Source organism: Rhodopseudomonas palustris, from assembly GCF_003226555.1.
GTDB classification, from domain to species: Bacteria; Pseudomonadota; Alphaproteobacteria; order Rhizobiales; family Xanthobacteraceae; genus Rhodopseudomonas; species Rhodopseudomonas palustris_I.
Genome location: NZ_QKQS01000001.1, coordinates 53,399 through 109,017, shown reverse-complemented (window position 1 = coordinate 109,017; position 55,619 = coordinate 53,399). Strand labels below are relative to the sequence as shown.

The following is a 55,619-nucleotide window of genomic DNA, read 5'->3' as shown; positions in this document are numbered from 1 at the left end:
TCTCAGCGAAGCTATTGCTGAGCCTATTCCCGCCGAACACTCCGTTCTTCAAGTACGCCATCGACGACTTCCTGCTCCAGAAACTCACTGGTCAGGACGGTATGCGTGGCGAGGTCGAGAAGGCGCTGAGTGCGCGTGAACGCGCGACCGTCGACGAGATGGAAAGCGCACAGATGCGGCTCGCCGCGTCCATCGCGTTGCAGCACCTTCTGGTGGCTGGCAACTTCCTCCTTCACGTTCCCCCTCGGGGCCGCGTTCGGGGCTTCCGCCTCGACCAGTTCGTGGTCAAGCGCGACGCCTCGGGCAACGTCCTTGAGATCGTCGTGAAGGAGCTGGTCTCTCCGACCGTCCTCCCGCAAGCCATCGCAGAAGCCGTGAAGGCCGAGGCGGCCAAGACCAAGGGCGCCGGCAGCGAGGACAAGTCGGCCGAGCTGTACACCCACATCGTGCGTGAGCATGACCAGTGGTCCGTGTATCAGGAAGCCGGCGGCGCGAAGATCGACGGCACCGAAGGCACGTACCCCATCGACCGATGCCCGTGGCTCGTGCTTCGACTGGCGACCCAGCCGGGCGAGGACTACGGCCGCTCCTACGTCGAGGAGTTCCTCGGCGACCTCGACAGCCTTGAAGGCTTGTCCGAGACGCTGGTCGAAGGCTCCGCTGCTGCGGCCCGTATCGTCTTCCTCGTCAAGCCCAACGGCGTCACTCAGGTGAAGGTCGTGAGCAAGGCGAAGAACGGCGACGTGGCAGTCGGCAACGCCGAAGACGTGACCGTGATCCAAGCGCAGAAGCAGGCCGACCTCGCGGTCGCGCAGAAGCAGGCGCAGGAGATCGCCACGCGGCTGGCCTACGCCTTCCTGCTCAACACCGCGATCCAGCGGTCCGCTGAGCGGGTCACGGCGGAAGAGATCAAGTACATGGCGCAGGAGCTGGATGACGCCCTCGGCGGCATGTACGCGCTCCTCTCGGCCGAGCTTCAGCTCCCCGTCGTTCTCCTGTTCGAGGACCGGATGGAGAAGAACCGCCAGGTTGCCGAGTTGCCCAAGGGGTTCGTCAAGCCGACGATCACCACAGGCATGGCCGCCATCGGGCGCGGCATCGACCTCCGCAACCTCCGTGCGTTCACGGCGGACATCGTTCAGACCCTCGGCCCCGAGATCGCGTTCCGCTATCTCCAGCCGACTGAGTACATCAAACGTGCGGCTGCCGCCTACGGCATCGACACGGGTGGGCTCGTGAAGCCCGACGCCGTGATCGCGCAGGAAGAGCAGCTCGCGAAGTTAGAAGCCCTCATCCAAAACCTCGGCCCGCAGGCCCTGCAAGCGGCAGGTGGCATGGGCAAAGAGGTGGTGAAGGGTGCAATCCAACAGCAAGGTGACAATGGCCAAGCAGCCCCTCCCGGCTAAGCCGGAACCCGAAGCGACCGTCGAGACCCCGGCGGTCAAGATCGAGACCCCGGAAGTGAAGATCGAAGAGGGCACCGCTGACGCGGCTGCACTCAACGTGATCGCCGAACCGAAGAAGGTCTCCACCGACACCTTCGGCAACCAGATCGAAGAGCGCTGATGTCGACGGCGACTGTTACTTTCCAGCAGGCCCCGACCGGTGCGGAAGCCCCGGCGACTGATCCGACCAAGGACATCAATGCGCAGGCAACAAACGACGCCGCCTCGGCTGGTAACCGGGCCGATCCCGATCGACCCGAATGGCTCCCCGCCAACTTCAACACGGTTGAAGACTTCGTCAAGTCGTCGAATGACACTCGCGCGGAGCTTACCCGAGCGCAGCAGGAACTGGCCAAGCTCCGCAAGACTGACACCGGAGCAAAGCCGGAAGACGCTGCGGGGGCAGAACAGCCTGCGGAGACCGAGGCCGAGCGAGCCGCAAACGACGTAGTCAAGCAGGCCGGCATCGACGTTACGCCGTGGCAGCAGGAGTTCAACCAGACCCGCGACGTGTCCGAAGAGGGTCGAGCGAAGATCGCTGAGGGCCTCAAGTCCGTCCTCGGTGAGAACGCCCGACAGATCGTCGACGACTTCATCGAAGGTCAGAAGGTTCGCCTCGCCAACTTTGACGCCCAGGTCTACGAGATGGCCGGCGGCAAGGACGAGTACAACGCGATGGTGACCTGGGCAGCCGCGAACCTCAGCGAGAAGGAGATCGCCGCGTACGACAACGTCGTCAGCTCAGGCGACTTCAACGCCACCGCGCTGGCCGTGGACGGCCTGCGGGCTCGCTACGTCAAGGCCAAGGGCTCCAACCCGAAGCTGATCAGCGGCGACGGCACCATCGGCGCCAGCAACGCCGGCTTCACCTCGACGTTCGAGATGACCAAGGCGATGCGTGATCCGCGCTACGGCAAGGACCCGGCCTACACCAAGCAGGTCGAACAGCGGGCGATGCGCTCCAACTTCTGATGCCGAAGGCTCCTACTTTCGAGGAGCGTAAGGCGCACTACGAAGCACAGTGGTCCATCATGAAGGTGAAGCCCGAAAGGGTCGCCTCGGTGGACCGCTCTGCACGTCTGCTGCTCTCGAACAAGTCCCGCTATGAAACCGTGGCCGCCGCTACCAACGTGCCGTGGTTCATCATCGCGATCATCCACATGCGGGAAGCCTCTGGCTCCTTCGCTGGCGTCCTCCACAACGGCGAGAAGATCATCGGCACCGGCCGCAAGACCAAGCTGGTCCCCGCCGGCCGTGGCCCCTTCAAGACGTGGGAAGACGCCGCCATCGACGCCCTCAACATGAAGTCGCTGGGCAAGGTCAAGGCGTGGCCGATTGCCCGCATCTGCTACGAAGTCGAAGCCTACAACGGCTGGGGCTACTGGTGGCGCGGCGACAAGTCGTCGGCCTACCTCTGGGCCGGCACGAACATCGACGGCGGCGGCAAGTTCATCGCAGACCACGTCTGGTCCAGCACTGCGCAGGATCAGCAGAACGGCGCGATGGCGGTGCTGCAGCGCCTCATGGAACTGGACCCCTCGATTGCGAAGACTGTCTTCCCGACTTCTCCTTCTGGCGTTCCTTCTGTTGCGCCAACCCAATCCGCGACCAGCACCTCTGCCACCTCCCGCGTTGATCCTCAGCGTCAAGTAGGTGGTGTGCTGAACGCGGTTTACGCCGCCATTCGAGCGGTGCTCTCACGAAAGGCATAACCATGTTCCGTCGCTTCACGCGGCGGTGCGGGCGGCTGCCTCTGTTCCGTCTTGGACTGATCACCATCCTGTTGAGTCAGTTCATCGACGGGCTGGATGCCCTCATGGGCCTCAACCTCGCTGCGATCCTACCCGAGGGTTGGGACCCGGCTGAGGTGATGGCGTACATCGGGCTCGCGAAGATTGGGCTTCGGCTCGTCTTCGCGCTCGCGACTGCGCTCCAGCGGGACTCGCCGGACCCCGGCTAATGTGGCTGCTCACGCTCGCCACTAAGCTCTTCTCCAGTACGATCCTCGAAAGGGTCGTCGGTTATTTGGAGAAGCGGTCCAACGACGCAGCCGTGATGCACGGCCAAGACACGACCGCCGCGACGCAAATCGTAGTCGCGACGTTGCAGGCTGAGATCGAGGCCCGCAAGGTCCAATCCGAGTTCACGTCAAGACATGACAAGATCGTGGCATGGATTGCTGCGGCGTTCATCCTTCACATCTGGATGCTCGTCCTCGATCACTGCTTCCACCTCGGGTGGAACGTCGGTCCGCTTCCTGATCCCCTCGGGGACTGGGAAGGTCGGATCATTCTCTCTTTCTTCATCGTGGTGCCAACGGCTTCCGTAGCGAAGGCGCTGATCGCCAAGGTGTGGAAGTAACCTCAACAAACCCGGCCCGCCTCTCGAAGAAGCGCATACGGTCGGGTGCTCTTGGGATGTAGCTCAACTGGTAGAGCACCGCACTGTTAATGCGGGAGATGCGGGTTCGAACCCTGCCGCCCCAGCCACATCGGTGTAGCTTAACGGTAAAGCGCCGGTCTCCAAAACCGTGAGATGCAGGTTCGAGTCCTGCCACCCTTGCCAACTCCAGTGGTCAGCAACGTGCCCCTTCTAAGGGGGCGTTCAGGTCCAAGACCACCGCACATCACGACGTTCTTGGCTCGTCCTTCTGCGCACCTGCGGGTGAAGCGAAGGCGAACAACCTTGCGCATCCGATGTCGGGTTCGAGGCCAATCCTCAAATCCACACTGGAGACTAATCAATGACTGACACTGTTGTGTCCCGCGTCGGCCAAATCAACCATACCGGCGACGCACTCGCGCTGTTCCTGAAGGTGTTCTCGGGCGAGGTACTGACCGAGTTCGAGCGCACCACGATGTTCACGGATAAGCACTTCATCCGCCAGATCACTCAGGGCAAGTCGGCGCAATTCCCGCTAATCGGTAAGGCGTCCAGCCGCTACCACACGCCGGGTAAGTGGATCGACGGCACTCAGATCGATCACGCGGAGAAGGTGATCACGATCGACGATCTGCTGATCGCTGACACCTTCATCGCGAACATCGACGAGGCGATGAACCACTACGACGTTCGCGGCCCGTACTCGCAGGAGCTGGGTCGTGAGCTGGCGCAGGCGTTCGACACCAACGTCGCCCGTGTCATGGTTCTCGCGGCCCGCGCGACCAACCCGCTCGCCGGCCGTCCGGGCGGCACCCGCATCTCGAATGCGAACATGGACACGGACAAGGACGTGCTCCGCACCTCGCTGTTCTCGGCGGCACAGAAGCTCGACGAGAAGAACGTCCCGGCCGAAGACCGCACCGCGTTCTTCCGCCCGGCGCAGTTCTACATCATGGCGCAGGACACCACGCTGGTGAACAAGTTCTACGGCAACACCGGCGGTGACCTCGGCCAGGGCTCGCTGAACACCGTTGCTGGCTTCCCGATTGTGAAGACCAACAACGTGCCGGGTGCGGACGACACCGCGAACACCGATGTCCACGTGAAGTATCGCGCGGACTTCAGCAAGACCGTCGGCATCATCTCCCACAAGATGGCTGCGGGCACCGTCAAGCTGATGGACCTCGCGATGGACGCTGAGTACGAGCCGCGCCGTCAGGGCACCTTCATGGTCGCCAAGTACGCGGTCGGCCACGACTGGCTGCGTCCGGAGTGCGCTGTCGAGCTGTACAAGAGCGCCTAAGCGCAACTCCTCACCAACCCTGCCGGGGACCTTCGGGTCCTCGGCTTTTTTCGTTTAGGGACCTCAATGGACACCACTGCGCTCGCTCCGATGTCGGAGATCGAGGCCATCAACGACATGCTCTCGCTGATCTCGGAGAGCCCGGTGGCCTCCCTTGAAGAGGCATCACGCGTCGCCGACGCACAGACTGCAATGCAACTTCTGCGGCGCGAGAGCCGCACCGTGCAGACCCACGGATGGGACTGGAACACCGAGCACGATCTGGTGCTGTCGCCCGACATGGACGGCAACATCATCCTCCCGAAGAACACCATCAAGGTCGACCCGACTGACGGCGACATCGACTGCGTGAACCGGGGCGGCCGGCTCTGGGACCGCACCAACAAGACCTTCAACATCGGTAAGCCTATCTCGCTGACGATCACTTTCGTCCTGCCGTTCGAAGAGCTTCCCGAGACCGCCCGTCGCTACATCTCGATGGCCGCTGGCCGCAAGTTCGAGAACCGCATGATCGGCGACGGCAACTCCCACCAAATCAACGAGCTGGACGTTCTCAAGGCGTGGTCGATCCTCCTGCAAGAGGAGTGTGACAACTCGGAGAGCAACGTCGTTCGGCAATCCACCACGGTCCGGCGCATCGCGCACGGCCGCTTCCGGTAATGACGAAGTTAGTCACTGGCACCATCCCCAACCTCGTCAACGGCGTATCCCAGCAAGCTCCAGCGCTCCGACTGCCCACGCAGGCAGAGAGCCAAGACGGCTATTACTCGACCATCGTCGAGGGCTTGAAGGACAGGCCGCCGACTGAACACATTGCGAAAATTCTCGACACGCTCCCTGAGCGAGTCTTCACCCACATCATCAACCGCGACATCAACGAGAAGTATCTCGTCGTGTTCGACCCTGTGGACGGCATCCTTCGGGTGTACGACTTCCTCGGGGTGGAGCGAGAGGTGTTCTACCCGCGCGGCTTCAACTACCTCGCAGGTGCCGATCCGGCCTCGCTGCGGGCTGTGACAGTCGCTGACTACACGTTCATCACCAATACCACTGTAGCGACCGCAATGGATGCTGAGGTGGCCCCGCTGCGCAAGCCCGAAGCGCTGGTGAACGTGCTCGCCGGCAACTATGGCAAGACCTACTGCATCTACATCAACGGTGTGGTGGCGGCCAAGTACGAGACGCCGGACGGTGACCAAGCATCGGAGGCTCCGTATGTGGACACGGTCTACATCGCGGCCCAGCTCGATGCCTCGCTCCAGGCGAACGGCTTCAACGCCAACGGGTGGCACAGCAACCGCTACCAGAACGCCATCCACATCTTCCACGAGCAGGGCGTCAACTTCAACATCGACGTGCAGGACGGTTACAACGGCAACGCCATGAAGGTGGCGAAGGGGCGCGTGCAGCGGTTCTCCGATCTGCCGCAGTTTGGACCGGACGGCTTCGTCACCGAGGTGATCGGCGACAAGGGCACGACCGGCGACAACTACTTCGTCCGCTTCGAGAAGGGGACTGACGGTCCCGGCGTCTGGAAGGAGTGCGTGAAGCCGGGCACCAAGCTGTACCTGAAGGCGGCCACGATGCCACACGCTCTGATCTCCGAAGCGGACGGCACGTTCACCTTCGACGAGATCGAATGGGACCCGCGCAAGTGCGGCGACGAGGACACCTCGCCGAACCCGTCGTTCGTCGGTGACTACATCGAGGACGTGTTCTTCCACCGCAACCGGCTGGGCTTCCTGTCCGGCGAGAACGCGATCATGTCGCGCAACGGATCGTTCTTCGACTTCTTCCGAACGACGGCCAGCGCGGTGCTGGACGACGACCCGATCGACGTTGGCGCGTCCCACGTGAAGGTCTCGCTGCTCAAGCACGCCGTGCCGTACCAGGATCAGCTCGTGCTGTTCTCGGAGCAAACGCAGTTCACCGTCAGCGGCAATGATCTGCTGACCCCGAAGACGGTCTCGATCCGTCCGCAAACCGAGTACGTGTGCGACGGTAACGTCCGTCCGGTCGGGCTCGGGCAGACGATCTTCTTCGCGGCCCGGCGCGGCGAGTTCACGGCGCTTTGGGAGTACGCGATCGACAAGGTCTCGCAGACTGCGTCGGCATCCGAGGTCACTGCGCACGTCCCGGCTTACGTGCCTTCCGGCATCCGCAAGATGGCTGGCACGTCGAACGAGGGTGTGCTGGCGATGATCGCCTCCAGTGATCCGACGCGCATCTACATCTACCGCTACTACGTCTCGACGGACGGGCAGCGGTTGCAGGCGGCGTGGCAGAAGTGGACCCTGCCTGGAAACCCGGAGCTGCTCAACATCGAGTTCATCGAGAGCGACATGTATGTGGTCGCGAAGCGCGAGGACGGCGTCTATCTGGAGAAGATCAGGATGCAGCCCAACGCCTTTGACGCGGGGCTGGGCTTCCTCGTCCACCTCGATCGGCGCATCCACAGCGACAAGCTGCCGGCCCCGGTCTACAGCCCGTCGTTCAACTACACCGTCTACACACTGCCCTACATGCCGTCCGAGAACATCGTGGCGGTCACGTCGCCGGGCGGTGCGACGCTCCCGGCCATCGAGCTGCCGGTTGCGGTGATCAGCACTAACGGCCGGCAGGTGGCCCTCCGGGGTGACACTCGGGCCGCGAAGGTGTGGTTCGGTGAGCCCTATGAGCGACGCTACCGGTTCTCGCGGTTCTTCCTCCGTCAGCCCTCGGCGAACGGCGGCAGCACTGCGGTGCAGACCGGTCGGCTGCAGATCAAGCAGATGACGTTGGCGCACAACAACTCGGCCTACTTCCGGGTGATCGTGTCTCCGGAGGGGCGACAGCCCTACGTCTACGAGTACACCGGCCGCACGCTGGGCGACGCCAACAACATCCTCGGCCACATCCCGATGCGAGCCGGCAAGATGTCCATCCCGATCCTGTCCCGCAACGACAGGGTCACCATCGAGATCGTCTCGGATAGTTGGATGCCCTCCGCTTTCATCAACGCGGAGTGGACCGGCATCCACAACGAGAAAGCAAGGGAGTTGTAATGCGCGGCTACGTGCAACGCGCGACAGTCGAAGACGTAACCTACATCGCCAACCACTTGAGGCAGGCAGATCGGGACGAGTGTGACGCCATGACAGGCGCACCGCCGGAACTGATCCTGCCTCAATCCGTGGGGGCCGGGCGCGACGTGTGGACCTTCCACCGTGGCGACGGCCTCCCGGCGGGCGTGTTCGGCGTCGATCCGACACCGCTACCCGAGGTCGGCATCGTTTGGATGGTGTCCACAGACGAGATCACCAAGCACAAGTTCGAGTTCCTCACTCGGTGTCGACCCTACGTGGAGGCGCTGAACGACAAGTACCCGATCATCACCAACATGGTGGATGCGCGGAACACCCTACATCATCGCTGGCTCAAGTGGCTCGGCTTCTCTTTCCTACGCAGGATCGAACAGTGGGGTGCGCGTAGCGTCCCCTTCTATGAGTTCGCAAGGATGAAGCAGACATGTGCGTAATGGCCCTTGGGGCAATCGCCCCGATCCTGGGCATCATGAGCAGCATCGGCAGTGCTGTAGTTGGCTACGCGGCGCAGAAGCAGGCGGCCGACGAACAGAACGCCTACTACGCTCGTAATGCCCGCGCCGCGCAGATGGCAGCCGTCAACCAGTACGCCAACCAGCAAAACGCCATCATCCAGAAGCGCAACGAAGCGTCGCAGCAGGTCGAAGAGACCCACATCGCGGCGATGAAGGCGCGAGGTACGGCGCTGACTGCGGCCGGCGAGGCGGGTGTGACCGGACTGTCCGTCGACGCGCTGATCGACGATTACTACGGCCGCGAGGGGCGGCGGGTCGACAGCATCGACCAGAACTACGAGATGGACCGCGACTACATGCGGGCCAACATGGAGAGCACCCGCGCACAGGCGGAGCAGCGCATCAACAGCGTTCGACAGGCGAGCCAGCCGTCCTTCGCAGATGCCGCGATCCGCATCATGTCCGGCGTCGCAAGCGGCATCGGCCAGATGGCTAAGGTCGGCGGCGCAACTCAGGAGTTCGCATTCTAATGGCAAAGGGACGAGTGCAGGCCCCCGAACTGGACGGGCCTGTACCTCTCCGATCACCGGGCGTTCCCGGCGACACCTTCACGGGTGCGCCGCAGGCCCCGATCAACACCGACCTCACGCGCCTCGCCGACGCGTTGAGCAGCTTCAACCACGCCCTGTCCGGCTTCGGCACGGCGGCGCTGGCACAGCAGAAGCGGCAGCAGGCCGAGATCGAAGGCGCCCGCGCCAACAAGCTGATCGCCGGCATGACGCGCGACGAGGCCATCGAGCGGGTGCAGAACGGCACCATGCCCAACTTCGCCGACCCGTATGCGAAGGGGCTGGTCGAGGGGAACGCCGGGCAGGCTTACGGCGAGCGGCTGGTGCTCGGCATCCAAGACCAGATCGCGGCAGGAAAGATCGACCTGTCATCCCGTGAGCCGGGCACGAACATCGAAGACATTCTGACGAAGGCTGCGAACGACGAGCTGCAGAACATGCCGCAGTGGTTCCAAGCCTCGAAGCACGCCATGGCCGGCTTCCAGAAGCGGGTCGAGGGTGCCCGTGACGCGCTCATGAAGGCGCAGATGGAGCAGCGGCAGGCTCGCTTCAATCGCGAGATGGAAGGCGTCGCCTTCGACCAGTTCAACAAGATGTTCGATGCTTCGGCTGGTCAGCCTCCCGAAGCGGTGCAGCAGAAGCTGCGCGGCGTTTACCTCGACATCGGCAACAACACCTTCCTCCGCAACGACCAGCTCGACCAGCAGCTCATGAACGTGCTGCGCAATCGGGCGGCTGACCCCAATTCTGTCGAGACTGTCGTCCACGCCCTCGGCGTTGATCGCGTCGGCCGTGACGGCGAGAAGGTTCCGGCGCTCGGTCAGAACCCGCGCTTCGCCGCCGACGTGCAGCAGATCAGGGACATCGCCCGCAACACGCTCACCCGCAAGTACGACGACACGGTCGAGCAGCAGGCGGTCGCCAACGTGAAGAGCGCGATGGAGCGGCAGGACGGCTCGCTCTGGACGATGGGTAACGCCACCTACAAGAACCCCTACGACCGCGCCAGTCCGGACCGTTCTGTGTCCTTGGACAAGGTCAAGGAGAAGGCGGTGAACGATTGGCTGACGTGGTCCCAGCAGACCGCCGAGAGCCGACGTGAGAGCCCCGACAACCGGTTCGAGCGGGAGTGGAGTGTGCTCACCGCGAACAACATCGCCAACCCTGTGTGGAAGGAGATGCTGTCCGGTCCGCCCAAGGCGTTCGCCAACCCACAGGCGCTGACCAACCCGGCCACCCGGCAGGCAGCCATCGCGGCCGGCGAGCAGTTCATGCGGATGAACGAGCGCAACCATCCCTACGTGAAGAACACGCTGGGCTTGGACAAGAACACGCTCGATTACTATCAGGTCTACGACGCCGCACGGCAGCAGCTCGGCAAGACGCCCGACGAGGCGCTCGACATGGCCGCCGCCGCGATCCGCACCCCGGACAACGAGAACGACCTCGCGGTCCGTGCTCAGCGGGCCAAGGACGTGGAAGCGAAGGTGAAGTCGATGGACTTCAGCACGAGCTTCTGGAGCTACCTGCCGTTCGTCAACAGCGACGCCAAGAACGCTGGAGCCGTGCAGAAGCGCGTCCTCGACGTGGCGACGCTCTACACCCGCATCCCCGGCATGTCCCTCGACGACGCCGTCAAGACCGCTGTGGAGACGGTGCAGAAGCGCTCGACCTACATCAACGGTCACGTAGTCACCGACAACGGCTGGCTGCCGCCGAAGCAGTTCACCGGCAACATCGAGGCCGCGCTGGGCGACTTCCACAAGCAGTACGGCGCATCGAACAACGTGGCTAAGGCAACCGACCTGTCCATCGAGCCGATGGGCGGGGGCGTGTTCCGGATCATCGACGCTGCGACCGAAGGTGGCCGACCGCTCTATGCGAAGGACGCCAAGGGCAACGTCGTGCCGGCGACGATCACGATGCCGATGCTCCTCGGGATGCAGAAGCAGAAGGACAACGCCGACGCCGCTGCCCGCATGGACGCGCAGATCAAGACCCGCGACGCCGCTGTCGAAGTCGAGAAGGAGCGACTGCGGGGTACGCCGGATCGGCTGCTGTCTCCCGCCAAGCGCGAAGAGAAGGCCGCCCTTCCAAACAAGCCGAACGAGCCCCTGCGCCTTGCGCCAGTAGGTGCCATCGCGACGCCGCGCTCGGTGACCGAGGCGGTGCCTCCGAAGGCATTCGAGGACTTGTTCAAGAAACTGCTGAACCCCGGCAATCCCCGCACGGGCGGCAGGTAGTCATTAACAGGCGAGGGGGAGCTGAGGCTCCTCCTACGCCCATTAGGAAGTATTCATGGATGAACTGATGAAGGAAGGTTGGATGCCCGAGGGTGTCACCCTTCCACCCGTACAGCCTGTCGTTCAGCCCGAACCGCAAGTCGAGGCGCAGCCGCAGCCGGTTGTAACCGCCGAGGCGCTGCCGCCAGTGCAAGACCCTGCGGTGATGCAGGGGCTGGAGCAGGCCCCGTTGCAACCGGCCCCGGCCGAGCAGCGGGCGAAGCCGACGCTGACGCAATCCGTCCAGGCGCTGACTCCTTACCTCGCTCAGGGGAAGGACTTGGAGCACCTTAACGGGATGCAGGACGCGCTGGCTGAACGGCTCACCCGTCTCATCTCCGAAGCCCCGCAGAACATTCGCGATGGGCTCAAGATCAATTCAGGCTTCCGCTCCGTCGAGCGTCAGGCCGAAATCTACAAGGAAGCCGTCGCCAAGTACGGCTCCGAAGCTGCGGCGCGACGCTGGGCTGCACCGCCCGGCCGCTCCAACCACAACCACGGGCTCGCCGCCGATCTGGGCTTCGCCAACGACGAAGTCCGTAAGTATGTGCATGACAATGCTGCCCGCTACGGACTGGCGTTCCCGATGGGCCACGAGCCGTGGCACGTCGAGACGGCCGAGGCCCGGACCGTGAAGAAGCCGGTCGAGGTGCCTGCTGACATCAAGGGTTACATCGAAGACGCGGCCCAGCGTGCTGGCGTCCCGGTGCATGTCCTGATGGCAACGGCGAAGCAAGAGAGTGACTTCGGTCGCAACACCAAGAGCACCACCAGCTCGGCGAAGGGACTCTTCCAGTTCACCGATGCGACGTGGTCCGACATGGTGAAGCGTAGTGCAGCGATCTACGGTCTGCCGACGACGGTCACTCCGGATGATCCGAAGGCGAGCGCGTTCATGGCAGCGGAGTACATGCGCCAGAACAAGATCGCATTCGAGAAGGCTCTTGGTCGCACCCAGAAGGATGGAGAGATGTACATCTCGCACTTCATGGGGACTCAGGGTGGTATCAACTTCGTGCGGGCCTACGAGAGCAATCCGAGCGCTGACGCTTCGAAGTTGTTTCCCGAGGCGGCGAAGGCCAACTACAACATCTTCTACGACAAGGCCACAGGTCAGCCCCGCACCGTGGCCCAGGTCTATAGCAAGCTGACCTCCTACATCGATGGTAACACAGATTACGCTGCTGCCGGGCCGACCAACTTCGGCGCTCAGCGCACCGTGACCGACTTCCGGCCGACCGCGCCTACCGTGTCTCAGGGTGAGGTGATGGCTGCCAACGACGCGATGGCGAAGCGCGAGGCTGAGATGCCGTGGTACCAGTCGACGGCGGATGCCATCAGCCAGCATTCAATCACCGCGAGGCTGCTGCGAGACAACCCGCACTTCACTCCGGACGCCAGCTTCGTGTTGACGCCGGAGGTGCAGAAGACACTGCAGACCGAGTACCAGCTCTCTCCCGAGATGCTTCCCCGTCTGGAGAAGGCGGTGTCGGAGCAGCACGCCACCTACATTGCCCAGCAGGCGCAGCGGGACCAGATGGCCCAGCAGCACCTGAGTGACTCGGGCTTCACAGGTGCGGCCCTCTCCCTGGCGACGGCGCTGCTCGACCCGGTATCGCTCAGCGTCGGTGTGGCTACGGGCGGCCTCGGCGACATCGCAGCGGTTGCTGTTGGTGCCGGCCGGGCAGGGCGCGTTGCGGCGCAGGCTGGTGCCGGCGCAGCGGCGAACGTCGGCCTCGAACTGGCGGAGCGGCGGCTCGACATGTCCGGCAGTGAGCACAACCTGCTCATGACGGCTGCAGTCGGCGCGATGTTCGGTGGAGCCTACGGGCTTCTGTCGCGTAACCCGGCAACGATGGCGGAAGCACAGCGGTTGTCCAACCTCGGCAAGTCCATGAAGGACGAGCTGATGGGCGCCACGGCTCCGCACAATCCGAACGCGGTCGGCGCTGCCGGCAACCCGAACGCCACCCTGCCGTTCCTGAGCGACAACGCTTGGGTCGCCACCCGTGACGCGGACGCGCCTTACACGGTCAACAAGGTGGCCGGTGTGAAGGTTGGCCGCTTCGATGCTGTCGGCCAGCTCAAGTCGGTCAAGGACCCGAACACCCGGCTGGTGGGCGGCGCACTCGGCGAGGACGCTGTGGGTAACGCGGACGGCAGCATCAACACGTTCTCGGCCACGGAAGAGATGGAGCTGATGCACCGCAAGGACATCGCCCAGCTCAATCAGATGTGGGCTCCTGCGGCCTCCGAGTGGGCGAAGGACAACGGCTACAAGCTGGGCCGCCTGACCGGCGGTGCCAACTTCAACGACGAGGTCACGGCGTACATCCGCAACACCGACCCGACCGTCGAGTGGCATCCGGCGGTGAAGCGCCTCGGCGATCACATCGCGAAGATGAATGCCGAGAAGCTGCGCGACGCGCAGAACCCACTGCGCCGCGAGGGGCTCGTCGGGCGGCCTGTGAAGGGCTTCGAGGACGTGCCCGAGAACCCGAACTACATGATGCGTATCTACGACTCGTTCAAGCTGAATCAGCTCCTCGACGAGCGGGTGCCGACCGGTGTCGGTCAGCGCGGGCTGGAGGCGTGGTTCAAGGGTGCGATGCGCAGCGCTCAGCCGTGGATCGACGACGAGCTGCTCGACCGGATCGCCGAGGGCACCGTCAAGCGGCTGCGGCAGAAGGCCAACGGCATCGACGAGGCACTCAACCTGATGCACTCGGGCTTCGATGTCGAGCACCTGAAGGAGCTGCTGCGCGACGCCGATCTGGCCGAAGAGCGCATCGACTGGCTGCTGAAGACGATCCGTGTGAAGTCCGAAGCTGCCGGCGACGTGCGGTCAAAGCACCGCGTGATGCTGGACGAGAATTTCGTCCTGCGCGGCTACCGGACGTTCGGCGGTGATGCGCGTGACGTGTCGTTGAAGGACTTCACCGTCACCGACGCGAAGCTGCTGTCGGACCTGTACTTCCGCCACATGAACGGGCGCATCGCGCTCGCTCGCGTTCGGGTGAAGAACCCGACGACCGGCGAGATGCTGATCAACGGCATCACCTCGGACAACGAGTGGGCGACGGTGAAGGGCAAGCTCGCGAAGTCCATGGCGGACAACCACATGGACGCCGTTGAGATCAAGAAGCAGCTCGCAAACCTCGACTTCCTCTACGACCGGACGCTGGGCCGACCCGACCCGGCGCAGGACGGGAAGTGGGCGGACTGGTTGCGTCGTGTTCGGAAGTTCAACTTCCTCCGGCAGGCCGGCTCGTTCGGTCTGGCGCAGCTTCCCGAAATGGCGATGATCCCGGCGAACCTCGGGATCAAGGCGGCGCTACAGCACATGCCCGCCTTCAAGCGCATCATCACGATGGATGGTCGCTCGATCCTCGACGACGGCCTCGCGGCTGAGTTCGAGGCGGCGTTCGGCATTGGCACCGACCGACTCCGTGGCATGCAGTTCTTCCGCAGCGACGAGTTCGGTTACCACGCTGCCGGCGCACTCGGTAAGCTCGACAACGCGCTGGACTTCGGCCAGATGGCCGTTGCCGAAGCGTCGGGCATGACGACCATCAACACGATGCTGCAGCGAACCACTGCCAAGGTGATCGCGCAGAAGTTCGCCGACATGGCGATCAACCCCACGACGATCAACATGAAGCGCATGGCGTCCATCGGCCTCGACGATGCGATGCTCAAGCGGATCATCGGTCAGGTGAAGGACAACTTCACGACCGAGGACGGCATCCTGTTCAAGCACAAGGTCACCCGGATGAACCTCGATAACTGGTCCGATCTGGAGGCCCGCGCTGCGTTCGAGAACGCTGTCTTCCGTTGGGCTCGACGCATCGTGCAGGAGAACGACATCGGCAACATGCACCGCTGGGCGAGCCGACCGCTGTGGCAGATGCTGTTCCAGTTCCGCACGTTCTCACTCACCGCGTGGAACAAGCAGTTCATGGTCAACATGCACCTCCGCGACATGACCTCGTTCAACATCATGATGTACGGGCTCATTGCAGGTGCCGGCGCCTACGCCCTCCGAACCCAACTGCAGGCAATGGGGCGCTCCGACAAGGACGACTACCTGCGCAAGCGGTTGGCCCCGGAGAAGCTGGCGGCCGGTGCGTTCCAAGCGGCGGGCTGGTCCTCGCTGCTGCCGATGGCCATCGACACCGCCGGCTACCTGACCGGCATGAACCCTGTGTTCGATGCACGTACCTCGGGCAACGCCTCCGACATGATCTTCGGCTCGCCGACCATCGGCCTGATCGACGACGTGGCGAAGGCGGCGAAGGGCGTCGTGCAGCCGATCAGGGACGGGCGTGAGCGCTCGCAGCTTGAAAGTCGCGCCATTGCAAAGGTTGCACCTCTGCAGAACTGGGTGCCGGCCTCGGCGCTCTTGTCGACCATGATCTCGGGCCAGCCTGAACGGCCGCCTCGGTAACAACTCGCGGGGGAGGTGATCCCTCCCTCGCACCCTCTCAAAGGAACATGGCAAGCTACGTATTCTATCCGGGCAACGGCTCGCAGACCGATTGGGCTGTGCCGTTCCCGTACCTTTCGGCTGACCACGTCAAGGTCTACTCGGGCGGCGTCGCGCAGCCGTTCACCTGGATCAACAGCGCACTTCTTCGCGTGACCCCTGCGGTCCCCGCCGGCACCGTGCTGCTGGTGAAGCGCGAGACCCAGAAGACGCCGATGACGGTGTTCGAGAACACGAACAACCTCACGGCCGAGAACCTCACCCTCGCGGAGACGCAGGCCCTCTTCATTGCCGAAGAAGCGTCTGACCGCGCCAACATGTCCATCGCGCTCGACGAAGCGACGGGCCACTTCGACTTCAGCGCCCGCCGAGCCACCAACGCCGCTAACCCGGTGAACGCGCAAGACCTCGTCACCAAGCAGTGGGCCGAGACCGCGCAGACCGCACAGCTGGCGCAGGCCATCGCGGCTAAGGATGCAGCGATCAATGCGCGAGCGACCACCGAAGCTGCTCGGGATGTCGCGATCGAGAAGGCGCAATCTGCTGCAGACGACGCCGACTTCGCGCACGAGAGCATCGCTACAGTCACTGGCATCGCTTCCACCGTGGCGGCCGACAGGGCGACCGTCGCTTCGGACAAGGCTGTCGTCGCTGCATATCGGAACGACACGGCCGCCGATCGTGTTGCTACGGCCGCCGACCGAGTGGCTACCGGTCAGGATCGCGCAGCCGTAGCCGCAGACAAGGCTACCGTAGCGGCCGATAAGGCGACCGTCGCGGCCGATAAGGCCGACGTGAACACGGCAAAGGTTGCTGCACAGGCGGCTCAAGCTGCGGCTGAAGCTGCACGCGATCAAGCCAAGCAGATCGTGGGCTCCCCGGCGGCGTCAGGTGTCACGTTCGCCCCGGCATCGTCCATCACCTCGACCAATGTACAGGACGCGATCGTCGAAGCGCTCGCCGACGCAACCGAGACGGCCAACACGAAGCTGGCGAAGAACCAGAACCTCGCCGATGTGCTCGACAAGGCGGCTGCCCGTTCGAACCTCGGGCTTGGCTCGGCGGCTACCCTCTCGGCCGGTAACACCGCTGGCAACGTAGTCCAGCTCGATGCGGCAGGGCGGCTCCCGAATGTGGACGGATCGCAACTAACCGGCATCCAGGGCATCCCTGTTGGCACTACGATCCTTGTGAATGGCGGCACGGCCCCGCCGGGCTTCCTGAAGGAGAACGGTGCTGTTCTCTCGCGGGCCGCGTACCCAGCCCTGTGGGCTTACGCGCAGACCTATTGCCGCGTCGTGAGCGAGGCGGACTGGGCCAACGGTAATTGGGGTACGTTCTCTTACGGCGATGGCTCGACCACCTTCCGCATCCCGGACACGCGCGGCGAGTTCATCCGTAACTGGGATGATGGTCGCGGTGCAGACAGCGGCCGTCCGTTGGGTTCCTTCCAGGGGCAGGACATCCAATCACACAGTCATCCCTACGCCCTCCCTGCTGGCTACAACTACGGCTACGCTAACGCGTGGCCGCTGCGGGCACACCCGTCAGCGTCCGATACCACTTGGACCGGCGCGGCCGGCGGTAGTGAGACCCGGCCTCGAAACGTCTCTAAGATGGCGTGTATCAAATACTAACGAAGGACTTCAATGCAAATTTGGAACTACGACCCCACCACCGGAGAGTTGGTCTCCACTGGCTTGTCAGATGAAAGCCCGATGGAGCCCGGCGTCTTCCTGCTTCCGGCATTTGCGACTAACATTGCGCCGCCAAGTTTCGTTGACGGCTTCTGCCCTGTGTTTCGCGATGGAGGTTGGTCTCTTGTCGAAGACCATCGCGGCGAGAAGTGGTGGGATGTGAATGGGGCAGAGATTGTCATCTCGGAGCTTGGTAAGGTTCCGGATGGGCTTAGCAACGTCGCCCCTCCGCCCCCGGAACCTGCACCCCCGCCGCCTGCGATTGTAACACCTCGCCAGTTGCGGCTGGCGCTAACCAAGTTCGGGATGCGGCAAGCGGTGGAAGATTATGTGAACACCCAAGACATCACCGTGAAGGATAGTTGGGAGTATTCCTCTCAGTTCGAGAGGACGCATCCTCTGATCCTGGCAGCGGCGGCCGCACTTGGTAAGGCGGAGGCTGACCTCGACGCCTTGTTCGATCTCGCGAAGACCCTGTGACCATTGAGAACGCGACGACCGGCGCCGCTGTAGGCGCTGTTACCAGCCCGATCTGGCTGCCGTCGCTCCACGACATCTCCACCGCCTGCGCTGAGGTGTGGCCGATCCTCGGCGCGATCTGGCTGTGTATGCAAATCGGCTTCAAGCTGTACGACCGCTTCTCCGATAGGTGAGCATCCGCATTCGTAAGGTGGACGGTCGCAAGCACGATCGACTGCTCTGCGACCTCCACGACGAAATCTTCGGGGACACTGCTCCTCAGATCGATACGAGCTACGGGCACCACTGGATCGCCTACGACTACGACCAACCGGTCGCCCTCGCGCAGCTCGTCCCGTCAACCCTCGGCGACGACATCGGTTACCTGAAGCGGGCCGGTGTGATGCCATCGCACAGAGGGCAGGGGCTCCAACTCAAGCTGCTCAAGGTTCGCGAACGCGAAGCCAAGCGGCTGGGCTGGAAGCGGCTCGTCACCGACACCGCGCTCCGCAACATCCACTCATCCAACAATCTCATCCGAGCAGGCTTCACGCTGTTCGAGCCCCCGATCCGCTGGGGCTTCGCGACCGGCCTGTACTGGACCAAGGACATCTCATGAGCAAGGCAACCACCGCAGCCATGGAAGCGCTGCACGGTGCGCTCGCTCTCGCCCTCGCCAACAAGATCGCGAGCGGTGAGGCGACCGCCGCAGACCTGGCTGTCGCCCGTCAGTTCCTCAAGGACAACGGCATCGACGCCGTCCCGACCGATAGCAACGGCCTCGGCAAGCTGGCCGCGCAGCTTCCGTTCCAGACTGACGACGACGAGTGATCAAGACTAAGCGCCACCTGAAGGGGACCACGTCGCTCACCGACGCTGATCCCCTGAAGGCGGACTTCCGCAACTTCCTCTGGATGGTGTGGCGGCATCTCAATCTGCCAGACCCCACGCCCGTCCAGTATGACATCGCGCAGTTCCTGCAGCACGGCCCGCGCCGTCTGGTGATCGAAGCGTTCCGAGGCGTCGGTAAGAGCTGGGTCACCTCGGCCTTCGTCTGCTGGCTGCTCTACTGCAACCCGCAGTGCAAGATCATGGTGGTCTCGGCGTCGAAGCAACGCGCCGACGACTTCAGCACCTTTACGCTGCGCCTCATCAACGACATCGAGGTTCTGCAGTTCCTGCGTCCGCGCGACGACCAGCGGTCCTCCAAGGTCGCGTTCGACGTTGGCCCGGCCCAGCCTGACCACTCACCCTCGGTGAAGTCCGTCGGCATCACCGGCCAGCTCACCGGCTCCCGCGCGGACTACATCATCGCCGATGACATCGAGGTGGTGAGCAACTCCGCGACGCAAGCGCTTCGCGACAAGCTGGCAGAGCTGGTGAAGGAGTTCGACGCCGTGCTCAAGCCGGGCGGCCGGGTGATCTACCTCGGCACCCCACAGTGCGAGCAGTCGCTCTACAACGCGCTTCCGGAGCGCGGCTACGTCGTCCGCATCTGGCCCGCCCGTTACCCTACCGCCGACAAGCGGGAGAAGTACGGCGCGAAGCTGGCGGCGATGATCGCCAACGCGCTCGATGCCAACCCCGACCTCGAAGGGCGCTCGACGGACCCCGATCGGTTCTCCGACGAGGATCTGACGGAGCGCGAGCTGTCCTATGGACGCTCCGGCTTCGCCCTCCAATTCCAACTTGATACGAGTCTCTCAGATGCAGACCGCTACCCTCTTAGGCTGCGTGACCTTGTTGTGCTCCCTCTTGATCCTCTGCGCGGGCCTTCTGACCTTGCGTGGGCGTCGGGGCCGGAGCAGCGCTTCGAAGAAGTCCCAGCAGTCGGACTTAATGGCGATCATTACTATCGGCCTATTTTTGTAAGCCGCGAGTACACCGAGTACGAAGGCTCGGTCATGTTCGTCGACCCCTCGGGGCGCGGCAAGGACGAGACCACCTACGCCGTGGTGAAGATGCTGCACGGCCGGCTGTTCCTCACGGACATCGGCGCGTTCCTCGGCGGCTACGACGAGGGCACCCTGACCAGCATCTGCTTGGCTGCCCGGCGGCAGAACGTGAACCTGATCCTCTGCGAGCCCAACTACGGCGGCGGCATGTTCACCCAGCTCCTGGCCGCGAAGGCGCAGCAGGTCTACCCGGTCGAGGTGAAGGACGCCGAATGGGCGAAGGTCCAGAAGGAGGCCCGGATCATCGACACGCTGGAGCCGGTCATGAACCAGCACCGGCTGATCGTCTGCCCGTCTGTGATCGAGAAGGACTACAGGTCCACCGAGGGCTATGCCGGCGAGGACCAGCAGGGCTACCGGCTATTCTACCAGATGACCCGGATCACCCGCGACCGTGGCGCCCTGAAGCACGACGACCGTCTGGACGCCTTGGCCGGTGCCGTGGCGCACTGGACCGAGTTCATGAACCGGGACGCCGAGAAGGCCCATCTGGCCCACAGGGAAGCCCTTGTGGACGCCGAGCTGGAGAAGTTCATGGCATCGGTCATCGGAGCCGAGCGCTTCTCCTCGGGCTCGCAGGGCCGCTTCGCCAGCTCGATCATGGCCGGCAGGCGGCGCTAAGTAATTAGGTTGCACTTAAGCGATAGCGCCGCCCGAGGGTTCCTATAGGGATATACTGTAGTGGCACTTAAGGTGCTCCTACTGGGGATACTGTAGTACCACTGAAGTGGCCACCTACACGATGGAGACCTAAGAGCCTCTTCTTGATGGTGGCCACGGAGGGTGGACCCGAGGGCCGCCCTATAGCCTCGCTGGGCGCTCGGCATAGGGCGAATGTGTGGCAGGGCGACCATCAATTGCCTCCCCAATAGAGCAGCCGCAATCCCCACCCCAGTAGAGCGACTCCGAAGCTCGTACAGCGCCCTTCCGGCTTCCCGGTACTACCCCAGCGGCCGACCTCGAAAGGCGCACCACGGGCCACGTATGGCGATCGTAGAGTGTCTACGAAGGGTGGGGGAAGGTGGTCCGGATAGTTGGCGCAAATTTCTGAAGGGCAGGCTCGAACCCTATAAGGGCGCGAGTTCCCCCGTGGGGGCCTTCGATCCTGCGCGTCCCGCTTGCGACTGTCACCGCGAAGTGGCACCGCTTGGGGCTAACCCATTGATTTCATTGGACTTGCACGGGATAAGATATCCCTCGGGCCACTCAAACCGCACCGGGCGGGGGCTTTCGGCGCATTGAACGGCAAGGGCACGTCGGCTATCCGTGTTCGTTCGCCCCTATCAGTGTTTTTGCGAGCAGTCAATGCACATTCAACACCACCGCAACGCCCTTTCCGCGCCCGCCCGTGCCACTCTCGCGCCCTTCCGGTGCGCCGCAAGCGCCTTGGCCGTGGTCACCCTCTGGTGCGCTTCTGGTGCGCCGGCCGTGGCCGTCAACGTCGTCGATAGGCCATGCAAGGCTGGCACCGTGGCCGTCATGGTGTGGCACGATAGGGAAGCGAACGCGTCCGACCTGTATTGCAGCGCCAGCGCCGCCGATCCGGGTAAGCCTGAACGCGTCGCCGGCCGTTGCGCCATTGATCCACGCGGCGCGTCTATCGCACGGGCAACGCCGGCCGGCTCGGTCGTGATCTTCCAATGCCAGCCAAGCGCCGCCGGGCAATGCGTCCCTATCTGCGAACGGTGATCAGGCAACCCGTGCGGACCATAGCGTAAATCGATAGCCCGATATCAGCGCCTCCGAACGGTCTGTTTCGTCAAGTTGATCAGCCGCTTATGCGAAAGTGGTAATAACTTCAATTTTTCGGTTGCGTGCGGATCATAGTTGATCTATAACCCTTCCCATTCACCGGGTAACACCACGTTGCCCTTGGGCCTTGGACGACTGGCCGACACCATACCAAATCGTCTCGACTGGTACCGGTCCCGTGGTTAGCACGGGCTGCCTAAGCGCCGGTCGGCTCCCTGAGTGCCCATCGTGGCCGCGCCTTGCTGGCGACAGGATCAGCCGACCCCTTCCCGAAAGGGATTAAGCGCTGGGTCGCGATGGTGGTCTCCAGCGGATCGAATAGATCAAAAACCGAGCGCAGCGGTGCGACCGCGCAGGCTTGTTAGCACGCCGCAGGGTTACGACCCTTTGCAAGCGGCAGATGCCGGACGCCAGAGCTGCGCTTTCTTTTGATCTAACGAATGCCAATCATAGACTAACTACAAAGAGGGTACAATGAGAACGGCAACCTGCATCTACCACTCGCAGCGCTGGAACGACCTTGTCGAAACCGGCTGGCGGACTTCGGTGGTGCGCGTGATCAGCGGCGAGCGGATCGCCTTCATGGTCCGCGAGGACTGACCGGGCGACGTGCGTCCATTTCCCTAAACGACTGCTGATCATAGTGAGACTACACATGTCGAATGGTTTCATCTTCTATCGCGGCCCTTCGATGTTGGACGGGTCGCCGATCATCGCGGTTGCTACCGGCCTTGATCGCGGTTCTCGCAACGGCAAGACGGGCGGCGAACTGATCCAGACTTGGATTTTGCGCGATGACATGGCGCCGCACGACGCGGTCAAGACGGGCGCGGACGCTGCGATTTGCGGCGACTGTCCGCACCGGGGCCGCGTTGAGGATGGCCGCAACGTGGCGCGTAGTTGCTACGTGGTGCCGCATCAAGCGCCGCTGAGTGTCTGGCGCACCGCACAGCGCGGCGTCTATCCCGTCATTGATCCGTGCGACGCTGCGGACGCCTTCGCCGGCCGGCTGGTTCGCCTCGGTTCCTACGGTGACCCTGCAGCGGTCCCGGCGGACGTGTGGGCTTGCGTGCTGGCGGGCGTCGCCGGCAAGACGGGCTACACTCACCAATGGAAGACGCCGCGCTTCGCCGCACTCAAAGCCTTCTGCATGGCAAGCTGCGACACTCCGGAGGATCAGCGCGAGGCGTCCGCTGATGGCTGGCGCACGTTCCGCGTCCGTCTCGACGGTGAGGCGCTACATGATCGCGAGATCACCTGTCCGGCTTCGGCAGAGGCGGGGGCTAAGACTTCCTGCGATGCCTGCAAGGCGTGCGGCGGGTTGACCGCTAAGGCACGCGTCAACATCGCGATCATCGCGCACGGCGCGGCCAGCAAGGTGAATGCCTTCGCTCGTCTTCGCGCTGCTTAATCGAATGCTGACCATAGAATAACTACGTATTGCGGGCGGCGTTTGCCGCTCGCGTTAGGCACTTTCGCCAAGTCATTGAGGGTTACCATGTCGGACCGTGTCGACCACGCGCACATTGAGCGCAAGCGTCGCGAGATCGCCCGTATTGAGGGCGGCCACGCCTATTCAGCCACTGCGGTAGACGCCGCGATTGCGCAATCCAACCGCGCCGGACGCCGCATTTCCAAGCGGGAAGGCGAGCGCATCCACGCCTTGCTGCGAGGGTGGCGGGGATGATCGACGACCCGAACAGCAAGGTCGAGCGCGTCAAGCTGCAGGGTCGCGAGACAATCACGCACTTAGCAACGGTCGACGACTTGATAGTTCACCGTGCCGGCAACGGCGGGTTGGTCGTCGAGTTCGTCGTTTGGGACAAGCGCGACAAGCCGCTTGAAAGCTACCGACTAACTATCTGCCCAGAGGATGCCGAGCGCATCCGCAAGGCGTGAACTGATCCGAGGGGCTGGCCGTGTTGTCAGCCCCTCCAGTGAGTTCACAGCAAGAGGGAATAGCACGAATGGCCGTGCGAATGGTCTACAACACCAACATCCGGGCGCTGCGTTATGACGCGCGGCAAGGTAAGGCGCTGACCGATGCCGAAGAACTACGGGTGAAGCGGGAGGCCGAGCGCTACATCGACGCGGGAGGCTTGCGACGGGGCGGGCCGCGCCTTCTGGTGCCGCTCAATCGCCCTGCGCGGGCCTTCAACCCGTTCCGCAGCAAGCCGCCGAAGATCGACGCTGAACACGTTGTGGTTCGGTTCGAGGGTGCGATGGTCGCGCGTCCGTTCATCAGGTCCGAGACACCGCCTCGCCGGTCCCGCAATCTGTTTCAAGAGTTCAAGCTGGCCGCTCTGGCCGACTTGGAGCGTGTGGAGCGCATGGACATGATGCGAGCCCCGACGTGGGTCGTGGGACGCCCGGCCCTACGTGATCCCCGCAGCCCGGCTGCTGGCGTGCGATCCCGCTGGATCGACGGCGAGCATTTCATCGCCCGGTTGAAGAAGCGAGGCTACTGCTACCTCGGTTCCGGTTGCTACTCGACGGTGCTGTACAAGCCCGGCAGCAACCGCGTTGTGAAGGTGAGCCGCAGGCCCGACAACTGGCTGGACTACGTGCTGTGGGCGACCAAGGCCGGTTATGCTGGCACCTTCGCGCCCGTCGTCCACTCGTTCCGCCGCTTCAATCAGGGACTCGATGGTGAGTTCTATGTGGCAGTGGTCGAGCGCCTCGTCGAGACGGTCAACGACATCGAGCGGCGCGATCGTCGCCACCGCGCGGTCAAGGCGCAGGGCTTCCTGCGCTCGTACATCCACGCCAACCATGATCAGGACGGCGTCGCCGCTGATCGTCTCTTCGCTGGCTCGCTGCGGTTCGCCGTCGAGCTGCGGATGGAGTTTCGGGGTGCCGGCCTGGACCTTCACGCCGGCAACTGGATGACCCGCGAAGACGGGCAACTGGTCTGCACCGATCCGGTCTGCGAGGGGCGGTCGACCGCACCGTCGAGGATGCGCAACCGCGACCTTCGCGCCCTTCAGGCTGCCTGAAAACGTACCAATCGTGGACTAACTACGAATGCAAGTAAGCGTATTCATCTCCAAACGGTCGGCCCATGAAGCCGGCCGCACTGCAATCAAGGGCCGTCCGCTGCGCTATCGCGTGGAACGGCGCATGAACCGTAACCCTGATCGCTCCGCCGAGATCGGCTACCGCGTATCCCTCTGGTCCTGCGAGGGGAGGGTGGGGTGGTTGTGCGAATGACCTACGAACAGGCGCTGGCCATCCTCGGTGACGCCCCGGCCTGGGAGCTGCGGTCGATCATCGAGCGGGCGCCTGACGGGTCGCTGGAAGACGGCGCCGCCCGTGTACTTTTGCGGCGGAAGGTTGCGATGTGTAGGCGAAATCAGAACGCTCCTACCTTCGTTGCATAGCAACACTACAGGTTGATCGTACATAGCTCCGCCCGGATGGGTGGGTATCCACATGCGTACCGGATGCAGGAATTTAATCGTAGACTTCGGGGGAAGTTCTCGTTATGTTCCGCGTCCCAAGAGTGAGAAAGGAGACCTTAAATGGACGGCTTCTTCGAGATGCAGCAGCTCGTGGCCGAGATCACACCGGACGAGCTGGTGTCTCCCGATGTTCCCGAAGGTTATCAAACGGTTGCGGGATGGTGGGCCACTGAGGAAGCGGCGGCCCTGGACCTGTTGGAGAACCCCATCGGAACGCTGTTCGAAGACGAAAAGGAGATCGTTATGAAGGCTGAACAACGCAGCATCCTGTGGAAGTCGTGCTCTGCACCGGCTGCGCTCCAGCGGGTGGGCTTCACCCATGTGAAAGCATTCCCGTTGGCACTCCTACAACAGCACTACCCCTCTAATCCGTAGGCTGTTGCGAGTCGGCGTATGACGCGTTAAATTGCCGTTCTGCAAAAACGGAGGTTACCGTGAAGAAGACCATCGCAACGAAAGCAGATACCAACATCGAAGACGGCCCGTGGGTCGAGAGGCTGGCGCTGTTGATCGACGAGTTCCGGAAGATCAACCCGGACATCACGGCGAACCAGATGTTGGTCCTGCTTCACATCGGCCATAAGCCCGGCATAACCCAGCGCGAGCTGGCCGAGGCGGTGCAGGTCAAGGACGGTACGATTTCGCGCATCTGCGCCTTAATGTCGGAGCGCGGTCACCAAGGCCGCCCCGGCCTCAACGTTGTGTCCATCGAGCCAGTGCCCGGCGACTTCCGGTCGAAGGGTCAACGGCTCGTTGGCAACGGTAGGCGCCTATACGCCAGCATCCGAAAGCTGATGACCGACCCTTCCACATGAGAGGCTCGCCATGGCCACGTACGCCAAGGGCAACAAGTTCATCACCAAGTTCATGGTGGACGGCAAGCGCCACACCAAGATGCACGACACCAAGGAGGAGGGCGAGGCGTGGGAGTTGCAAGCCCGCGCGGCCCTGAAGCTGGGCAAGCCCATGCCCGAGCAGCCGACGAGGGTCGGCGGTGTTGACACCGGCACGATGCAGAACGTCCTGCGGTCTGCGACAACCCTCCACTGGAACCAACTCCGGCGCGGCGGCCAGAAGTCCGTCATGAACGCCGGCATCTTCGTTGACTGGGTCGGCCCGAAGACTTCGCCGACTGACGCCTTCAAGCAGGACAAGATCAGGGACTTCATCCGCTACCTGCTGGAGGAGCGCGGCTGCTCGCCGATCACCGTCAACAAATACATCTCCGCCATTTCGATCCTGGCGAAGTTCAGCGACGTGAAGAGCGTCAAGCTGCCCTGGTTCAAGCCGAAGGAGGACCGCGCCCGAAAGCGGTACTTCACTCCAGAGGACGAGGCCGAGGTGGTCGAGCTGCTGCACCGCTGGGGCCGGGAGCGGGAGCGCGACTTCTTCATGTTCCTGAACGACACCGGCCTCCGTCCGTGGTCCGAGGCGGTCCCGCTGACGTGGGACCGCTGCCGCGCCGATCGGGTGGTCGACATCGTCGGCAAGAGCGGGAAGCTGCGCGACGTGCCGCTGACCAAGCGGGCGGCGCTGATCCTCGCACGGCAACCGCGCGGCCTGTCCGGCCCCTGGACCGGGCTCCACGCCAAGGCGATGTCGGAGCTGTGGGACCGCGTCGTCGCGTGCATCCCTCGCCTCGACGGCGTCGGCCCGAACCGCACGGTGTGGTACACCTGCCGGCACACCTTCGCGTCACGCCTCGTGCAGGCCGGCGAGGGCTACGGCCACATCGGCAAGCTGATGGACAACAGCCCGGCCATGATCGAGAAGGTCTACGGCCACCTCGATCCGAAGCACCTTCGGGATGCTCTCAACTCTCTGGAGCGCTACGGGAATGGGACGCATCTGTCCCTTGTTTCGTCCTCCTGAGTGGGTGACAAATCGGGTGACAAACCCGGTGACAAATGGCACCTACAACTTCGCTGCGATGATGCGGGCGTGGCGAAATTGGTAAACGCAACGGACTTAAAATCCGTCGGCTTTCAATGCTTTGCGGGTTCAAGTCCCGCCGCCCGCACCACGGTCTGGTGACAAATCCACGGGTCTTAAAATCCCTCGGCTCGAAAGAGCTGTGCCGGTTCGACCCCGGCCGCCCGCACCAGGGTCTTTGATGAGGCGAATGGTTCGGAAGGTCGATCGTGCCGCGATGGCGGTGAGCGATCGCAGCGACGTTCTGGTCAGCGTTGGACCAGCCGGTGGAGCAGATCGTCCGGTCCCCGCACGCCGCCGGTCTCGCGCAGCCAGGCTTCGGACAACTCCCTGATCTCGCCCGGCGTCATTCCGAACTGCCGGCGGAAGGCGCGCACGAAGGTGGAGTCGCCACTGAACTGCAGATCGACCGCGAGGTCGATCAGACGCTGGCCCCGCGCGCCCGGCGTAATCAGCAGGCGCAGGGCGCGATTGAGCCTTTGATCCTGGACGTAGCGCGCAAGCCCGCCGTCGGGACCGAACAGCCTGTACAGGCTCGCGCGCGACACCTGAAAGCGACGGACCAGGCCGTCGACGCTGAGCGCGCCGGTGTCGAGATGGGTGTCGATGTGGTGCTTGATCGCCGCCAGCAGCAATTCTCGCTCCGCGCGTCCGACCGCGCCGCGGGCGTCGGTCGAACGCCCGGCGACCTCCGCCATCACATCGCACATGAATTCGACCGCGGTCTTGCTGTCGGCGGCCGCGTTGGCGCTGTCGGATTGCTGCAACAGCACCGCGAACTGATCGGCGAGCAGGCGGGCTCTGCGATCGGCCGCCGGTAGCAGCGTTGCGGTCACCGAGTCCGGATGCGCCAGCCGCGGCACCAGCAGGAGACGTGGCACGATCAGCGTGACCAGCCGCGAGCGTTGGTCGCCATCGCCGATCAGCACCGTCCGGTTCGGCTTCGCCATGTCGATCAGGCAGATGTCGCCGGGCTGCAGCGTGATCTCGCGGCGGCCGGAGGCGAACCGCATCTGCCCCTGCAGGCACAGCGTGAACTGATAGTGATCGAGGCCGCCACGCGCGACGTGCGCCGCGGAGCGGTCGTATTGCAGCGGTGGCGAAGCGGTGTCGATCAGCAGCCAGCCGCCGGCCAGCCTGGTCGTCGATGTGATGTGAAAATCGGCCGGCGGGCCGAGCGGGGTGACGTCGCAGATATCCGTCGTCGCCGCGCGCAAATCCGCCAGCGTTTGCTCGAGGATGCGGGGATCGGCCGCGGTCTCGCTCATGTCTCCCTCGTCTGCATCATCGTCCGACGAGGCCCAACCAACCTGTTCGTGGCTCTGTCCCCGCCATTTCGCGGCAAGCTGACAGCCGATTTGTAGTCACCGCAAAATCGGCCTGCAAGCGACACGGATGTGATGAGGCCGGCGTGCTTACTCAGAACGAAAAGGGGTATGTGAAAACTCATTCCCGTATTGCGAGCATGATGTGCTGTCCGTGCATCAGTATGCGGCTGAATTGACCGCTGAGACGCTGGGCACATCGGGCACACCGTCGAGTTGCTAACAATCACTTTCAACGGAGAGCCGTCGAGGCCGATTGATCGCCTCGCTCCGACAGTCGTGACCGATTTTTGAGCTTGTCATGAAAATCAAGTCTTACTTGCCTTCGCGCGCCCGGCCGGGTGCGCTGCGCTTCCCGTATCTCCGGCATTCTGGCGCCGCAAGCCCGCTGAAATGGCGGCTGCTGGTGTCGGTCGCGCCGCTGTCGATCCTCGCGCTGGCATCGCTGTGCGCCGCATTGGGGTGGGCGGATGTCGCGATGGCGTCGCCGGGCGCCGCCACGTCCGCGGCGCTCAGCCAGGTGGTGAGTGTGCCAGCCGACAGCACCAAGCTGCGATCGATGCAGATTCTGGCGACCAAGGCCGTGTCGCAAATCTCGGGCCAGGCCATCTCCGGCGCGGTCGACGGCGCGATCGCAGACGGCTTTCCGATAATGCGCAGCTTATGACGCCAAACGCGACCGACGCCAGCGGCTTGGCGGACGTCGCAACCGCACCGCTCGTTGCATTGGACGCGTGGTCGGCGCGCGCCGTATCCGGTGTAGCCATGAGCTTCGCGGCGGGCCACGCCTCACCTTCGGCGGCCTGGGCACTGACTACACATTCTGGACCGCCAAAGCGCGGGTCGCGTTCGCACTATGAGTTGGCTCCGCGCCGCTGCTGTATCTGTGGTGACGGCGAATACTGAACATTGAGCGAGCACTTTCGTGAAAGACGAAGCCACTCTGACCAACGGAAGACATGGAATGCTGTGGCGTATGGCAAAGTCGTTTGCGGGCGTAAGGTACAACGTGAGGCTACATTCCGAGCTGTTGAGCGGCACCGCGTTATCTTCGGTCGTCATTGTCCTTGCTTTGGGACTATCAGGTCCAGCGCTGGCGGACGGCGGCACCGGCGGCCTCGGCACCGGCAGTTTCAGTGGCACAGGAACCGATGGCCCTGGCGGCGCCGGCGCTACGGGATATAGCGGTCAGGCCGGCAGCGACGGTCAGGATGGCACTGGCGACTACGGCGGCGGCGGTGGCGGCGGTGGCGCTGCCGGCGGCGGTGCTGGTGGTGCCGGCGGCCGCGACGGCAGCGGCGCAGCATCGGGTGGCGCCGGTGGCACCGGCGGCACGAACGGCGCTACCGGTATCACGTCCGTATCCGTGGGCGTCACGGTTAGCGGTGGCATCGGCGGCAGCGGTGGCGCCGGCCTTACGTCCGCGTCGGGTCTGGGCGGCGGTGGCGGCGGTGGCGGCGGCGCTGGCGGTTACGGCGTCGTTGAAACCACCGCTCTCACGCTCACAAATAACGGAACGATCTCCGGCGGCGCCGGGGGTAATGGCGGCGGCACCGGCGGCGGTCTCGGTACGAATGGTGCAAATGGCGATGGCGGCATTGGCGTCCTCTTCACCGCCGGCGGCATTCTCGAGAACTATGGCTCCATCTATGGCGGCAGTACGACTAGCGCCAAGGCCGGGACCGCCGTTGTCGGCAGCAATCTGACGATCCTCAATGCCGGGACCATCTCGGGCGGCAACGGCACGAGCCGCAAGGCGATCGATTTCGTGAGCGGCTCCAATGTTCTTCAACTCCTGCCCGGCTCCTTCATCAACGGAAATGTCGTTATCGAAGCCGGGGCCAATCTGACGATTGACCAGAGAAGCGCCGGCGTCGACGCATCATTTGGAATTCCTTTCACCACCAACATTGCCGGATCCGGAACCCTCATCGTCGATGCGGGGACGCACAAGCTGACGCTGAACACAAGCGCAGGCGGCTTCACCGGCGCCGTCAATTTAGCCAGCGGAACGCTGACCATCGCCAGTGCCAACGCGCTCGGCTCCGGCACGTTGGCGCTCGCGGCCGGCACGACGCTCGCCTTCACCGGCGGCAATTATACGATCGCCAACAACATCACGATCAGCGGCGATCCGATTTTCACGCCGGCGGCCGGCACCACGCAGACCATTTCGGGTGTAATCGCCGACGGCGGTTCGCCGGGTTTCCTCGAGATGCTCGGTCCCGGCACGCTGGTGCTGTCGGGCGTCAACACCTATTCGGGCGGCACCCTGGTCACGGGCGGCCTGATCAACTTCAATGCCGCCAACAATTTTGGCACCGGGCTGATCGCGCTCGACGGCGGCGGCCTGCAATGGGCGACCGGCACCACGACCGACATCTCCGCGCGGCTCGCCGCCCTCGGCAGCCATGGCGGCAGCTTCGATACCAACGGCAACAACGTCACCTTCGCCACCGGCCTGACCGGCAGCGGCGGCCTGACCAAAACCGGCGCGGGCTCGCTGGTGCTGGCGGCGGTGAATGCCTACACCCGCGCCACGCTGATCAATGCCGGCACGCTGGCGCTGAGCGGCGCGGGCAGCATCGCGGCGTCGAGCGGCGTCAGCATTGCCTCGGGCGCGGCGTTCGAAATCTCCGGCACAAACGCTGGCGCGACTATCACGACGCTGGCCGGCGTCGCCGGGGCGACGGTCGCGCTCGGTAGCAAGTCCCTGACGCTTGCGAATGCCTCCACGACGTTCGCCGGGCAGATCACCGGCACGGGCGGCCTTACCATCGCCGGCGGCACCGAGACGCTGACCGGCGCCAACAGCTATTCGGGCGGCACCACAGTCGCAGCCGGCACGCTGGCGCTGAGCGACGCCGGCAGCATCGCTGCGTCGAGCGGCGTCAGCGTCGGCACGGGCGCGGCGTTCGATATCTCCGGCGCCACCGCCGGCGCCACCATCGCGACGCTGGCCGGCAGCGGCGCGGTCGCGCTCGGCAGCCAGACGCTGACGCTGGCGAATGCGTCAGGCAGCTTTGCCGGCACGCTCGCCGGCTCCGGCGGACTGACGCTGGCCGGCGGCCGCGAGACGTTGAGCGGCACCAACACCTATTCGGGCGCGACCACGATCAACGGCGGCACGCTGGTGGTGAACGGCTCGATCGCCAATTCGGCGACCACGGTCGCCGGCGGCGCGACGCTGGCCGGCACCGGCACGGTCGGCAGCCTCACGGTGGCCAGCGGCGGCACCCTGGCGCCGGGCTCCGGTGTCGCCGGGACGACGTTGCATGTGGCCGGCAATCTCGCGTTCCAGTCGGGCGCGCTGTATCTGGTTCAGATCAATCCATCGACCGCGTCCTCGACCATCAGCGGAACGGCGACGCTGGCCGGCAACGTGCTGGCGGTGTTTGCGCCGGGCAGCTATCTCAGCAAGGACTACACCATTCTCACGGCTTCCAGCCGGACCGGGAGCTTCGACGGGCTGACGAGTTCCGGCCTGCCGACCGGATTCACCGCCCGTCTCGACTACTCCACGCCGAACAGCGTGACGCTGAAGCTGCAGGCCCGGCTGGGCGACACCGCCGGCTTTGGCCTCAACCTGCGCGGCGTCGCAAATGCGCTCAACGGTTACTTCAACGCCGGCGGCACGCTGCCGCCGGGCTTCGTCGGCGTGTTCGGTATGACCGGCCTGAATCTCGCCAACGCGTTGACCCAGCTCTCCGGCGAGCCGGCGACCGGCGCCCAGCAGAGCGCGTTCCAGATGGGAACGGCGTTCCTCGGACTGATGACCGATCCGTTCGTCGATGGGCGCTCCGAAGGCGAGGGTGCCGGCGCGCTCGGCTATGCGCCGGAGCGTCCGCCGCTGCCGGCGGGCGTCGCCTCGGCCTATGCGGCGATAACCAAGGCGCCGCCGCGCCCGGCACGAGCCTATGAGCCGCGCTGGAGCCTGTGGGGAGCGGCCTATGGCGGCGGCAGCCGTATTGCCGGCGATGCGGCGATCGGCAGCAACGATCTGACCTCGCGTGCCGGCGGGGTTGCCGCGGGCGCGGACTATCAGCTCTCGCCGTTCACCCGGCTCGGCTTTGCGCTGGCGGGCGGGCAGAGCAGTTGGAATCTCGGGCAGGGCCTCGGCAGCGGTCGCGGCGATGCTTTCCAGGTCGGCGTCAACGCCAGGACGACTTCGGGCCCGGCCTATCTCGCCGCCTCGCTGGCCTTCGCCAATCACTGGATGTCGACCGACCGCATGTCGTTCGCGGCGACGCGCAGTACCGCCAGCTTCATCGCGCAGAGCTATGGCGGACGGCTGGAGGCGGGCTGGCGCATCGCGTCGCCGTTCGTCGCGGTGACGCCCTATGCGGCGGTGAACGCGCAATGGTTCGATACGCCCTCTTACAGCGAGACCAGCCCCGCCGGCCTGTTCGGCCTCGGCTATGCGAGCCGCAGCGCCAGCGACACCCGCGGCGAGGCGGGTGCGCGGCTCGATCGCAGCGTCGCGCTCGACTCTGGTTCACTGCTGACACTGCGGGCGAAGTTGGCCTATGCGCACGACTGGGTCAGCGATCCCTCGCTGACCGCGACCTTCCAGGCGCTGCCGGGCGCGAGCTTCGTCGTCGCCGGCGCCGCGCCCACGCGCGATTCCGGCCTCGCCTCGGTGGGCGCCGAGTTGCGCTTCGCCGGAGGCCTCGCGCTCAGTGCCAAATTCGACGGAGAATTCGCCGCGCATGCTCAGACCTACGCCGGCACGGCAACGCTGCGCTATCTTTGGTGAAGCATGGCGGCCGAGGCGATCGTGGAGGGTCGGAAGCTCCCCCAGGCCGAGCTGCTTGCGGGCGGCCAGGCTGCCCCGCACCACCAGCAACTACCCCATCCGCTTCACCATATGCACCACCCGTGCCCCGTTCGCGCGGGTTTCCAGCCGTTCCTGAGCGTAGCCGAGCGAGGCGTACAGCCGGATGTTCTCTTCGAAGCGTTCGTTGGTGTAGAGCCGCAGCGTGGTGCGGCCGGCCTCGGTGGCGATCTGCTCGGCGAGCGCCATCAGGCGGCGGCCGTATCCACGCTTCTGGGCGTCGGGCGACACCGCGACGTTGACGATCAGCAGGTCGTCGTCGCGCCGTTCGGTTTCGATCAGCGCTGCGAGCTCGCCACCAACCTCCAGCAGGTCGAAGCGATGCTCCCGGATTGCGACCGCGTAGTCGGCGAGCATCGGCAGCGGCTCGTAGCCGATCAGCGCCAGCCACTTGCCATAGGCGCGCATCGTCAGGTCGGTGATTGCGTCGACGTCGGCGGGCGTCCCGCGCCGGATCTGTTCGGCCATGCGATGCCTTTCGTTGTGGGCTGGACGATCCCGCCTTTGCCGCTCGCGGTCTCAGTGTCCGCGTCCGATCGCGATCTGATAGACCCCGATCACCACCTCGAATGCGATCAGCAGCACCACGATCAATTCGAGGCGCAGCGCGCGGCGCGTGTCGATGATGTCGGCCAGCGTCGCGGCGGTCTCGGAGATCACCGCGAGCTTGCGGTTCAACGTCTCGACCCGCTCACGCAGCTCGTACTCGTCCTCGAGCCGGGCGTAGAGCCGCTCCAGATCGGGGCGGTCCCACAGGGCGTCGGGCTTCTCGGTGATCGCGACGCGGCCGGATACGCGGTGCTGGACCAGGAGCGCCTTCCCGATCAGCCGCATCATCTCGGTGCGGCTGCGCTTGGTGCGGCCGTGGTCGGACAGCTCCTTGGCGAACGGTTCGATGACTTCGAACACCTTGGCGGCTTCGCGCTCGTCATGCGCGAGCACGACACTCTTGGCGAGCGCGTCGGCGATCACCAGCAGCCGCTCGGGCGACAATTGCCGCAGTTGAATAGGGCCGCCGGCAGGGACCTGGTCTTCGCCGTCGCCGGCGATCTCGACCGTCGCGGTTTCCTCGTCGACGCTGTCGAACAAGCCGCCGATCCGCGGCCGCAGCCGATCGAGAAACTCCTTCTCTTCGCTTGCCGTCAGCCCGATCAGCACCACCACGCCGTAACGGAACAGCACCGCGATCCCCGATGCGCCGCCGCGGATCGCGAGCGGGACCGAGGAAAGTGCGTGTTGTTCGAACGCCGCGGTATTGATTCGCTCGCCGAGATACATCGCGTGAGCGTCGACTTTGGCGCCCATTGTTTCGGCGGGAAATGTCGGTTTGGTCGGCATGCTCTATCCGGAAGTGCTCGCTCGAGGTACGAGGCAAGTCTATCGCATCCGATCATGTAGTGAGGATGTCCGAGGCCCCTGGCCCAGTTCGCATCAGGCCGGTTCGCTGTCCTGCGCCTTGCCGAACACCCGGTCCAGCACCGGCAGGATCGAGGTGTCGTCCTCGGCGTTCATGTCCTTCTCGGCGGCGAAGTGCCAGTCGCTGTCGCGCGGGACAGGGGTCGAGGCATCGCCGCGCTGGATCTTGGTCTGCAGGTCGGACAGCGAGCGCGACCAATAGTGATTGAGGCGGAGCAGGTCGAGCACCGGGCGGTCGCCCTGGAACGGGCGGCCCATGGTGTCGATGGTTTCGCCCCGCCAGTATTTGTAGAGATGGACGTTGCGGATGGCGCGAATCCAGCGCGGGTTGGCGATGGTCTTGGCCGAGATCTTCGACAGCGGCGAGCGCTTGGTGAAGGCGCGGCTGATCGGCACCGGCGGGCGCTGCTCGTGACCGGCGGAGCCGAAATACGGTGAGAACACGCCAACCGCGGGCGCGCCGTCGAACCGGCCGAGCACGTCGGTGACTTTGTCCGCGACCGGCGAGAACAGAAACTCGTCGATGTCGATCAACGCCATCCACTTCGCATCCAGCATGTGCTGCTTGATACAGTGGCGATACGCCGGCAGCTGTCCGACCTCGACCGGCCAATCGGTCAGCGTCACCAGCCCGCGCGCGATCCACGGCGCCAGCACCTCGCGGAAGTGATCGGTGCTGAAATTGTTGTAGAGGTAGAAATGGCCGACGCCGACCGCCTCATGGAAGCGCAGCCATTCGTCGAGGAACGGCGCCTCTTCGCGGAAGATCGCCACCACCGCCAGCGTCGGCACTTCGCGCTGCGCGACGATGCGGTCGCGCGCCTGCGCCCGCCACACCCAGGGCGCACGCAGCATTTGCTTCAATCCCGACACCGCTCGCTCCTTGGGAACATCCGATCGATTGCGGCGCGACACTGTTCCAAACCTGCCGGTTTGGCAAGGCGAGCGAAGCGCCGCGGACCGTGCGGTTACTTCACCAGCGTCACTGGTAGTTTGGTCAGATGCACCACCTTGTTGGCGACCGAGCCGAGCACCAGATTGCCGATCGCGCTGCGGCCGCGGGTGCCCATCACGATGCCGCTGCAGTTCAGCTCTTCGGCCCGCTTGACGATCCGCTGCGCGGTGTCGCCGGTCAGCACTTCGGAGGTGAACGGGATCTTGGCAGCGGTGAGCTTGGCGATCGCCGGCTGCAGGATGTCGTCGCCATGCTCGCGCTGCAGCTCCTCCATCTTGTCCTTGGAGACGTAGACCGCGATCTCGCCGTATAGCGCCGGCTCGGGATGGGCGTAGACCAGCACCAGTTCGATCGGCACGTTGTCGTTCACCAGGCCGATCACCCAGTCCAGCGCGCGGCCGGCATTGGCGGAGCCGTCATAGGGGAGAAGGATCTTCTGCATCGGTCGCGTCCTGCTGGTCGGGCTTGACGCCGGCCACACTGCGGTCATCACAGCCTGATTTGACCGAAACCTCAACCTGGTTCACACAGCCGGTCACCATGACATCGCAACGCCTGTTCGATTCCGCCGCAGCCCGCAGGGCTGTTGCCGCCGCTGCCCTGATCGCCGCCGCGCTCGGCCTGTCCGGCTGCGCCGGGATAGGCGACAGCGCGCTGTCGCAGGCCTTCGTCGATCCGGCCAGATACGAGCTGTACGACTGCAAGCAGCTCGAGGCGGAGCGCAAATCGCTCGACACCCAGCTCGCCAAGCTGGACGGCCTGATGCGCAAGGCGCAGACCGGCGTCGCCGGGCCGGTGGTGGCCGAGGTCGCCTACCGCAACGACTACATCAACCTGAAAGCGCAATCGCGTCTGGCCGAACAGACCTGGCGCGACAACCATTGCACCGCGACGCCGGAGCCACCGGCTGCTGCTCCCGCCGCCACCAAGCGGGCGGGGCGCGGGGCACGCTAACGGCGCCTCACGGCCGCCAGTCGTAGATCCAGCCCTGCCGCGCCAGCAGCCGGTTTGGGCCGAGCGCCCGCATGGCGACGTCGCGGGCGAGCGCTGCAGCGCCGGGCAGGTGGTAGATCGTACCGTTTTGACGGGCGAGCCGTTGCACCTGCCTGACCCGTGGCTGGCGCAGCGCCGCATAGCGCTGCAGCGTTGCTGCGACCTCTGCGGCGGCGCCTCGGCCCTCGCCATGGCGGGCGGCAAGCCCAGCGGCCAGAACCGCGGCGTCTTCGATCGCCATGCCGGCGCCCTGGGCGGCGAACGGCAGCATGCCGTGGGAGGCGTCGCCGAGCAGGGCGACCGGTCCCTGGTTCCAGGCCCCGCCGTCCGGCATCGCAAACAGCGCCCACCGCGTCCAGTTCTCGACCGCCCCGATCAACGCCTGGGCGGCGCCGGCCCAATGGGCAAACCGGGCGATGATCTCTGTCGGTTCGCCCCGCGCGCTCCAGCCGCGCTGGTTCCAGGAGCCGTCGACCACCGCCACAAGATTGATCCGCCGGCCCCCCGAGATCGGATACACCACCAAATGCGCGTCGGGCCCCAGCCAGAGCTGCACGCCGCGCAGCATTCCGCCATCCGGCATCGCCTCGGCCGGAAGCGTTCCGCGCCAGGCGATCAATCCGGAGAACCTCGGTGCGATCTGGGGGAATACCCGGCCGCGCACCGCCGACCAGATGCCGTCGGCGCCGATCACCGCCAGTGCCCGTTCCTGCGCGCCCCCGGCCGACACCGTGACGCCGTCGGCGTCTGGCGCGACGTCGTCGACGGCACAGCCGAGCCGCAGGTCGATTGCGGGATGCGCCGCCACCTGGGCGGCGAGGGCGGCTTGCAGATCGGCGCGATGCACCACCCAATACGGCGCACCGGCGCGGGTGGCGACGTCTGCGATCCGCATCCGCACGATGCTGCGGCCGGAGCGGGCATTGATCGCCGTGACGGCGTCCGGCACCACGGCGCAAGCCTCGAGTCGGGATCGCAGGCCGAGCTCGACCAGGATGCGGGAGGCGTTGGGAGATAGTTGCAGGCCGGCGCCGACTTCATCGAGGCGACCGGTCCGCTCCAGCACGGTGACGCGAAACCCCTTGGCAGCCAGCGCCAATGCGGCCGTCAGGCCGCCGATTCCGGCTCCGGCGACGATGATCGTGCGCGAGGCCGCCACGTCACGGTCAGGGTTTGATCAGGCGACCTTGTCCTTCAGCACGCTTTCCGGCGGGCGGGCTTCACCCGGTTTCAGATCCGGCGCGTAGCGATACAGCGTCGAGCAGTACGGGCAGATGATCTCGTTGTCGTTGCCGAGGTCGAGAAACACGTGCGGATGGTCGAACGGAGGAGCGGCGCCGACGCACATAAATTCCCGCGAACCGATTTCGATCGTCGCAACGCCGGCATCGTTCTGGAAGTGGGGAACCACGTGGTCGGACATTCAGCTCACCTTTGCTGACAGCGGAGGGCAACTAACAGTGCGGCGCACCATACCGGCGCCGCTGCCTGATTCCTAGAGCGGCCGCGTAGAGATTACCCGTCGAAATTCGACACAATCCCGTGGTGTGGGAGAAGCCCTTCTTTCGTCTGATCGGTTGTGTCGAAGTGATGACGCCCCACATCTACTTGGGAGAACAACGAGGAACCGATGCGACTGCAACTCGGCGTGGTGAAACTCGGTCTTGCAATCAGCGCTGTGGCGCTGATTGCGCTGTGGCCGCGCGCCCAGCACGGCGCCGCCATGATCGCCGCCCAGGACGATCCGGCGAAGCTATCGGAGCTGCAGATCGCGGACGCATTGCGGCAGGATCGAGGCATCATCGCGCGCCAGACCGAGGCTGCGTTGTCCGCCGGCGATCCTGATCTGGCACGCAGCTTTGTCGAGCTGGCGACTGCGCACCAGGTCGCGTTGCCCGACGATCTGGTGCGGCGGGTCGATGATGCGGTGAGATCGGAGCAGGCGCCGACACAAGTGGCGAGCCGGTTCGCGACCGGATTGGTCACCGGCCAGGGCGACGATCTGGCGGCGCTGTCGGGCACCCTCGCGGGCGATCTGTTCGTGTTCGGCGACGTCCGTGACGTGATCCGCGAAGGCAAGCATCTGGCGACCGGCGAGGCCGCCGATCATCTGATACTCGGGCTCGCCGCGGCCGGGATCGCGGTGACGGCGGCGACCTATGTCAGCATCGGCGCCGCCGCGCCGGCGCGTGCCGGGCTGACGCTGGTCAAGGATGCCCGCAAGGTCGGCCGTATCAGCTCCGGCCTCGTCACCTGGGCCGGCCGGTCGGCGCGTGAGATCGTCGATGCGCCGGCGCTTCGACGTGCCGTCGCGGATGCCTCGCTGCTGCGTCCGGCCCGGACGGTGGAGGCGGTGAAGGCCGCGGTCCGCACCGACAAGGCCGGCGGGCTGATGCGGTTCGCCAAGGACGTCGGCAAGATCGGCGAGAAGGCGGGCACCCGCGGCGCGTTCGACGCCTTGAAGGTCGCGGAGAACCCGAAGGATGTGGCGCGGGCCGCCCGGCTCGCGACAGCCAAGGGTGGCCAGACCCGCGCGATCATCAAGCTGCTCGGCCGGGGCGCGTTGCTGCTCGCGACCGGCGCCTGGAATTTCGCCTCGTGGATCTTCAGTGCGCTGTTGATGCTGTTCAGCGTCGTCACTTCGCTGAAGGCCGGTACCGAACGGCTGACCCAGCGCTGGCTCGACCGCCGCAGACGCAAGGCGACTAAGCGCGCGCTCGCCGCGAAGATGGTGCCGCAACCTGCGGTCGGCGTGGCATCTGCCGCGTCCGAGGCATAGTGCGAGCGCTGCTAAAATGATAAAGTTTGATCCAGTTCGTCGCGGTCGCGCTGATCGGCGGACCGCATGGCTTGGCCGTTTTCGCTGGCCTGGCTTGGCGACGTAATCCTCCACGCTCATTCCCACCATCAACGACGGATACCTGATGCCGAGCTTCCATCATGCCGGAGTCACCATCGCTTACCTCGACGAAGGAGAGGGTGAACCGATTTTGCTCGTTCACGGCTTTGCGTCGAACAAGAACGTCAACTGGGTGTACCCGTCCTGGCTGTCGGAATTGAAGCGCGCCGGACGTCGCGTCATCGCGATCGACAATCGCGGCCACGGCGAGTCCAGCAAGCTGTACGAGCCGGACGACTACACGCTCGAAGCGATGGCCGCCGACGCGGCGGCGCTGATGGATCATCTCGACATCGCGCGCGCGGACATCATGGGCTATTCGATGGGCGCGCGGATCAGCGCCAATCTGGCGCGGTGGCAGTCGCAGCGAGTGCGCTCGGTCGTGCTCGGCGGTCTCGGCATGGGGCTGCTCAGCAACGAAGGACGCCCCGGCGAAAACGTCGCGTGCGCACTCGAGGCCGATTCACTCGACGATGTCACCGATCCGGTCGGTCGTACCTTTCGCGCCTTTGCCGACCAGACCCGTTCCGATCGCAAAGCGCTCGCCGCCTGCATGCGCGGATCCCGCGGACTGATGAGCCGCGAGAACGCCGCGCAGATCGCGGTGCCGGTGCTGATCGCGGTCGGCACCGACGACGACGTGGCCGGCTCGGCGCACGAGCTCGGCGGGATCATTCCCGGCTCACAGGTGCTCGATATCCCGCGGCGCGATCACATGCGCGCGGTCGGCGACAGGGTCTACAAGGAAGGCGTGGTGGCGTTCCTGGAGCGCCGGCCGTGAGCGCCGCCGCGCCGCGCTCTTGATTCCGGCCGCATTGCGCCCAAGTTGACTGGAATAGGCACGCGCCGTGGGATTGGACCGATTTTGGAATGTCGACCAGGTTCAATAGGTTAAGGATCTGTCGCGGCGCCCGTCGCGACCCGTGCGAGGTGCCGCGACAGCCCGGTCTCCGCCGTGCTATAGTTTTGCAGTGACCCGATCGAGAGAGCCGGCATGGTGATGCATCAGATCAATCCGCAGAGTGCGACAGTCACGGCTCTCGATCCGATCTGGGAGCGCGTCCGGACCGAAGCGGAAGACATCGTGCGGCGCGAGCCCGAATTGGCGTCGTTCATCTTCGCCACCATCCTGCACCACGACCGTCTCGAGGATGCGGTGGTGCATCGGGTCGCCGAACGGCTCGATCACTCGGCGCTGTCGGGCGATCTGATCCGCCAGACGTTCGAGGACGCGCTCCGCGATCAGCCGGACATCGGCAATGCGTTTCGCGCCGACATGGTGGCGGTGTTCGATCGCGATCCGGCGACGTCGCGCTTCATCGATCCGCTGCTGTACTACAAGGGCTTCCACGCCATCCAGACCCATCGCCTGGCGCATTGGCTGCACGGTAAGGGGCGCAAGGATTTTGCGCTGTATCTGCAGAGCCGCGCCTCCGCGGTGTTCCAGACCGACGTCAATCCGGCCGCGAAAATCGGCCGCGGCATATTCCTCGATCACGCCACCGGGCTGGTGGTCGGCGAGACCGCGGTGATCGAGGACGATGTTTCGATTCTGCACGGCGTCACGCTCGGTGGTACCGGCAAAGAGCACGAGGATCGCCATCCGAAGATTCGTCGCGGCGTGATGATCGGCGCCGGCGCCAAGATTCTCGGCAATATCGAGGTCGGGCACTGCGCCCGCATTGCGGCGGGCTCGGTGGTTCTGAAGGCCGTGCCGCACAATATGACGGTTGCCGGCGTGCCGGCGAAGGTGGTGGGCGAGGCCGGCTGCGCCGAACCCTCGCGTACCATGGATCAGATGCTCAACGCGATCGGGCTTTGATCGATCGCAAATCCGTCACGGCGTTTGCAGTTCGCAACTTGCCGCGAGGGGTTGCGGCTTGCGCCGCGAGAAAGTACTGACGGCGACCTCGGCGGTGCCCACTGCGCCGCACCGCCGCTCAGTTGAATTGGAGATCACCGTGGACGTTCAGGAAGTCAGAAAACTCGATACCTATCTCAAGCGGGTATTCGGCAATCCGAAAATCCGCGTGGTGCCGCGGCCGAAGAAGGAAGACTCCGCCGAAGTGTATATCGGCGAGGAGTTCATCGGGGTGTTGTTCGTCGATGACGAGGACGACGATCGTTCGTTCCAGTTCCAGATGGCGATCCTCGAAGACGATCTCGCGGACGTCGACTAAGTACAATCGCCGCCCTCAGCCGCGTACATGCATCTGCGCGGCGAGCCGCGCGATCGCGCTTGCGACCTCGCGCCATTGGTTCAGCCACTGGCGCGGAAACCGGAAGGTGATGTCGGCACCTTCGATCCGCATTTCGCTGAGGCACATTCCCGGTGTCTGGCGGTCGCGGGTGCAGCGTGCCGACAACTCCGGCTGTTCGGCCGTGAACAGATCTTCGCTTGCATAGGGCGAGCCATCGACGAACGGCCGCATCGTCAGCCCGTCCAGCGTCTGCGACGCCTCCTGAGCCAAATAGCGTGGATAGATCGTGCGCAGTCGCGTCGTGGGGGCCAGCGTGTCCTCATGGGCAGCGATCGTGACGAAGATCCGGTCCATCGGCTGGAACTCGGCGATCTCGTCCGCGGTCTTGTGCACCACGCGCTCCGGCGGCGTCAGTGACGGATACAGGAAGACGAGATCGACTCGCTCCTGCGGTCCGGACCGGCGTTGATACTTCACCCGAAATGCCTTGGTCGGCACGTTGAACAGGGTATCGCCGATCGTGACCGGGGTGCGGTCGGGGTCGCCGACGCTCTGCACCTGCCAGGTCGGCCACAGCAGATAGGCGACCGCCGCGATCGAAGCTGCGCCGATGGCACCGCCGATCATGAGGGGGAGGCGTGAGCTGGTCCGCGGAACGCGACGGTGGCGCTGGCGACCCGAAAGCGACGATACCAAAGTCATGACAACGCAGATGTCCGACACAACGAATCAGATTCGACTATGCCACGCAGCGAATCGGTGCCGAACGGGATTGTGCGACGCACGGCAGCAATTCTTCCGCCCCGCGTTAACCCTTTTTTAAGGCTGTCGTGGCGGTCGGTGCGGGTTTTTGCGACACCGTGGGTCTCACTCATCGAGCCGGAAGCCGCCGATGTCGCCCGACGCCCTCAACAACTTGTTCTCGCTTCTGATCGGTTTCGCTGTCGCCGGTGCATTGACCAGCGCCTATCAGGCGTTGGCGCAACGACCGGCCGGGTTCGGCCTGCTGCAGCAGGGCGTGGTGCCGCAGAGCTTCGCGGCGCTGCCGTTTCTGATGTTCGCGGCGCCCTTCATCATCATGCGTAACACCCTGACAGGTCCGCGTACATCCGATCTCCGCCGCGCGCAATTCGTGATGATGGCGACGCTCATCGCGGGCTTCTGGAGCCTGATGTCCGGAACCGTGGTGCTGATGTCGCTGCAGGCGATCGGGGTGTTCGCCTGAAAACCATTGCGTCGCCGGCTTCGCGTTGTCATGACGAAGGCGAAGACAGGAGACTGCGATGGCGATCTACGAACTCGACGGGCAGCAGCCCGAGCTTCCGGCGGATGGGAATTACTTCGTCGCCGATAGTGCGTCGGTGATCGGCAAGGTTCGGCTCGGCGCTTCGGTGTCGGTCTGGTTCGGCGCCGTGATGCGCGGCGACAACGAGTGGATCGAGATCGGCGAGGGCTCGAACATCCAGGACGGCACCACCTGCCACACCGACCCGGGTTTCCCGCTCAAGGTCGGCAAGGGCTGCACCATCGGCCATAACGTCATCCTGCACGGCTGCACGATCGAAGACAGTGTGCTGATCGGGATGGGCGCGATCGTGATGAACGGCGCCAAACTGGCCCGCGGCTGCGTCGTCGGCGCCGGTGCCGTGGTCACCGAAGGAAAATCTTTCCCGGAGAATTCGCTGATCCTGGGCGCACCCGCCAAAGTCACGAGGACGCTGACGCCGGAACAGGTGCAGGCGATGCTGGCCGGAGCAGGGTTCTACGTCGCCAATGGCCAGCGCTACGCCAAGGGCCTGAAAAAGATCGGGTAAGAGCGCGCCGGCGCAGCGTTCACGTTCCTTCCGATTCGCTCGCCTCGATCGCGGTTGCGATCCGCTCGTGGCCGGCCGCCCACAGCGCGTATTCTTCGCTGCCGTCGTGATACGGATTGGCTTCGGCGGGAATGTTCTGGCGCGCGGCGCGTTCGCCCAGCGTGAACGGATCGGGGTCGGCTGACATCGGCTGCTCCTCAATGCTTGCGATGCGGAGAGGGCCCCGCGCTCTTGCGCAGCGCCTCCTTCAGGTCGATCGGCACGCCGTGCTTCTTCAGCAGGTCGGCGAAAGCTTCGTCGGCGAGCTCCTGGAGCGTCGCCATCCGATCACGGCCGAGCTGTGTCAGCTTGTCGAGAGTGTCTTCGTCGAAGCCGATCAGCTTGCGCATCGCGTGGTCTCCGCGACGTCAAGTTCCGACGCTTGAAAACGTTCCGAGACCGCAGCGGCGGAGCTGCGAGTGAGGGGTCGCTGATCTGGAGCGCGTCCGCGGCCGCCAAAGCGCGGAAAGAAAAACTCGGACGCGCACAGTGGTGCTCAAAAAGGAAAACCTCCGGCGGGGCATCGCCGGAGGTTCCTTGGAGGTTTACAAGTTCCTTTCGTGTGGACTTAGAAAGTGCGCTGGACGCGGACGGCGCCCACCACGGTGTCCTGATCCTTGAACTCGTACCGAGCGGTCGGCTTGGTCGCGGTCGGCGAGATCGCGGCGGCGGTCACACCCGAGTAGTTCTGGTCGAGCCGCATCCACATCACTTCGCCCGAGAACGTCAGGTTCTTGACCGGGGTCCAGGCGGTGCGGACACCGATCTGAGCGATGTTGAAGTTCGGGTTACCGGTGTAGGTGGTGCCGAAGCCCGGGACAACCGCAGCCAGAGCCGCGTTGTACAGGGCGCCGCCGGTGCCACCGAAGTCGACCGACGAGTAGGCACCGAAGATCGAAGTCGCCCAGTTCGGGTTCCAGTTGTGGTTGAACGCGCCGCGGATACCCCACGATTTGACGGTGGAGAGGCCGGTGCCGGTGACGTTGTTGGCGCCGGCGAAGACGGCGTCCGGAGCCGAAGCGAAGCCGACGCTCTGATACGCGCCGAAGCCGCTGTCGCTGTACATCGCAAACGCGTTCGGGCTGGTGCCGCCGATCACGTAACGGGTCGCACCGTCCGCATAGGTGGCGTCGAGGTTGATCGAGTCACCCCGGCCGGTCGGCAGGTTCTTGAGCGACAGGGCGGCGAGCACCGCGAAGCCCCACTTGTCGCTCGGATGACCGGAGGTCTCCAGCGCCGGATTGTAGTAGCTGGCGCGGACCTGGTGGGCCGCGGCCGACACCTGGAACAGACCCCAGGCCTGATCGACGCGGATCTTGCCGACGATGTCCGGAACGTTGGTGCCAGCGGTGTAGCTGGTGCCGTTGCCGGCGCCCTGCAGCCAGGAGGCAGCGGTACCGCCGGTGGCGTTGATGACGTTGGAAACGCCCTGCGCCCAGCGATAGCTGCTCTGGTCTTCGAGGCTGATCGAGGCCGACACGCCGTTGCCGAATTCGGCAGTGTAGCTGACCTGGTTGATGCCGGTCGAGGTGTCGTCGCCGCCGAGCAGGTTCGAAGTGATGTTGCCCGGACCGCCGTTCCACGGGGTCGAGAACTGCGAAACCGCCTTACCGAAGGTGAAGCCGGCGAACTGCACGAACGCGAAGTACACGCCGGGGGTGTCACCACCGGCAACCGGCGCACCGCTGGTCCAGGTGAACACGGATTCGAAGTAGGTGCGAACCACGCCGTATTCGGTCGCGGTGCGGGTGTCGATGTTCAGGTCGGCGCGCGAACGGTAGATGGTGTTGTTCGACAGCCGGTTGCCCTGACCGGCGGCGCCGTTCCACGACGGGGTTTCCGTCATGCCCGCGGCGTTGAACGCGTACTCGGCGCGGATGTAGCCGCCGAGCTTGATGCAGGTGTCGGTGCCCGGGACGTAGTAGAAGCCGGCGCCGTACAGGGAGCAGACCTTCACATACTCGACCGCCTTGGCCTTGAGCGGAAGATCGGCCGCCTGCGCGCCAGCGGTGGCGACGAGAAGCGCCGCACCACCGAGCATAAGGCTCTTCGCAAAATTCATTGTAGACCTCCAAGTTTGCCTAGAAAGGCTTGCCGACCGGTGCTGAGCGCCGGAAATGGCCCGCCCGTGAACCCGACTGTCCGTTGCCTTGGCGCCGGACAGCTTGAGCCGGGACGACTTCGAGGTTGCCCCCCTCCGTCAGGGAACTGGATACATAACAAAAATAGCTAACGGAAGGATCGAACGTTGGTGCGTCGCGTCATCAGGCGAAGCTGTGGTATTGCAGCAACAGAGCGTCATGATTCTGTCATGACCAAATTCCGCGTGTCGGATTTGTGCGTCACCAGTCCGGCTCCTCATGGGAAACTGCGATAGGCTTGAAACCAATCAGGTTTTTGCCCGACACAGAAACCTTAACGAGGCGATTGCGACGCACAACGGTACAACAGGAACGGAAAATGGCTCCTTTGGTCCCAGCTCAGGATTGCGTACATAGCCTCATCCTGGCTGCGCCGCGATTTCGGGGTCGTCCGAGTCGACAAACAACAAAAGACGTTTCGGGAATGATTCGGAGAGGCGCGGAATGCCGCATCGGAATAGGGAGCAGCGTCACAGCGAGGCCGTCGCACGGCCGTCGGGAGTGAAGCGGTCGCCCCAACCGGTGCAGAGTGGAGTGCCGCTCGATTCTCCGGAGGCCTGCTCTCACCGTGACTTCGGCCTCTCCTATCAGGTGATCTGGGATTTCGTCTCGATCAGCAACAATCTCGAAGACATGCGCCGGGCGTGGGCCAAGCTGTTCGGGATCAGCGGCTCGCAATGGCTGATCTTGATGGCGATCGCGGATCTCGATCAGGGCAATGGCGTGTCGGTCGGCGAAGTGTCGCAGAAGATCCACGCGGTCTCGACCTTCGTGACCACCCAGACCAAGATTCTCGAGCGAATGGGATTGCTCAATCGCGTGCCTTCGACCGAGGATGCGCGCGTCGTGCTGATGTCGTTATCGGACGAAGCGCGGACCAAGATCGAGCGACTGTCACCGCGCTGGGAAGCGCTGCACGAATACATCTTCCGCGACTTCGACGCCGAGGCGCTCCACGACGTCAAAGCCAAGCTCGAAATGCTGAAGCACCGCACCAAGCTGGCGATGCAGCGCGTCGTCGACGAGCCCTGAGCGAACCTTCGCCGCCACTGTCCTCGATGCCACCAAAAAGTTGTGGCCAGCCTTGGGGGAGGCTGGCCACGCACGATCCGGTCTGGGACGGGGAGGGGTGGGGATTCGACCGGGTCGCGTTTCTCCTAGTGTTTCGATCGTGGTCAGCGCTGTCTGGCGCTGGCGGTGGCAATCGCCGGACGGCCGTCGCCGAGCGCGACCCAGGTGTTCGGATCGCTCTGAGACTGCCGCTTGACGAAGCGGTAGCCGGTGTCTGTCCAAGCGACGACATCCTCGTTCTGGTTGTCGAGGATGAATTCGCCCTTGTCGGTCTTCACTGTCAGCACCGCATGGCCTTCGTTCTTCTTGTCGCGGACCACGGTGATCAGCAGCGCTTCGCGCGGCCAGCCGGCGTCGACCAGCATCTTGCGTTTCAGTAGTACGTAGTCCTCGCAATCGCCGTAACCGTCGGTCGGCAACGACCACTTCTCGATCACGCCCCAATGGTCCATGTCGGTCAGCGGTTTGACGTTGTCGTTGACCCAGCGATTGACCTTCAGCAGATCCTGCCAGGCGGTCTGCGTAAGAACGATGTCGCGCGCCTGACTGCGGCCGCTCCGGCATTCCACCGGATTGTCTGCGCAGAAATCGATCCAACCGATCGGCGCGCGCGCCTCGTCGCCGACACTGGCGTAACGAACTCTGTTTTCAGCTTGCGCCGTCGCGGTCAGCGCGACCACGGCGGCGATCACCGCAAGCCCCCGAAATCCCCTGTTGCCCGACATTGTGGCCCCCGTTTTCTTGTTGGGACCATCATTTGCACAGACGATTTGCAGGGCCGCTAAGTCGACTAAGTAAAGTCGAGGCGAATACTCGTAAAACTATCCGCGAATTCGATCTATACTTGAATCGAATTCGACTAAAATTCGAACTATCGGCAATTGATTCAAATTTGAGGAATTAACGCGGAAATTGCCGCGGGACATGGTTTGCAGGCGCGCGCAAGTGCCCGCGTTAACCGTGTGGCGCGCGGCGTTCGGCGGTCTGATGGTGGCGTTGGGGAAGCGTTATCGCGCTGCTGCAGCGTCGAAAGGGCGTCCGCCGCGGGTGATTTCGTTCACCGCGCGGTAACGTTGTCTTCGAGGGTTTCCTCGAGCTGCTCGTGGGTGAACTCCAACGCGAAGCCGTCGTCGAGATGACGGACGACGTGCGCAGCGACACGGCCGAGCAGGACTTGTGAGTTCATCGCCGGGCGTTGCTCCGCGGCGATCGCGGCGCCGGAGCGCGACATGTCGATGATGCGGCAGCTCATCTGGCTGCCGTCGTCGAGCGTGAGCACGGCGATCGGGTTGCGCGGCACGATGCGGTCGTGACGGCGGTCTTCCGGCAGATTGAGAATGTCGCGGTTGGCGAGCCAAGTCAGTTGCGCGGCGAGCTTGTCGCGCTTGCGCGGGGTCGCCGCCAACGTCATCGCGAAGCCGTTGTCGATGATCCGTGCGATCTTGCCCTCGACGCGACCGATGTGGTCGAGGTAGGCGATCACCCGGTCACCGACATTGCCGATTCCCGGCGCCAGCAGCGCCAACCCACCGGGCGACATGTTGATGACCTGGCACGGGAACTCGCGACGGTCGGGCAGCATGTAGCGGCCGAGCAGGTGAAGTTTCACCCGCTGGAAGCGCCGCCGCTCGAGGGAGCCCGGCTGAACCGTTGGTCGTTGCAACAACAAAACTGAAATTCCGATAGCCGGTCGCGCTGCCGTCATCTGCAGCCTACGACCGTCACGGTTAACGGCTCGTTAGCACTCTGCCGTGCCGGTTGCACAAGCGACGTCTCGATCGCCGCCCGGGTGGCGGCGGTGCGACGCGCGCTCCACTGCGTGAGTCCACGAAGCTTTACGCGTAGTTGTACGAAGTGGACTTTGCTCGTGACCCAACCGATTAAGGATGTGTTAGGGCCGCAATTGCAGCGGCGGAGTCGAGGAAACGGGGCGTAGGGCGTCGCGCGATGTCGTGCGTAGTCCCGGGGCGGGGATCATGGCGATTAGTCAACCAGCCAACGAATTGCTTGCGGCGTTGCAGGTCGCGGACCTGGAGCTGCTGCGGCCGCAATTGCGCACGGTCGATCTCAAGTTCGGTCAGATTCTGGTGGAGGCAGGCGCGCCGCTGGAACAGGTCGTGTTTCCTCACGGCGGCATCGTGTCCAGTATGATCCGCCTGAGCAAGGGCCTCGACATCGAGGTCGCGGCGATCGGTCGGGACGGCGTCATCGGCGCCGAGGCGGTGCACGAGACGGTCGCGGTGGCGACCGCGATGGTGCGATACCCCACCACCGCATCGGTGATCGATGTGGCGCATTTCCGTCGTGTCGTCGAAGCCAGCCCGATGCTCCGCGGTCTGCTGCTCCGCTATCAATGGGTACGTTCGGCCAGGGCCGAACAGATCGCGGCGTGCAATGCGGCGCATTCCGCCGAGGCGCGGCTGTGCCGTCGTCTGCTGCAATCGCGTGATCTTGCCGGCAGCGATTGCATGCAGCTCGGCCAAGATTTGATGGCGCAGATGCTCGGCGTGAAGCGCAACACGATCTCGCTGATCGCGCATGCCCTGCAGGAACAGGGGTTGATCCGCTACAGCCGCGGCCGGCTGGCGATCACCGACGTCAACGGACTGATCCAGCGCTCCTGCGAGTGCTACAGGGTCGATCGCGGCGGGGTCGCTGCGTCGGCGGTCGAACGTCGATCCAGCGTGATGATGCCGCGCCTGGCGGCAGAGTGCGCCGAGCCTCAGCGCCTGCCTTCGTAGACGGTCAGGCCGCGCGCCACCTGCAGCTTGCGCAATTCGCGCGGCGCGAAACGGCGCGGCTGCTCGCCGGCGGTTCGCCACGAGTTCAGCCGCAGGCTGGTGAGAGGCCCGAGCACCCGGCCGCCGAGCGGCGCCAGCAGTCCGGTCATGCTCAACGGGGTGTGGGCTCGCGGCGCAAATGGCAGCAGCAGCAGTTCCAGCGCCACCGGCGTGGCATTCGGCGTGGTGGCGCTGACGCCGGCCACTACCGCGATGGTGTCGCCGGCGACGATCTCCAGCACCTGCTGGACCGCGAGCCGTTGTTCCAGGATGAATTGCGTCGTCAGCTTTTCGCCTTTGAGGTCCTGGCCGAGCAGGGCGTTCAGCCGGGTGCCGGCGAAGCGGAACGGATAGCCGGGCGCGTCGCAGGACACCACGAACATGTCCCCGAGCAGGGCGCGCAGGGCGTCCGGTGCAATCGCGCTGCGATCCGGAGCGGCGGCTCCGTCGCGTTGCTTGTCCCAATAGGCGAAGAATGCCTGGCTCGACGGATGCTTCATGGACGACCTTGGTTCGCGGTCGTCGCGTGCGGACGGCATTGGGACAGGACTGTCCCGAGTTCGTCCGGCGCGACGCTCCTGGAGTGTTGTGCAGGAGGCTCGTTGCAGCGTCCATGCCGCGCAGTTCGAATGGGCACGCCATACCCGGCTTTGCGTCGTTAAGGTTAAATTAACTATGGCGTTGCGCGCGCGGGAACGGCCGCTAGGCTGGCGGCATTCCAGTGTTGGCGACTCCAGACCGCCCGCGCTGGTGAGATTACAGGGTGGCTGAAAAACAGGCCGGCCGACGGATCGGAGACGCGGGCTCTTCCGATGCGAACGTAGCCGGCACGGACCGAGGGAGAGGCTTTCTCAGAGCCTCTCCCTTTTCCGTCTGGCGGCTCCCGGACGGGTACGGTCGCAGCCGTTCGAATTCCACTTTGCCAGAAAATGCTCTAAGGGTGCGGATCGCTCGCCCGAGCCTTTTGCAGCAGGTTGCAGGCCGTTGGATTCCCCACTCGTATCGTCGTCATTGCCGCCGGACCCGCCGCAGCCGCAGCGCGAGCCGATATTGACCCTGCCAGGAGCGGTCACCGCCTATATCGCGCTGCTGGCGGTGATCCACCTGCGCACGCTGATGTCGCCGGAATTCGAATATTGGACGATCGAGGTCTTCGGGTTCATCCCGATGCGCTACGACCAGACGCTGCTGGACTCGCCGTTTCCCGGGGGGACCGGGGCCAAGATCTGGACGTTCGTCACCTATTCGCTGCTGCACGCCAATCTCAGCCACATCCTGTTCAACGTGCTGTGGCTGCTCCCGTTCGGGAGCGCGCTGGCGCGACGATTCGGTGCCGTGAGGTTCTTCGCGTTCATGGCGGTGACCGCGGTGGCCGGCGCATTTGCGCATCTGCTGACGCACGCCCATGAAATGGCGCCGATGATCGGGGCCTCGGCTTCGGTGTCCGGCGCGATGGCGGCGGCGATCCGCTTCGCTTTCGTTCGCGGCAGCTTCCTGTCGCTGCGACGGGGTGATGCCGATGCCGCCGCGCGGGTGCCGGCGCAGCCGCTGACCCGCGCGCTACGCGATCCGCGGGTGCTCGCCTTCCTCGGCATCTGGTTTGGTATCAACATCATCTTCGGCGTCGGTTCGATCGCGATTGGCAATGAAGGCGCCAGCGTCGCCTGGCAGGCGCATATCGGCGGCTTCTTCGCCGGGCTGTTGCTGTTCTCGCTGTTCGACCCGGTGCCGCGCGTGCCCGATGCTGCCACCCCATGATGCACTGCAGTTGTTATTCGCAGTTGCGAGAGTTTTGACGGATCGCTGAAACGCCGTAATCTTGCGGTGTCATTACACCCGGCGCCAATTTGCGCCGGGCTCGGAATGAGGATTGGCGCCGCGTTGGGTGACGCCAATCGGGTCGAGCGCTCATTCCGTCCACCGCCGTAACTGATCCGCTGCAAGTGTCACAACAAGAGCCGCCCGGTTCGACAGGCGGCCTATGGGAGGCGACCATGACCGTGCGTGCGATTTTGGAATCCAAGGGCCGTTACATCCACACCGTCGAGGCCGACGCGCGGCTCGCGGTCGCGGTGAAGACGTTGGCGGAGCGCCGCATTGGTGCGGTGCTGGTGATGAACGGCGCGCGGCTCGAGGGCATTCTGTCGGAGCGCGACGTGGTTCGTGTACTTGCCGACCGCGGTGCCGCGATGCTGGACGCGCCGGTCGGTGCAGTGATGACGCGCGACGTGATGACCTGTCGCCAAGATGATACCGTCGGCCAGATCATGGAGCGGATGACGGCAGGCAAGTTCCGGCATCTGCCGGTAATGGAGCAAGATCGCGTCGTCGGACTGATCTCGATCGGTGATATCGTCAAATCGCGTCTGACCGAATACGAGCACGAGCAGCAGGCGCTGCACGACTACATCAAATCGGCCTGAGGGCTGCGGCCGGCCCGAAACTCAGGCGCGGGCGCCGTCGAGAAACAGCGTCCAGGCTTTGTCGAAATAGGCATTCTGGGCGCGGGACGACGCGTAGGTCGAGCCGCCCAGCATGGCGTCGAGCATCGGCCCGACCGCGATGCAGTTGATCAGCTGCGCGGCGAGAAAGCGCACGTCGCCGCGCGCGAGAGCGCCGGCTTTCTGCGCCTCGCCGATCAGCGAGAGCAGGCGATCCATGATCGGATCGTCGGTCCGGTTCGCGACGGCCTGTCCGACCACGAGGGCCTCGCTGAACGCGATGCGTTTGAACGCGATCAGCGTCGGATCGAGGTTGACGGCGAGCAGCCAGCGCGCCGCAGCACGGAGCTGCGTCAGCGCATCGCCGGTCTGTGTCGCCATCGTGGTCTGGAAATGCGCCAGCGTTCGCACACGGGCATGCTCGACCACGCCTTCGAACAACGCCAGCTTCGACGGGAAGCGTCGATACACGGTGTCCTTGCCGACGCCGCAGGCGGCCACGACCTGTTCGACCGAGGTCGCGGCGAAGCCCTGCTGTGCGAACAATCGCGACGCCGTCTCGATGATGTGAAGCGACTTGGCTTCGACATCGCTTTTGCGCGGGCGTCCGCCTTTGGAAGTGGTCGTCGAAGTCGGCATTGCGGTCCCTGATCGTCGCTACGGCGAGGCGAGTCTTTCGAGCAATTCCAATCCCAGATTTGCAATCGCTTGGCAATCGATCTGGACAGGACGGTCCCGTCCCGTTTATTTCCCGCCGGTCTCTGAGGGCTGGGTATCTGGGGGAGAGCGGATGGGAAGCGAGAACAAGATTATCGTCGGTGTCGCGATTGCGCTGTCGTTGAGTGGCGGCCCCGAAGCGCTGGCGCAGAGCGCGAGCGAGGCGTCCGTGGCGCTGCCTCCGGTCACCGTGCAGCCTGCCGAACGTCGTGCGGCGCGCCGCGCGGCGCCAGCTCCCGCGGCTCGGCGCGCGGTGACGACGCGGACCCCGACGCGCGAACAGGCGACGCCTGCGGCGCGGCCGGTCAACGCCAGTAACTCCTCGGATCGCTACGTTGCCCGCACGTCGGCGACCGCGACCAAAACCGAGACCTCGGTGCTGGAAACCCCGCAGTCGATCTCGACCGTCACGCGGCGCCAGATGGACGATCAGAACGTTCAGACCGTGGCCAATGCGCTGCGCTACAGTGCGGGCGTGCTGTCGGATGCCGATACCAATGCGCGCTACGACAGCGTGTTCATCCGCGGCTTCGGCGCGTTCGGCACCGCGACCAACTATGTCAGCTTCCTCGACGGGCTGAAGTTGCCGCGAGGTCAGGCCTTCGCCAACACCGCGATCGATCCGTTTCTGCTCGACCGTGTCGAAGTGCTGAAGGGGCCGTCGGCTGTGCTGTACGGGCAGACCAGCCCGGGCGGTCTCGTCAACCAGATCAGCCGGATGCCGAGCGCAGTCCCGTACAACGAAATCCGCGTCGAGGGCGGCAGCTACGGCCGCTTCCAGTCCGGCGTCACCAGCCAGGGTGCGCTCGATAAGGATGGCCATTGGCTGTACAGCCTGAGCGCGATCGGCCGGACCTCCGGCACGCGCTATGACAATGTCGACGAGCAGCGTTTCGCCGTCGCGCCGGCGCTGACCTGGGCGCCGGACATGGACACGCGCTTCACCATTCAGAGCTATTACCAGAAGGACCCCAAGGGCGGCTACTTCAACTCGCTGTATCCGACCTCGCTGGCGCCGCTGCAATACCGACCTTATCTGAATTCCAAACTCAATGTCGGCGATCCCGGCTTCGACTCGTTCGAGCGCGAGCAGTACGGCATCGGCTATCAGTTCGACAAGCGGCTCAACGAGGTCGTCAGCGTCAAGTCGAGCCTGCGCTATTCGCACGTCGACATCGATTTCAAGTCGCTGCAGATGAGCGGGCCGCTCACCGCCACCGGCACGATCCCGCGCTGGGCGCTGCGCTCGATCGAGGATGTCGGCGGCCTGTCGACCGACAATCGTGTGCAGTTCGATCTCGCCACCGGTGCCCTGCAACACAAGATCATCACCGGCGTCGACTATCAAAACACGCTCAGCAATTGGACCTACCAGCTCGGCGGCGCGACCTCGCTCGACGTCGTCAACCCGCAGTACAATCAGCCGGTCGGCGCGCTCGCTTCGCTGATCGACAGCGGCCAGAAGCTGACGCAGACCGGGCTGTATGCACAGGATCAGATCAGCCTCGGGGGATGGCGGGCCACGCTCGGCATCCGCCACGATTGGGCCGAGCAGAGCACCGAGAGCCGGCTTGCCGGATCGCGCTCCAATCAGTCGGACGACAAGACGACCTATCGAGCCGGCCTGCTGTATCTGTTCGACAGCGGCGTTGCACCTTACGTCAGCTATTCGACCTCGTTCGAGCCGGTCACCGGCGTCGGCGCCGACGGGCAGCCCTTCATCCCGACCACGGCCGAGCAATACGAAGCCGGCATCAAATATCAGCCGACCTTCCTGCCGATGCTGTTCACCGCCTCGGTGTTCGACATCCGCCAGCAGAATGTGCTCAGCCCGTCATCCATTCCGGGCTTCAACGTGCAGCAAGGCGAGGTCCGTTCCAAGGGCGTCGAATTCGAAGCGCGCGGCAACGTCACCGACAGCCTCGAACTGATCGGCGCGTTGACGTTCCTCGACACAAGGGTGGCGCAGTCGTCGAACGCGCTGATCGTCGGCAACCGGCCGCAGGCCGTTCCGGACTTCTTCGGCTCGCTATGGGCGAATTACACGTTCCGGTCCGGCCCGGTCACCGGATTGACGTTCGGTGGCGGCATCCGCCACGTCGGCGCCAGCTACGGTGACGACGCCAACACGCTGCGCACGCCGGCCTACACGGTGGTCGATGCGGCGTTGAAATACGATCTTGCGAACGTAGCGCCGAGTCTGAAGGGAACGATGCTGACGCTCAACGTCAACAATCTGTTCGACAAGGAATACTATTCGAGCTGCTCGTCGGGGTTCTACTGTCAGTTCGGCAACCGCCGCACGGTGCTGGCGGGGGTCAGGTATCGGTGGTGACGATCGACCATAGCGAGGCCCGCCGCCGATGACGCGGCGTGCCTTGCGGATCTGGGTCTGGATCCATCGCTGGAGCGGCCTGATCTGCACGCTGTTCGCGCTGCTGCTTTGCCTGACCGGCCTGCCGCTGATCTTCAAGGACGAACTCGGTCCCGATCTGAAGCTCGCGGTGACGACGGCGTCGCCAGGCGCGGCATCGGTGGATTCGATGGTTGCGCGCGCGCTCGCGGCGCGGCCGGGCGAGGTGGTGCCGTATCTGTTCTACGATCGCGAGCATCCGATCCTGAAGGTGCCGACCGCAGCCTCGATGATCGCCGATCCGGCGTCGTTCCACTATCAGGTGTTCGACACCCGCACCGGACAACAGATCGAAGTGCCGCAGCCGAACCAGGGCTTC

General features: G+C 64.5%; 58 protein-coding genes and 2 tRNA genes (2 of these 60 running past the window's edge). 45 read left to right on the top strand and 15 right to left on the bottom strand.

Features of this window, described 5'->3' with window-relative positions; genetic code table 11:
- The 30 genes from DNX69_RS00595 to DNX69_RS00460 form a co-directional block, all read left to right on the top strand.
- Positions 1 to 1,406: the 3' portion of a portal protein gene (locus DNX69_RS00595; protein WP_110783972.1), read on the top strand. Its footprint begins 196 nt before the window's first position; the window shows 1,406 of its 1,602 coding nt (coding positions 197-1,602); its start codon lies beyond the left edge, outside the window; the stop codon is at positions 1,404 to 1,406.
- Positions 1,381 to 1,566: a hypothetical protein gene (locus DNX69_RS00590; RefSeq protein ID WP_110783970.1), complete on the top strand. Its 186-nt coding sequence runs from the start codon at positions 1,381 to 1,383 to the stop codon at positions 1,564 to 1,566. Before DNX69_RS00595 ends, DNX69_RS00590 begins: the two co-directional genes overlap by 26 nt.
- Positions 1,566 to 2,417, top strand: a complete 852-nt coding sequence (locus DNX69_RS00585; protein WP_110783968.1) for a capsid assembly protein — start codon at positions 1,566 to 1,568, stop codon at positions 2,415 to 2,417. Before DNX69_RS00590 ends, DNX69_RS00585 begins: the two co-directional genes overlap by 1 nt.
- Positions 2,418 to 2,476: 59 nt before the next feature.
- Entirely contained in the window at positions 2,477 to 3,157 is a 681-nt protein-coding gene (locus tag DNX69_RS00580) for a hypothetical protein (RefSeq protein WP_110783967.1), read from the top strand.
- A gap of 2 nt (positions 3,158 to 3,159) precedes the next feature.
- Positions 3,160 to 3,405 (top strand): hypothetical protein, encoded by a 246-nt coding sequence (locus DNX69_RS00575; protein ID WP_110783965.1) that lies wholly within the window; start codon positions 3,160 to 3,162, stop codon positions 3,403 to 3,405.
- Positions 3,405 to 3,806 carry a hypothetical protein gene (locus tag DNX69_RS00570; RefSeq protein WP_110783964.1) on the top strand — a complete coding sequence of 134 codons (402 nt, stop codon included), beginning with the start codon at positions 3,405 to 3,407 and terminating at the stop codon, positions 3,804 to 3,806. The genes DNX69_RS00575 and DNX69_RS00570 overlap by 1 nt, the downstream gene beginning before the upstream one ends.
- 52 nt (positions 3,807 to 3,858) lie before the next feature.
- Positions 3,859 to 3,934 (top strand) — tRNA-Asn (locus tag DNX69_RS00565).
- A gap of 254 nt (positions 3,935 to 4,188) precedes the next feature.
- Entirely contained in the window at positions 4,189 to 5,130 is a 942-nt protein-coding gene (locus DNX69_RS00555) for a hypothetical protein (protein ID WP_207803093.1), read from the top strand.
- A gap of 90 nt (positions 5,131 to 5,220) precedes the next feature.
- Positions 5,221 to 5,790 carry a hypothetical protein gene (locus DNX69_RS00550; protein ID WP_165825149.1) on the top strand — a complete coding sequence of 190 codons (570 nt, stop codon included), beginning with the start codon at positions 5,221 to 5,223 and terminating at the stop codon, positions 5,788 to 5,790.
- Complete coding sequence (locus tag DNX69_RS00545; protein WP_110783960.1) at positions 5,790 to 8,174, top strand: hypothetical protein; 2,385 nt, start codon at positions 5,790 to 5,792, stop codon at positions 8,172 to 8,174. The genes DNX69_RS00550 and DNX69_RS00545 overlap by 1 nt, the downstream gene beginning before the upstream one ends.
- Entirely contained in the window at positions 8,174 to 8,647 is a 474-nt protein-coding gene (locus DNX69_RS00540; protein ID WP_110783958.1) for a phage protein Gp13 family protein, read from the top strand. Before DNX69_RS00545 ends, DNX69_RS00540 begins: the two co-directional genes overlap by 1 nt.
- Positions 8,638 to 9,198, top strand: a complete 561-nt coding sequence (locus DNX69_RS00535; protein WP_133255949.1) for a virion core protein, T7 gp14 family — start codon at positions 8,638 to 8,640, stop codon at positions 9,196 to 9,198. The genes DNX69_RS00540 and DNX69_RS00535 overlap by 10 nt, the downstream gene beginning before the upstream one ends.
- Before the next feature lie 245 nt (positions 9,199 to 9,443).
- The gene (locus tag DNX69_RS00530; protein WP_133255948.1) at positions 9,444 to 11,480 is read left to right on the top strand and encodes a hypothetical protein; all 2,037 of its coding nucleotides are present in this window, start codon (positions 9,444 to 9,446) and stop codon (positions 11,478 to 11,480) included.
- A 55-nt stretch (positions 11,481 to 11,535) separates the two neighbouring features.
- Complete coding sequence (locus DNX69_RS00525) at positions 11,536 to 15,966, top strand: D-alanyl-D-alanine carboxypeptidase family protein (protein WP_110783953.1); 4,431 nt, start codon at positions 11,536 to 11,538, stop codon at positions 15,964 to 15,966.
- A gap of 47 nt (positions 15,967 to 16,013) precedes the next feature.
- The gene (locus tag DNX69_RS00520) at positions 16,014 to 17,642 is read left to right on the top strand and encodes a phage tail fiber protein (protein WP_110783952.1); all 1,629 of its coding nucleotides are present in this window, start codon (positions 16,014 to 16,016) and stop codon (positions 17,640 to 17,642) included.
- Between the two features lie 12 nt (positions 17,643 to 17,654).
- Positions 17,655 to 18,182, top strand: coding sequence for a hypothetical protein (locus DNX69_RS00515; RefSeq protein ID WP_110783950.1), 528 nt, complete (start codon positions 17,655 to 17,657; stop codon positions 18,180 to 18,182).
- Positions 18,179 to 18,355, top strand: a complete 177-nt coding sequence (locus DNX69_RS26195) for a hypothetical protein (RefSeq protein ID WP_165825148.1) — start codon at positions 18,179 to 18,181, stop codon at positions 18,353 to 18,355. Before DNX69_RS00515 ends, DNX69_RS26195 begins: the two co-directional genes overlap by 4 nt.
- A 17-nt stretch (positions 18,356 to 18,372) precedes the next feature.
- The gene (locus DNX69_RS00510) at positions 18,373 to 18,780 is read left to right on the top strand and encodes a GNAT family N-acetyltransferase (RefSeq protein ID WP_165825147.1); all 408 of its coding nucleotides are present in this window, start codon (positions 18,373 to 18,375) and stop codon (positions 18,778 to 18,780) included.
- A complete protein-coding gene (locus DNX69_RS00505; RefSeq protein ID WP_110783947.1) occupies positions 18,777 to 18,992 on the top strand; it encodes a hypothetical protein in 216 nt (71 codons plus the stop codon). Before DNX69_RS00510 ends, DNX69_RS00505 begins: the two co-directional genes overlap by 4 nt.
- A complete protein-coding gene (gene terL, locus DNX69_RS00500) occupies positions 18,989 to 20,737 on the top strand; it encodes a phage terminase large subunit (protein WP_207803092.1) in 1,749 nt (582 codons plus the stop codon). Before DNX69_RS00505 ends, terL begins: the two co-directional genes overlap by 4 nt.
- A gap of 1,605 nt (positions 20,738 to 22,342) precedes the next feature.
- Positions 22,343 to 22,468, top strand: coding sequence for a hypothetical protein (locus DNX69_RS26735; RefSeq protein ID WP_283809311.1), 126 nt, complete (start codon positions 22,343 to 22,345; stop codon positions 22,466 to 22,468).
- A gap of 55 nt (positions 22,469 to 22,523) precedes the next feature.
- Positions 22,524 to 23,279 carry a hypothetical protein gene (locus DNX69_RS00495; protein WP_110783946.1) on the top strand — a complete coding sequence of 252 codons (756 nt, stop codon included), beginning with the start codon at positions 22,524 to 22,526 and terminating at the stop codon, positions 23,277 to 23,279.
- A gap of 87 nt (positions 23,280 to 23,366) precedes the next feature.
- A complete protein-coding gene (locus tag DNX69_RS00490) occupies positions 23,367 to 23,555 on the top strand; it encodes a hypothetical protein (RefSeq protein ID WP_110783944.1) in 189 nt (62 codons plus the stop codon).
- Positions 23,552 to 23,767, top strand: a complete 216-nt coding sequence (locus tag DNX69_RS00485; RefSeq protein WP_110783942.1) for a hypothetical protein — start codon at positions 23,552 to 23,554, stop codon at positions 23,765 to 23,767. The genes DNX69_RS00490 and DNX69_RS00485 overlap by 4 nt, the downstream gene beginning before the upstream one ends.
- An 80-nt stretch (positions 23,768 to 23,847) precedes the next feature.
- A complete protein-coding gene (locus tag DNX69_RS00480) occupies positions 23,848 to 24,864 on the top strand; it encodes a hypothetical protein (protein ID WP_133255947.1) in 1,017 nt (338 codons plus the stop codon).
- 210 nt (positions 24,865 to 25,074) lie between these two features.
- Positions 25,075 to 25,248 carry a hypothetical protein gene (locus DNX69_RS26190; protein ID WP_165825146.1) on the top strand — a complete coding sequence of 58 codons (174 nt, stop codon included), beginning with the start codon at positions 25,075 to 25,077 and terminating at the stop codon, positions 25,246 to 25,248.
- Positions 25,249 to 25,389: 141 nt separating this feature from the next.
- Positions 25,390 to 25,704 carry a hypothetical protein gene (locus tag DNX69_RS00475; RefSeq protein WP_110783939.1) on the top strand — a complete coding sequence of 105 codons (315 nt, stop codon included), beginning with the start codon at positions 25,390 to 25,392 and terminating at the stop codon, positions 25,702 to 25,704.
- A gap of 59 nt (positions 25,705 to 25,763) precedes the next feature.
- Positions 25,764 to 26,144: a MarR family transcriptional regulator gene (locus DNX69_RS00470; RefSeq protein WP_234826804.1), complete on the top strand. Its 381-nt coding sequence runs from the start codon at positions 25,764 to 25,766 to the stop codon at positions 26,142 to 26,144.
- Between the two features lie 10 nt (positions 26,145 to 26,154).
- Positions 26,155 to 27,201, top strand: a complete 1,047-nt coding sequence (locus DNX69_RS00465; protein WP_110783937.1) for a tyrosine-type recombinase/integrase — start codon at positions 26,155 to 26,157, stop codon at positions 27,199 to 27,201.
- A gap of 63 nt (positions 27,202 to 27,264) precedes the next feature.
- Positions 27,265 to 27,352 (top strand) — tRNA-Leu (locus DNX69_RS00460).
- A gap of 157 nt (positions 27,353 to 27,509) precedes the next feature.
- Here DNX69_RS00460 and DNX69_RS00455 read toward each other — a convergent pair.
- Positions 27,510 to 28,529 carry a helix-turn-helix domain-containing protein gene (locus DNX69_RS00455; RefSeq protein WP_110783936.1) on the bottom strand — a complete coding sequence of 340 codons (1,020 nt, stop codon included), beginning with the start codon at positions 28,527 to 28,529 and terminating at the stop codon, positions 27,510 to 27,512.
- 358 nt (positions 28,530 to 28,887) lie between these two features.
- Between DNX69_RS00455 and DNX69_RS00450 the strand changes: the two genes are divergently transcribed.
- Entirely contained in the window at positions 28,888 to 29,253 is a 366-nt protein-coding gene (locus DNX69_RS00450; RefSeq protein ID WP_110783934.1) for a hypothetical protein, read from the top strand.
- Between the two features lie 342 nt (positions 29,254 to 29,595).
- Entirely contained in the window at positions 29,596 to 33,342 is a 3,747-nt protein-coding gene (locus tag DNX69_RS00445) for an autotransporter domain-containing protein (RefSeq protein WP_165825145.1), read from the top strand.
- 90 nt (positions 33,343 to 33,432) lie between these two features.
- Here DNX69_RS00445 and DNX69_RS00440 read toward each other — a convergent pair whose 3' ends face one another.
- From DNX69_RS00440 to DNX69_RS00425, 4 genes are all read right to left on the bottom strand, one after another.
- Complete coding sequence (locus DNX69_RS00440; RefSeq protein ID WP_110783930.1) at positions 33,433 to 33,888, bottom strand: GNAT family N-acetyltransferase; 456 nt, start codon at positions 33,886 to 33,888, stop codon at positions 33,433 to 33,435.
- Positions 33,889 to 33,939: 51 nt separating this feature from the next.
- Positions 33,940 to 34,758 (bottom strand): RMD1 family protein, encoded by an 819-nt coding sequence (locus DNX69_RS00435; protein WP_234826803.1) that lies wholly within the window; start codon positions 34,756 to 34,758, stop codon positions 33,940 to 33,942.
- A 93-nt stretch (positions 34,759 to 34,851) separates the two neighbouring features.
- A complete protein-coding gene (locus tag DNX69_RS00430) occupies positions 34,852 to 35,709 on the bottom strand; it encodes a glycosyltransferase family 92 protein (RefSeq protein WP_110783927.1) in 858 nt (285 codons plus the stop codon).
- Positions 35,710 to 35,804: 95 nt separating this feature from the next.
- Positions 35,805 to 36,233 (bottom strand): universal stress protein, encoded by a 429-nt coding sequence (locus DNX69_RS00425; RefSeq protein WP_110783925.1) that lies wholly within the window; start codon positions 36,231 to 36,233, stop codon positions 35,805 to 35,807.
- A gap of 98 nt (positions 36,234 to 36,331) precedes the next feature.
- Here DNX69_RS00425 and DNX69_RS00420 point away from each other — a divergent pair, with 98 nt between their 5' ends.
- A complete protein-coding gene (locus DNX69_RS00420; protein WP_110784133.1) occupies positions 36,332 to 36,745 on the top strand; it encodes a twin-arginine translocation pathway signal in 414 nt (137 codons plus the stop codon).
- Positions 36,746 to 36,752: 7 nt separating this feature from the next.
- On the opposite strand, the gene DNX69_RS00415 is transcribed toward DNX69_RS00420, so the two are convergent.
- Both DNX69_RS00415 and DNX69_RS00410 read right to left on the bottom strand, forming a co-directional pair.
- Complete coding sequence (locus DNX69_RS00415) at positions 36,753 to 37,943, bottom strand: FAD-dependent monooxygenase (protein WP_110783923.1); 1,191 nt, start codon at positions 37,941 to 37,943, stop codon at positions 36,753 to 36,755.
- Positions 37,944 to 37,961: 18 nt separating this feature from the next.
- Complete coding sequence (locus DNX69_RS00410; RefSeq protein ID WP_110783922.1) at positions 37,962 to 38,207, bottom strand: zinc-finger domain-containing protein; 246 nt, start codon at positions 38,205 to 38,207, stop codon at positions 37,962 to 37,964.
- A gap of 207 nt (positions 38,208 to 38,414) precedes the next feature.
- On the opposite strand from DNX69_RS00410, the gene DNX69_RS00405 reads away from it, so the two are divergent.
- The 4 genes from DNX69_RS00405 (at position 38,415) to DNX69_RS00390 (ending at position 41,863) form a co-directional block, all read left to right on the top strand.
- Positions 38,415 to 39,563 carry a hypothetical protein gene (locus tag DNX69_RS00405; protein ID WP_110783920.1) on the top strand — a complete coding sequence of 383 codons (1,149 nt, stop codon included), beginning with the start codon at positions 38,415 to 38,417 and terminating at the stop codon, positions 39,561 to 39,563.
- A gap of 145 nt (positions 39,564 to 39,708) precedes the next feature.
- A complete protein-coding gene (locus DNX69_RS00400; protein WP_110783918.1) occupies positions 39,709 to 40,464 on the top strand; it encodes an alpha/beta fold hydrolase in 756 nt (251 codons plus the stop codon).
- Positions 40,465 to 40,677: 213 nt separating this feature from the next.
- Positions 40,678 to 41,505 (top strand): serine O-acetyltransferase, encoded by an 828-nt coding sequence (gene cysE / locus DNX69_RS00395; protein ID WP_110783917.1) that lies wholly within the window; start codon positions 40,678 to 40,680, stop codon positions 41,503 to 41,505.
- Positions 41,506 to 41,644: 139 nt separating this feature from the next.
- Complete coding sequence (locus DNX69_RS00390; protein WP_110784131.1) at positions 41,645 to 41,863, top strand: DUF3126 family protein; 219 nt, start codon at positions 41,645 to 41,647, stop codon at positions 41,861 to 41,863.
- A gap of 15 nt (positions 41,864 to 41,878) precedes the next feature.
- On the opposite strand, the gene DNX69_RS00385 is transcribed toward DNX69_RS00390, so the two are convergent.
- Positions 41,879 to 42,586: a hypothetical protein gene (locus DNX69_RS00385; protein WP_110783915.1), complete on the bottom strand. Its 708-nt coding sequence runs from the start codon at positions 42,584 to 42,586 to the stop codon at positions 41,879 to 41,881.
- A gap of 190 nt (positions 42,587 to 42,776) precedes the next feature.
- Here DNX69_RS00385 and DNX69_RS00380 point away from each other — a divergent pair, with 190 nt between their 5' ends.
- The gene (locus DNX69_RS00380) at positions 42,777 to 43,109 is read left to right on the top strand and encodes a DUF6949 family protein (RefSeq protein ID WP_110783913.1); all 333 of its coding nucleotides are present in this window, start codon (positions 42,777 to 42,779) and stop codon (positions 43,107 to 43,109) included.
- A gap of 58 nt (positions 43,110 to 43,167) precedes the next feature.
- A complete protein-coding gene (locus DNX69_RS00375; RefSeq protein WP_110783912.1) occupies positions 43,168 to 43,698 on the top strand; it encodes a gamma carbonic anhydrase family protein in 531 nt (176 codons plus the stop codon).
- A 19-nt stretch (positions 43,699 to 43,717) separates the two neighbouring features.
- On the opposite strand, the gene DNX69_RS26185 is transcribed toward DNX69_RS00375, so the two are convergent.
- The 3 genes from DNX69_RS26185 to DNX69_RS00365 all read right to left on the bottom strand — a co-directional run bounded on the left by DNX69_RS26185 (position 43,718) and on the right by DNX69_RS00365 (position 45,799).
- Positions 43,718 to 43,885 carry a hypothetical protein gene (locus DNX69_RS26185; protein WP_165825144.1) on the bottom strand — a complete coding sequence of 56 codons (168 nt, stop codon included), beginning with the start codon at positions 43,883 to 43,885 and terminating at the stop codon, positions 43,718 to 43,720.
- 10 nt (positions 43,886 to 43,895) lie between these two features.
- Positions 43,896 to 44,087 (bottom strand): hypothetical protein, encoded by a 192-nt coding sequence (locus DNX69_RS00370; protein ID WP_110783910.1) that lies wholly within the window; start codon positions 44,085 to 44,087, stop codon positions 43,896 to 43,898.
- Positions 44,088 to 44,305: 218 nt separating this feature from the next.
- The gene (locus tag DNX69_RS00365; protein ID WP_110783909.1) at positions 44,306 to 45,799 is read right to left on the bottom strand and encodes a porin; all 1,494 of its coding nucleotides are present in this window, start codon (positions 45,797 to 45,799) and stop codon (positions 44,306 to 44,308) included.
- A gap of 523 nt (positions 45,800 to 46,322) precedes the next feature.
- Here DNX69_RS00365 and DNX69_RS00360 point away from each other — a divergent pair.
- Complete coding sequence (locus DNX69_RS00360; protein ID WP_110783907.1) at positions 46,323 to 46,910, top strand: MarR family winged helix-turn-helix transcriptional regulator; 588 nt, start codon at positions 46,323 to 46,325, stop codon at positions 46,908 to 46,910.
- A 143-nt stretch (positions 46,911 to 47,053) separates the two neighbouring features.
- Here the strand turns inward: DNX69_RS00360 and DNX69_RS00355 are convergent, their stop codons facing one another.
- Positions 47,054 to 47,674, bottom strand: a complete 621-nt coding sequence (locus DNX69_RS00355; protein WP_110783905.1) for a transglutaminase-like cysteine peptidase — start codon at positions 47,672 to 47,674, stop codon at positions 47,054 to 47,056.
- Positions 47,675 to 48,006: 332 nt separating this feature from the next.
- Entirely contained in the window at positions 48,007 to 48,618 is a 612-nt protein-coding gene (locus DNX69_RS00350) for a PilZ domain-containing protein (RefSeq protein WP_110783904.1), read from the bottom strand.
- A gap of 307 nt (positions 48,619 to 48,925) precedes the next feature.
- Here DNX69_RS00350 and DNX69_RS00345 point away from each other — a divergent pair, with 307 nt between their 5' ends.
- A complete protein-coding gene (locus DNX69_RS00345; protein ID WP_110783902.1) occupies positions 48,926 to 49,690 on the top strand; it encodes a Crp/Fnr family transcriptional regulator in 765 nt (254 codons plus the stop codon).
- Here DNX69_RS00345 and DNX69_RS00340 read toward each other — a convergent pair.
- Positions 49,672 to 50,229 carry a PAS domain-containing protein gene (locus DNX69_RS00340; RefSeq protein ID WP_110783900.1) on the bottom strand — a complete coding sequence of 186 codons (558 nt, stop codon included), beginning with the start codon at positions 50,227 to 50,229 and terminating at the stop codon, positions 49,672 to 49,674. The genes DNX69_RS00345 and DNX69_RS00340 overlap by 19 nt on opposite strands.
- Positions 50,230 to 50,713: 484 nt before the next feature.
- On the opposite strand from DNX69_RS00340, the gene DNX69_RS00335 reads away from it, so the two are divergent.
- On the top strand, positions 50,714 to 51,487 hold the full coding sequence (locus DNX69_RS00335; RefSeq protein ID WP_110783899.1) for a rhomboid family intramembrane serine protease: 774 nt from the start codon (positions 50,714 to 50,716) through the stop codon (positions 51,485 to 51,487).
- A gap of 236 nt (positions 51,488 to 51,723) precedes the next feature.
- Positions 51,724 to 52,152: a CBS domain-containing protein gene (locus DNX69_RS00330; protein WP_110783897.1), complete on the top strand. Its 429-nt coding sequence runs from the start codon at positions 51,724 to 51,726 to the stop codon at positions 52,150 to 52,152.
- 21 nt (positions 52,153 to 52,173) lie between these two features.
- Here the strand turns inward: DNX69_RS00330 and DNX69_RS00325 are convergent, their stop codons facing one another.
- Positions 52,174 to 52,809 carry a TetR/AcrR family transcriptional regulator gene (locus DNX69_RS00325; protein WP_110783896.1) on the bottom strand — a complete coding sequence of 212 codons (636 nt, stop codon included), beginning with the start codon at positions 52,807 to 52,809 and terminating at the stop codon, positions 52,174 to 52,176.
- Positions 52,810 to 52,960: 151 nt separating this feature from the next.
- Here DNX69_RS00325 and DNX69_RS00320 point away from each other — a divergent pair, with 151 nt between their 5' ends.
- Both DNX69_RS00320 and DNX69_RS00315 read left to right on the top strand, forming a co-directional pair.
- Positions 52,961 to 55,222 carry a TonB-dependent siderophore receptor gene (locus DNX69_RS00320; protein ID WP_110783894.1) on the top strand — a complete coding sequence of 754 codons (2,262 nt, stop codon included), beginning with the start codon at positions 52,961 to 52,963 and terminating at the stop codon, positions 55,220 to 55,222.
- Positions 55,223 to 55,250: 28 nt separating this feature from the next.
- On the top strand, positions 55,251 to 55,619 hold the beginning of the coding sequence (locus DNX69_RS00315; protein ID WP_110783893.1) for a PepSY-associated TM helix domain-containing protein. It continues 747 nt past the right edge of the window; 369 of the gene's 1,116 nt are visible here — the first part of the coding sequence; it begins with the start codon at positions 55,251 to 55,253; its stop codon lies off the right edge, out of view.

Excerpts from the sequence above, each read along its gene's own strand:
- DNX69_RS00590 (WP_110783970.1), top strand. The coding sequence starts at position 1,381 with ATGGCCAAGCAGCCCCTCCCGGCTAAGCCGGAACCCGAAGCGACCGTC.
- DNX69_RS00585 (WP_110783968.1), top strand. The coding sequence starts at position 1,566 with ATGTCGACGGCGACTGTTACTTTCCAGCAGGCCCCGACCGGTGCGGAA.
- DNX69_RS00580 (WP_110783967.1), top strand. The coding sequence starts at position 2,477 with ATGAAGGTGAAGCCCGAAAGGGTCGCCTCGGTGGACCGCTCTGCACGT.
- DNX69_RS00575 (WP_110783965.1), top strand. The coding sequence starts at position 3,160 with ATGTTCCGTCGCTTCACGCGGCGGTGCGGGCGGCTGCCTCTGTTCCGT.
- DNX69_RS00570 (WP_110783964.1), top strand. The coding sequence starts at position 3,405 with ATGTGGCTGCTCACGCTCGCCACTAAGCTCTTCTCCAGTACGATCCTC.
- DNX69_RS00555 (WP_207803093.1), top strand. The coding sequence starts at position 4,189 with ATGACTGACACTGTTGTGTCCCGCGTCGGCCAAATCAACCATACCGGC.
- DNX69_RS00550 (WP_165825149.1), top strand. The coding sequence starts at position 5,221 with ATGTCGGAGATCGAGGCCATCAACGACATGCTCTCGCTGATCTCGGAG.
- DNX69_RS00545 (WP_110783960.1), top strand. The coding sequence starts at position 5,790 with ATGACGAAGTTAGTCACTGGCACCATCCCCAACCTCGTCAACGGCGTA.
- DNX69_RS00540 (WP_110783958.1), top strand. The coding sequence starts at position 8,174 with ATGCGCGGCTACGTGCAACGCGCGACAGTCGAAGACGTAACCTACATC.
- DNX69_RS00535 (WP_133255949.1), top strand. The coding sequence starts at position 8,638 with ATGTGCGTAATGGCCCTTGGGGCAATCGCCCCGATCCTGGGCATCATG.
- DNX69_RS00530 (WP_133255948.1), top strand. The coding sequence starts at position 9,444 with ATGACGCGCGACGAGGCCATCGAGCGGGTGCAGAACGGCACCATGCCC.
- DNX69_RS00525 (WP_110783953.1), top strand. The coding sequence starts at position 11,536 with ATGGATGAACTGATGAAGGAAGGTTGGATGCCCGAGGGTGTCACCCTT.
- DNX69_RS00520 (WP_110783952.1), top strand. The coding sequence starts at position 16,014 with ATGGCAAGCTACGTATTCTATCCGGGCAACGGCTCGCAGACCGATTGG.
- DNX69_RS00515 (WP_110783950.1), top strand. The coding sequence starts at position 17,655 with ATGCAAATTTGGAACTACGACCCCACCACCGGAGAGTTGGTCTCCACT.
- DNX69_RS00505 (WP_110783947.1), top strand. The coding sequence starts at position 18,777 with ATGAGCAAGGCAACCACCGCAGCCATGGAAGCGCTGCACGGTGCGCTC.
- DNX69_RS26735 (WP_283809311.1), top strand. The coding sequence starts at position 22,343 with ATGAGAACGGCAACCTGCATCTACCACTCGCAGCGCTGGAACGACCTT.
- DNX69_RS00495 (WP_110783946.1), top strand. The coding sequence starts at position 22,524 with ATGTCGAATGGTTTCATCTTCTATCGCGGCCCTTCGATGTTGGACGGG.
- DNX69_RS00490 (WP_110783944.1), top strand. The coding sequence starts at position 23,367 with ATGTCGGACCGTGTCGACCACGCGCACATTGAGCGCAAGCGTCGCGAG.
- DNX69_RS00485 (WP_110783942.1), top strand. The coding sequence starts at position 23,552 with ATGATCGACGACCCGAACAGCAAGGTCGAGCGCGTCAAGCTGCAGGGT.
- DNX69_RS00480 (WP_133255947.1), top strand. The coding sequence starts at position 23,848 with ATGGTCTACAACACCAACATCCGGGCGCTGCGTTATGACGCGCGGCAA.
- DNX69_RS26190 (WP_165825146.1), top strand. The coding sequence starts at position 25,075 with ATGACCTACGAACAGGCGCTGGCCATCCTCGGTGACGCCCCGGCCTGG.
- DNX69_RS00475 (WP_110783939.1), top strand. The coding sequence starts at position 25,390 with ATGGACGGCTTCTTCGAGATGCAGCAGCTCGTGGCCGAGATCACACCG.
- DNX69_RS00465 (WP_110783937.1), top strand. The coding sequence starts at position 26,155 with ATGGCCACGTACGCCAAGGGCAACAAGTTCATCACCAAGTTCATGGTG.
- DNX69_RS00455 (WP_110783936.1), bottom strand. The coding sequence starts at position 28,529 with ATGAGCGAGACCGCGGCCGATCCCCGCATCCTCGAGCAAACGCTGGCG.
- DNX69_RS00450 (WP_110783934.1), top strand. The coding sequence starts at position 28,888 with ATGAAAATCAAGTCTTACTTGCCTTCGCGCGCCCGGCCGGGTGCGCTG.
- DNX69_RS00440 (WP_110783930.1), bottom strand. The coding sequence starts at position 33,888 with ATGGCCGAACAGATCCGGCGCGGGACGCCCGCCGACGTCGACGCAATC.
- DNX69_RS00435 (WP_234826803.1), bottom strand. The coding sequence starts at position 34,758 with ATGCCGACCAAACCGACATTTCCCGCCGAAACAATGGGCGCCAAAGTC.
- DNX69_RS00425 (WP_110783925.1), bottom strand. The coding sequence starts at position 36,233 with ATGCAGAAGATCCTTCTCCCCTATGACGGCTCCGCCAATGCCGGCCGC.
- DNX69_RS00420 (WP_110784133.1), top strand. The coding sequence starts at position 36,332 with ATGACATCGCAACGCCTGTTCGATTCCGCCGCAGCCCGCAGGGCTGTT.
- DNX69_RS00410 (WP_110783922.1), bottom strand. The coding sequence starts at position 38,207 with ATGTCCGACCACGTGGTTCCCCACTTCCAGAACGATGCCGGCGTTGCG.
- DNX69_RS00405 (WP_110783920.1), top strand. The coding sequence starts at position 38,415 with ATGCGACTGCAACTCGGCGTGGTGAAACTCGGTCTTGCAATCAGCGCT.
- DNX69_RS00400 (WP_110783918.1), top strand. The coding sequence starts at position 39,709 with ATGCCGAGCTTCCATCATGCCGGAGTCACCATCGCTTACCTCGACGAA.
- cysE (WP_110783917.1), top strand. The coding sequence starts at position 40,678 with ATGGTGATGCATCAGATCAATCCGCAGAGTGCGACAGTCACGGCTCTC.
- DNX69_RS00385 (WP_110783915.1), bottom strand. The coding sequence starts at position 42,586 with ATGACTTTGGTATCGTCGCTTTCGGGTCGCCAGCGCCACCGTCGCGTT.
- DNX69_RS00380 (WP_110783913.1), top strand. The coding sequence starts at position 42,777 with ATGTCGCCCGACGCCCTCAACAACTTGTTCTCGCTTCTGATCGGTTTC.
- DNX69_RS00375 (WP_110783912.1), top strand. The coding sequence starts at position 43,168 with ATGGCGATCTACGAACTCGACGGGCAGCAGCCCGAGCTTCCGGCGGAT.
- DNX69_RS26185 (WP_165825144.1), bottom strand. The coding sequence starts at position 43,885 with ATGTCAGCCGACCCCGATCCGTTCACGCTGGGCGAACGCGCCGCGCGC.
- DNX69_RS00370 (WP_110783910.1), bottom strand. The coding sequence starts at position 44,087 with ATGCGCAAGCTGATCGGCTTCGACGAAGACACTCTCGACAAGCTGACA.
- DNX69_RS00365 (WP_110783909.1), bottom strand. The coding sequence starts at position 45,799 with ATGAATTTTGCGAAGAGCCTTATGCTCGGTGGTGCGGCGCTTCTCGTC.
- DNX69_RS00360 (WP_110783907.1), top strand. The coding sequence starts at position 46,323 with ATGCCGCATCGGAATAGGGAGCAGCGTCACAGCGAGGCCGTCGCACGG.
- DNX69_RS00355 (WP_110783905.1), bottom strand. The coding sequence starts at position 47,674 with ATGTCGGGCAACAGGGGATTTCGGGGGCTTGCGGTGATCGCCGCCGTG.
- DNX69_RS00345 (WP_110783902.1), top strand. The coding sequence starts at position 48,926 with ATGGCGATTAGTCAACCAGCCAACGAATTGCTTGCGGCGTTGCAGGTC.
- DNX69_RS00340 (WP_110783900.1), bottom strand. The coding sequence starts at position 50,229 with ATGAAGCATCCGTCGAGCCAGGCATTCTTCGCCTATTGGGACAAGCAA.
- DNX69_RS00330 (WP_110783897.1), top strand. The coding sequence starts at position 51,724 with ATGACCGTGCGTGCGATTTTGGAATCCAAGGGCCGTTACATCCACACC.
- DNX69_RS00325 (WP_110783896.1), bottom strand. The coding sequence starts at position 52,809 with ATGCCGACTTCGACGACCACTTCCAAAGGCGGACGCCCGCGCAAAAGC.
- DNX69_RS00320 (WP_110783894.1), top strand. The coding sequence starts at position 52,961 with ATGGGAAGCGAGAACAAGATTATCGTCGGTGTCGCGATTGCGCTGTCG.